This window comes from Paraburkholderia sp. 22099 (genome assembly GCF_052045835.1).
Lineage (GTDB): Bacteria > Pseudomonadota > Gammaproteobacteria > Burkholderiales > Burkholderiaceae > Paraburkholderia > Paraburkholderia terricola.
On sequence record NZ_JBQEPU010000014.1, the window covers coordinates 114200 to 171460 of the forward strand.

At 64.6% G+C, this 57261-nt stretch carries 47 protein-coding genes (1 of these 47 running past the window's edge); 27 read left to right on the forward strand and 20 right to left on the reverse strand.

Annotated elements, in window-relative coordinates:
* Positions 1–441, reverse strand: partial view of an ABC transporter substrate-binding protein gene (locus ACTJLC_RS15510; protein ID WP_154872306.1) — the 5' end (the start) only. The gene continues 579 nt to the left of window position 1, outside the view; the window shows 441 of its 1020 coding nt (coding positions 1–441); it begins with the start codon at positions 439–441; its stop codon lies beyond the left edge, outside the window.
* Positions 442–712: 271 nt separating this feature from the next.
* On the opposite strand from ACTJLC_RS15510, the gene ACTJLC_RS15515 reads away from it, so the two are divergent.
* The 3 genes from ACTJLC_RS15515 to ACTJLC_RS15525 all read left to right on the forward strand — a co-directional run bounded on the left by ACTJLC_RS15515 (position 713) and on the right by ACTJLC_RS15525 (position 3877).
* Positions 713–1390 (forward strand): response regulator, encoded by a 678-nt coding sequence (locus ACTJLC_RS15515; RefSeq protein ID WP_073428698.1) that lies wholly within the window; start codon positions 713–715, stop codon positions 1388–1390.
* Complete coding sequence (locus ACTJLC_RS15520; RefSeq protein ID WP_114163972.1) at positions 1380–2774, forward strand: sensor histidine kinase; 1395 nt, start codon at positions 1380–1382, stop codon at positions 2772–2774. Before ACTJLC_RS15515 ends, ACTJLC_RS15520 begins: the two co-directional genes overlap by 11 nt.
* Before the next feature lie 62 nt (positions 2775–2836).
* The gene (locus ACTJLC_RS15525; protein WP_436263894.1) at positions 2837–3877 is read left to right on the forward strand and encodes an ABC transporter substrate-binding protein; all 1041 of its coding nucleotides are present in this window, start codon (positions 2837–2839) and stop codon (positions 3875–3877) included.
* 66 nt (positions 3878–3943) lie between these two features.
* Here ACTJLC_RS15525 and ACTJLC_RS15530 read toward each other — a convergent pair whose 3' ends face one another.
* Positions 3944–5107: an iron-containing alcohol dehydrogenase gene (locus ACTJLC_RS15530; protein ID WP_436263895.1), complete on the reverse strand. Its 1164-nt coding sequence runs from the start codon at positions 5105–5107 to the stop codon at positions 3944–3946.
* 576 nt (positions 5108–5683) lie between these two features.
* On the opposite strand from ACTJLC_RS15530, the gene ACTJLC_RS15535 reads away from it, so the two are divergent.
* Positions 5684–6691 (forward strand): TauD/TfdA family dioxygenase, encoded by a 1008-nt coding sequence (locus ACTJLC_RS15535; RefSeq protein ID WP_436263897.1) that lies wholly within the window; start codon positions 5684–5686, stop codon positions 6689–6691.
* A 421-nt stretch (positions 6692–7112) separates the two neighbouring features.
* Positions 7113–9341, forward strand: coding sequence for an NADP-dependent isocitrate dehydrogenase (locus tag ACTJLC_RS15540; protein ID WP_436263898.1), 2229 nt, complete (start codon positions 7113–7115; stop codon positions 9339–9341).
* Positions 9342–9442: 101 nt separating this feature from the next.
* On the opposite strand, the gene ACTJLC_RS15545 is transcribed toward ACTJLC_RS15540, so the two are convergent.
* From ACTJLC_RS15545 to ACTJLC_RS15555, 3 genes are all read right to left on the reverse strand, one after another.
* On the reverse strand, positions 9443–9670 hold the full coding sequence (locus tag ACTJLC_RS15545; protein WP_073428692.1) for a hypothetical protein: 228 nt from the start codon (positions 9668–9670) through the stop codon (positions 9443–9445).
* 391 nt (positions 9671–10061) lie between these two features.
* Positions 10062–10880, reverse strand: coding sequence for an alpha/beta fold hydrolase (locus ACTJLC_RS15550; protein WP_073428691.1), 819 nt, complete (start codon positions 10878–10880; stop codon positions 10062–10064).
* A gap of 51 nt (positions 10881–10931) precedes the next feature.
* Complete coding sequence (locus ACTJLC_RS15555; protein ID WP_073428690.1) at positions 10932–11645, reverse strand: FadR/GntR family transcriptional regulator; 714 nt, start codon at positions 11643–11645, stop codon at positions 10932–10934.
* Positions 11646–12053: 408 nt separating this feature from the next.
* On the opposite strand from ACTJLC_RS15555, the gene ACTJLC_RS15560 reads away from it, so the two are divergent.
* The 3 genes from ACTJLC_RS15560 (at position 12054) to kdgD (ending at position 15849) form a co-directional block, all read left to right on the forward strand.
* A complete protein-coding gene (locus ACTJLC_RS15560) occupies positions 12054–13382 on the forward strand; it encodes an MFS transporter (RefSeq protein WP_073428689.1) in 1329 nt (442 codons plus the stop codon).
* A 145-nt stretch (positions 13383–13527) separates the two neighbouring features.
* The gene (gene gudD / locus ACTJLC_RS15565) at positions 13528–14877 is read left to right on the forward strand and encodes a glucarate dehydratase (RefSeq protein WP_244745761.1); all 1350 of its coding nucleotides are present in this window, start codon (positions 13528–13530) and stop codon (positions 14875–14877) included.
* Positions 14878–14931: 54 nt separating this feature from the next.
* Positions 14932–15849 (forward strand): 5-dehydro-4-deoxyglucarate dehydratase, encoded by a 918-nt coding sequence (gene kdgD / locus ACTJLC_RS15570; RefSeq protein WP_436263899.1) that lies wholly within the window; start codon positions 14932–14934, stop codon positions 15847–15849.
* Between the two features lie 149 nt (positions 15850–15998).
* Here kdgD and ACTJLC_RS15575 read toward each other — a convergent pair whose 3' ends face one another.
* The 3 genes from ACTJLC_RS15575 to ACTJLC_RS15585 form a co-directional block, all read right to left on the reverse strand.
* Positions 15999–17507, reverse strand: coding sequence for an MFS transporter (locus ACTJLC_RS15575; RefSeq protein ID WP_436263900.1), 1509 nt, complete (start codon positions 17505–17507; stop codon positions 15999–16001).
* A gap of 291 nt (positions 17508–17798) precedes the next feature.
* Positions 17799–18437, reverse strand: a complete 639-nt coding sequence (locus ACTJLC_RS15580; protein ID WP_244745766.1) for a Vgb family protein — start codon at positions 18435–18437, stop codon at positions 17799–17801.
* 44 nt (positions 18438–18481) lie between these two features.
* Positions 18482–19702 (reverse strand): helix-turn-helix domain-containing protein, encoded by a 1221-nt coding sequence (locus tag ACTJLC_RS15585; RefSeq protein WP_436263901.1) that lies wholly within the window; start codon positions 19700–19702, stop codon positions 18482–18484.
* A 127-nt stretch (positions 19703–19829) separates the two neighbouring features.
* On the opposite strand from ACTJLC_RS15585, the gene ACTJLC_RS15590 reads away from it, so the two are divergent.
* Positions 19830–20597, forward strand: a complete 768-nt coding sequence (locus ACTJLC_RS15590; RefSeq protein ID WP_436263902.1) for a DUF899 domain-containing protein — start codon at positions 19830–19832, stop codon at positions 20595–20597.
* A gap of 156 nt (positions 20598–20753) precedes the next feature.
* On the opposite strand, the gene ACTJLC_RS15595 is transcribed toward ACTJLC_RS15590, so the two are convergent.
* Genes ACTJLC_RS15595 through ACTJLC_RS15610 form a run of 4 tightly spaced genes read right to left on the reverse strand, consistent with a single transcriptional unit; the run spans position 20754 to position 25220 of the window.
* Positions 20754–21986, reverse strand: coding sequence for an NAD(P)/FAD-dependent oxidoreductase (locus ACTJLC_RS15595; RefSeq protein ID WP_073428682.1), 1233 nt, complete (start codon positions 21984–21986; stop codon positions 20754–20756).
* Between the two features lie 31 nt (positions 21987–22017).
* Positions 22018–22374: a RidA family protein gene (locus tag ACTJLC_RS15600; protein WP_073428681.1), complete on the reverse strand. Its 357-nt coding sequence runs from the start codon at positions 22372–22374 to the stop codon at positions 22018–22020.
* 4 nt (positions 22375–22378) lie between these two features.
* Complete coding sequence (locus ACTJLC_RS15605; protein ID WP_310312144.1) at positions 22379–23905, reverse strand: amidase; 1527 nt, start codon at positions 23903–23905, stop codon at positions 22379–22381.
* Between the two features lie 25 nt (positions 23906–23930).
* Positions 23931–25220, reverse strand: a complete 1290-nt coding sequence (locus tag ACTJLC_RS15610) for an MFS transporter (RefSeq protein WP_436263903.1) — start codon at positions 25218–25220, stop codon at positions 23931–23933.
* Positions 25221–25324: 104 nt separating this feature from the next.
* Between ACTJLC_RS15610 and ACTJLC_RS15615 the strand changes: the two genes are divergently transcribed.
* The 4 genes from ACTJLC_RS15615 to ACTJLC_RS15630 all read left to right on the forward strand — a co-directional run bounded on the left by ACTJLC_RS15615 (position 25325) and on the right by ACTJLC_RS15630 (position 29546).
* Positions 25325–25972 carry a helix-turn-helix domain-containing protein gene (locus ACTJLC_RS15615; RefSeq protein WP_073428815.1) on the forward strand — a complete coding sequence of 216 codons (648 nt, stop codon included), beginning with the start codon at positions 25325–25327 and terminating at the stop codon, positions 25970–25972.
* 143 nt (positions 25973–26115) lie between these two features.
* Positions 26116–26823: a dienelactone hydrolase family protein gene (locus tag ACTJLC_RS15620; RefSeq protein WP_114163964.1), complete on the forward strand. Its 708-nt coding sequence runs from the start codon at positions 26116–26118 to the stop codon at positions 26821–26823.
* 121 nt (positions 26824–26944) lie between these two features.
* The gene (locus ACTJLC_RS15625; RefSeq protein WP_114163963.1) at positions 26945–28537 is read left to right on the forward strand and encodes an alpha/beta hydrolase; all 1593 of its coding nucleotides are present in this window, start codon (positions 26945–26947) and stop codon (positions 28535–28537) included.
* Between the two features lie 148 nt (positions 28538–28685).
* Positions 28686–29546: a GNAT family N-acetyltransferase gene (locus ACTJLC_RS15630; RefSeq protein ID WP_436264399.1), complete on the forward strand. Its 861-nt coding sequence runs from the start codon at positions 28686–28688 to the stop codon at positions 29544–29546.
* Between the two features lie 118 nt (positions 29547–29664).
* Here the strand turns inward: ACTJLC_RS15630 and ACTJLC_RS15635 are convergent, their stop codons facing one another.
* Entirely contained in the window at positions 29665–29970 is a 306-nt protein-coding gene (locus ACTJLC_RS15635) for a panthothenate synthetase (protein ID WP_073428677.1), read from the reverse strand.
* A 137-nt stretch (positions 29971–30107) separates the two neighbouring features.
* Entirely contained in the window at positions 30108–30731 is a 624-nt protein-coding gene (locus ACTJLC_RS15640; protein WP_440844498.1) for a methylated-DNA--[protein]-cysteine S-methyltransferase, read from the reverse strand.
* Positions 30732–30932: 201 nt separating this feature from the next.
* Between ACTJLC_RS15640 and ACTJLC_RS15645 the strand changes: the two genes are divergently transcribed.
* The 10 genes from ACTJLC_RS15645 to ACTJLC_RS15690 all read left to right on the forward strand — a co-directional run bounded on the left by ACTJLC_RS15645 (position 30933) and on the right by ACTJLC_RS15690 (position 41806).
* Positions 30933–32270: a leucine-rich repeat-containing protein kinase family protein gene (locus ACTJLC_RS15645; protein WP_436263905.1), complete on the forward strand. Its 1338-nt coding sequence runs from the start codon at positions 30933–30935 to the stop codon at positions 32268–32270.
* Positions 32271–32364: 94 nt separating this feature from the next.
* On the forward strand, positions 32365–33369 hold the full coding sequence (locus ACTJLC_RS15650; RefSeq protein ID WP_436263906.1) for a substrate-binding domain-containing protein: 1005 nt from the start codon (positions 32365–32367) through the stop codon (positions 33367–33369).
* A gap of 270 nt (positions 33370–33639) precedes the next feature.
* Positions 33640–35094, forward strand: coding sequence for an MEDS domain-containing protein (locus ACTJLC_RS15655; RefSeq protein ID WP_436263907.1), 1455 nt, complete (start codon positions 33640–33642; stop codon positions 35092–35094).
* A gap of 207 nt (positions 35095–35301) precedes the next feature.
* Entirely contained in the window at positions 35302–35607 is a 306-nt protein-coding gene (locus tag ACTJLC_RS15660) for a hypothetical protein (protein WP_073428673.1), read from the forward strand.
* A 113-nt stretch (positions 35608–35720) separates the two neighbouring features.
* Positions 35721–37892: an ATP-binding protein gene (locus ACTJLC_RS15665; RefSeq protein WP_244745779.1), complete on the forward strand. Its 2172-nt coding sequence runs from the start codon at positions 35721–35723 to the stop codon at positions 37890–37892.
* On the forward strand, positions 37889–39538 hold the full coding sequence (locus tag ACTJLC_RS15670; RefSeq protein WP_073428671.1) for a response regulator: 1650 nt from the start codon (positions 37889–37891) through the stop codon (positions 39536–39538). Before ACTJLC_RS15665 ends, ACTJLC_RS15670 begins: the two co-directional genes overlap by 4 nt.
* Entirely contained in the window at positions 39516–40148 is a 633-nt protein-coding gene (locus ACTJLC_RS15675) for a response regulator (RefSeq protein ID WP_073428670.1), read from the forward strand. Before ACTJLC_RS15670 ends, ACTJLC_RS15675 begins: the two co-directional genes overlap by 23 nt.
* 114 nt (positions 40149–40262) lie before the next feature.
* The gene (locus tag ACTJLC_RS15680; protein WP_073428669.1) at positions 40263–40529 is read left to right on the forward strand and encodes a hypothetical protein; all 267 of its coding nucleotides are present in this window, start codon (positions 40263–40265) and stop codon (positions 40527–40529) included.
* Positions 40530–40560: 31 nt separating this feature from the next.
* Positions 40561–40770 (forward strand): hypothetical protein, encoded by a 210-nt coding sequence (locus ACTJLC_RS15685; protein ID WP_440844503.1) that lies wholly within the window; start codon positions 40561–40563, stop codon positions 40768–40770.
* Positions 40771–40933: 163 nt separating this feature from the next.
* Positions 40934–41806: a hypothetical protein gene (locus tag ACTJLC_RS15690; protein ID WP_083082249.1), complete on the forward strand. Its 873-nt coding sequence runs from the start codon at positions 40934–40936 to the stop codon at positions 41804–41806.
* A gap of 7 nt (positions 41807–41813) precedes the next feature.
* On the opposite strand, the gene ACTJLC_RS15695 is transcribed toward ACTJLC_RS15690, so the two are convergent.
* Complete coding sequence (locus ACTJLC_RS15695) at positions 41814–42026, reverse strand: hypothetical protein (protein WP_310122418.1); 213 nt, start codon at positions 42024–42026, stop codon at positions 41814–41816.
* Between the two features lie 478 nt (positions 42027–42504).
* On the opposite strand from ACTJLC_RS15695, the gene ACTJLC_RS15700 reads away from it, so the two are divergent.
* Positions 42505–45162: a PAS domain S-box protein gene (locus ACTJLC_RS15700; protein WP_440844505.1), complete on the forward strand. Its 2658-nt coding sequence runs from the start codon at positions 42505–42507 to the stop codon at positions 45160–45162.
* A 77-nt stretch (positions 45163–45239) separates the two neighbouring features.
* On the opposite strand, the gene ACTJLC_RS15705 is transcribed toward ACTJLC_RS15700, so the two are convergent.
* Complete coding sequence (locus ACTJLC_RS15705; protein WP_440844507.1) at positions 45240–48290, reverse strand: hypothetical protein; 3051 nt, start codon at positions 48288–48290, stop codon at positions 45240–45242.
* A gap of 79 nt (positions 48291–48369) precedes the next feature.
* On the opposite strand from ACTJLC_RS15705, the gene ACTJLC_RS15710 reads away from it, so the two are divergent.
* Positions 48370–48642, forward strand: coding sequence for a hypothetical protein (locus tag ACTJLC_RS15710; RefSeq protein ID WP_310129780.1), 273 nt, complete (start codon positions 48370–48372; stop codon positions 48640–48642).
* 96 nt (positions 48643–48738) lie between these two features.
* On the opposite strand, the gene ACTJLC_RS15715 is transcribed toward ACTJLC_RS15710, so the two are convergent.
* The 3 genes from ACTJLC_RS15715 to ACTJLC_RS15725 are packed head-to-tail and all read right to left on the reverse strand — an operon-like array spanning position 48739 to position 54518.
* Positions 48739–52389: a hydantoinase B/oxoprolinase family protein gene (locus tag ACTJLC_RS15715; protein WP_440844510.1), complete on the reverse strand. Its 3651-nt coding sequence runs from the start codon at positions 52387–52389 to the stop codon at positions 48739–48741.
* A gap of 31 nt (positions 52390–52420) precedes the next feature.
* Positions 52421–53728, reverse strand: a complete 1308-nt coding sequence (locus ACTJLC_RS15720; protein WP_083082261.1) for an MFS transporter — start codon at positions 53726–53728, stop codon at positions 52421–52423.
* Between the two features lie 19 nt (positions 53729–53747).
* Complete coding sequence (locus ACTJLC_RS15725) at positions 53748–54518, reverse strand: putative hydro-lyase (RefSeq protein ID WP_114163957.1); 771 nt, start codon at positions 54516–54518, stop codon at positions 53748–53750.
* Between the two features lie 357 nt (positions 54519–54875).
* On the opposite strand from ACTJLC_RS15725, the gene ACTJLC_RS15730 reads away from it, so the two are divergent.
* Both ACTJLC_RS15730 and ACTJLC_RS15735 read left to right on the forward strand, forming a co-directional pair.
* The gene (locus ACTJLC_RS15730) at positions 54876–55808 is read left to right on the forward strand and encodes a LysR family transcriptional regulator (RefSeq protein WP_073428660.1); all 933 of its coding nucleotides are present in this window, start codon (positions 54876–54878) and stop codon (positions 55806–55808) included.
* Between the two features lie 145 nt (positions 55809–55953).
* Complete coding sequence (locus ACTJLC_RS15735; protein ID WP_310129775.1) at positions 55954–56259, forward strand: hypothetical protein; 306 nt, start codon at positions 55954–55956, stop codon at positions 56257–56259.
* A gap of 60 nt (positions 56260–56319) precedes the next feature.
* Here ACTJLC_RS15735 and ACTJLC_RS15740 read toward each other — a convergent pair.
* A partial coding sequence (locus tag ACTJLC_RS15740; protein WP_440844513.1) for a S8 family peptidase occupies positions 56320–57261 on the reverse strand: 942 nt, incomplete at its 5' end.

Here is a 57261-nt window from a genome sequence, read left to right on the forward strand (position 1 = left end):
GAGGAAGCTCGTCGATGAACCGAGGCCGGTCACGCCGAGCGTCTTGCCCTTGACGTCGGCCATGCTCTTGAGCGTGCCCGCGGCCTTGGTGGAGACCATCTCCACCTCGCCCGGCACCTGGCCGAAAATCACCAGCGCCTCCACTTCCTTGCCCTTGCTCTGCAGATCGATGGTGTGGTCGTAGAAACCCACCACGCCTTGCACCGCGCCCGCGAGCAGTTCGTTTTCCGCGTCGACGCCCGCCGGTTGCGAGAGGATTTCGACGTCGAGGCCTTCGTCCTTGAAGTAGCCGAGCTGCTCGGTGAGCTTGGCCGGCAGATAGATGATCTTGGTGGCGCCGCCGACCATGATCGTCAGCTTCTCGGCATGAGCGGCAGCCGAGGCGGCGGCAAGGGTGAACGCAACACCTGACACAGCGGCAATCTGGCGCAAGGTACGCATGAAGCAGTCTCCGTAGGTTTGTCGCCGCTGGGTGGAAAATGCGGCGCTTTCTGGGTGAATGGAGGCGAGTATAGAAATCGCAAACCTTCTGCCAGCTTTCGGGGACGTGGCTAAATCATGGGTGTTAACCCGAAAACCCGCCGAAAACCCGCCGAGACACCCGCCGAGAGACTTGCCGCGAATACTCGAAGGCCTGCCGCGAACCCCATGCGGTGCGCGCAAAGCCCTTGTTTTACGGCACAATCGACGATCTGACTTTCGCGTTCCCGCCATGAAGCTGCTGCTCATCGAAGACAATCCCACGCTCGCGCACTGGCTCGCCAGGATGCTGGAACAGGAGGCGTTCGCGCTCGACGCGGTGCAGGACGGCGACTCCGCCGACCGTCTATTGCGCACGAATCATTACGACGTGATTCTGCTCGACCTCAATCTGCCGCAACTGTCCGGCAAGAACGTGCTGCGCCGTCTGCGTCAGCGCGGCGACTCGACGCCGGTGCTGATTCTGACGGCGAGCGGCTCCATCGACGAAAAGGTGGAACTGCTCGGCGCCGGCGCGGACGACTACCTCGTCAAGCCGTTCGAAGTGCGCGAGCTGGTTGCGCGCATCAAGGTGGCGATCCGCCGCCAGTCACCGTCGAAGGCGAGCGAGGTGGTGTGCGGCGATCTCGCGTTCGACATCGACACGCGCCAGTTCACGCTGAAGGGCGCGCCGCTGAACGTCACGCCGCGCGAGCGTTCGGTGCTCGAAACGCTGATCCTGCGTCTGGGCAAAACGGTGACGAAGCCCGCGCTGGTCGACGCGATCTTCACGCTCGCGGACGAACCGAGCGAGGACGCGGTGGAAATCTACATCTCGCGGCTGCGCAAGAAACTCGACGGCAGTTCGGCGGCGATCGTCACGTTGCGCGGGCTCGGCTACCTGTTGCGCAAGAAAGAAGATGACCAATAGCTTGCGCGTGCGTTTGTTGTGGTGGCTGCTCGTGCCGCTCGCGCTATACGTGTTCGTCACCGGCAAGGCCGAATACGACAACGCGCGGCGCACCGCGGATCTGGTGCAGGATAACCAGTTGATTTCGTCGGCGCGCATGATCGCGGGCGAAGTGCAATGGGTGGACGGCTTCCTGCGCGTGGACGTGCCGCCCGCCGCGCTCGAAATATTCGCGTCGCCTTATCGCGACCAGGTGTTCTACAGCGTGAGCGTCGACGATGGCCGCCTGCTCGCGGGCACGCCCGACTTCCCGCCGCGCCCGGCGCAGCGCCCCGATACCCCCGATCATTACGACGCCGCTTTGCAAGGCCGTGCCGTGCGCGCGGTCGGCCTCGTTCGTCTGATGTACGACAATGGCGTGACGCGCCGCGTGCGCGTGACGGTCGGCAAGACCGTGCACTCGCGCGATGCGATGGCGCAGGAATTGTGGCAGCCGCAACTCGTGCGGCAGATCGAAATGATCGCGCTGGCGGTGGCGCTGGTTTGCATCGGCCTCACGTTCGAATTGCGGCCCTTGATGAAAGTGAAGGACGAGGTCGCCGACCGCGATCCGATGCAACTGGAGCCGATTCGCGTCGAGCGCCTGCATACGGAGTTGCGGCCGATCGTCGAGGCGATCAATCAGTGCATTGCGCGGCTCGGCGTGCAAGTCGCCGCGCAACGGCGCTTCATTGCCGACGCCGCCCACCAGTTGCGCACGCCGCTTACGCTGCTCGGCACGCAATTGCAGTTCGCGCGTCAGCAGGACGGCTTGAATCCCGCACTCGACGAAGCGCTCGCGGCCATGCATCGCAGCAATCGTTCGATGGTCGGGCTGACCAACAAGCTGCTGTTGCTGGCGCAGGCCGAAGCCGCCGACAACACGCAACTGGCCGTTGAAACGGTGGATCTCGTCGCGCTGGCCATGGAAGTGGTGGAGGACCTGGCGCTGCTCGCGCAGGCTCGGGACATCGACCTCGGTGCGGAATTGAGCGGCGTTGCGCCGGTGGCCGGGCATCGCGGCATGCTTCAGGCGCTGATCGCCAACCTGGCCGAGAACGCGATCCGCTATACGGGCAGCGGCGGCCATGTCACGGTTGCGGTGCATGCCGGCGTCGATACGGTCAGCGTGAGCGTGCTGGACGACGGCCCCGGCATTCCGGCCGAGTCGCGCGGCCGCGTGTTCGAACCGTTCTTCCGCGCGTCGACGGATACCGAAGGCACGGGGCTCGGTCTCGCGATCGTGCGCGAGATCGCGGACGCGCATCATGGCGAGATCACGCTCAAGCCGGGCGAAGGCGGCAAGGGCGTGCACGTGACGGTGTCGTTTCCGCGCGCCAAGGCGCAGCGGGCGGAGAAGGTTTAAAAGTTTGAATCGCCCATCGAGCGCTTCTCGCGGATGCGCGATAGGAAGGAGACACTCACACAATGCGCAACGCCTCACTGAGCTTTTCGCGCGCGTTCCATGCGGCAGTCGCGGCGTTTTTCACACTCTTTCTGCTGGCTCCGGCGGCGGCGTCCGCGCAGGACGATGCGCCCGGGAAAGTCGCGATCATGGTGGGTGGCATCACCAAGCTCATCTATCTTCCGGTGTTCCTGACGGAGCAGCTTGGCTACTTCAAGGCCGAAGGCCTCGACGTGGAACTGCTGTCGCAAACGGCGGGCGTCGACGCGGAGAACGAATTGCTGGCGGGCGCGGTGCAAGGGGTGGTGGGTTTTTACGACCACACCATCGTTTTGCAGAGCAAGGGCAAGGAGGTAAAGAGCATCGTCGTGCTCGGCCAGGTGCCCGGCGAAGTGGAAATGGTGTCGGCGAGAGCTGCCGATTCGATTAAAAGCATGGCCGACGTCAGGGGCAAGACGCTCGGCGTGACCGGGCTCGGTTCGTCGACCAATTTTCTGACGCAGTATCTGGCGAGACTCGAGGGCGTGCCGAACTCGCAATACACGCTGCTGCCGGTGGGCGCGGACAGAAGCTTTATCGCGGCGATCAGGCAAGGCCGCATCGACGCGGGCATGACGACCGAGCCCACGGTCTCGCAACTGCTCAAATCCGGCGATGCGAGGATTCTCGTGGACATGCGCAACGTCGAGGGCACGCGTGCCGCGCTCGGCGGCACGTATCCGGCTTCCAGCCTGTACGTGCAGAGCGCATGGCTCGATACGCACCCGCGGGAAGCGGCCAAACTCGCGCGTGCTTTCGTGAGGACACTGCAATACCTGCATACGCACAGCGCCGAGGAAATCGCCGCGCGGATGCCGAAAAACTTCATCGGCAACGACAAGGCGCTTTATGTCAGCGCATTGAAGGCATCGTTGCCGATGTTCACGGTCGACGGCAGGATGCCGGCCGACGGTCCGCGCACCGTACTCAAGGTGCTGTCGGGTTTCAATCCCTCGGTGAAGGGACGCCACGTCGATCTGTCGAGAACGTTCACCAATCAGTTCGTCGACGAAGTAAAACCCTAAGCTGGATGTGTGCGTATCGCGAGACCGCGGCAACGCCCGCGCCTTTTAATAACGCCCAACGCAAGTTCAAAACGCGGCGCTGTAAATCGCCAATGCATCGTCCTCGGTGAGCGGCCTGGGATTGTTGACCAGCAGCCGCGTTTGCAACATGGCGTCGCTCGCCATCCGTTCGAGTCCGCTGCGTTCGATGCCGACATCGCGCAGCCGCGCCGGAATCGCCGTGGCGGCGATCATCTGTTCGAGCCGTTCGATCAGCGCCTGCGTCTTGCTGGCGGCGCTGCCGGTCGCGCCCGGCATGATCACGTCCGCGAGTTCTGCATACAGATGCGCCGCCGCCTCGGCGTTGAACCGCAGCACGTGTGGCAGCACGAGCGCATTCGAAAGACCGTGCGGCACGTGGTAAATGCCGCCGATCGGATACGCGAGCGCATGCACCGCGGCCACCGGCGAATTGGCAAACGCCTGGCCCGCGAAGGTCGCGCCGAGCAGCATGGCTTCGCGTGCCTCGCGGTTTCGGCCGCTCTCGCACGCAGGCAGCAGATTGCGCGACAACAGTTCGAGCGCTTTAATCGCGAGCATGTCGGAGATCGGGTTCTTCAGATGCGCGGACGTGTACGCCTCGATCGCATGCACCATCGCGTCGATGCCGGTTGCGGCGGTCGCGGCCTTGGGCAAACCGAGCGTGAGTTCGGCGTCGAGAATCGCCAGATCGGCGATCAACTGCGGGGCGACCACGCCCATTTTCTTCGCCTCGCCAACCGTCACGATCGACACGGCCGTCACTTCCGAACCGGTGCCCGCGGTGGTCGGCATCTGCACGAGCGGCAGGCGGGAGACCACGATCTTGTTCACGCCGTACATGTCGGCGAGTGTTTGCTGTTCCTGCGGAGCCAGCACGGCGATCAGCTTCGCCACGTCCATCGACGAGCCGCCGCCCAGGCCCAGCACGATCTGCGCACCCGCCGTCCGCGCGCGCGAAGTTGCTTCGAGCACAATGTGTTCGGGCGGATCGGCGATCACGTCGTCGATTACGGTGGCGTTCCAGCCGTGCGCGGCGAGGTCGGCGAGCGCGGGATTCAGCAGCCCGCTCTTGTGAAGGAAAGCGTCGGTGACGACGCACAGGCGCGTAAGCGATGGAAATTGCGCGCGCAATAGAGCGCCGAGGCGGCGCGCGGCGCCGAACTCGACCAGCATGGCCGGCACGGTCTGGAAGCGGAATGCGTTCGTCATTTAGCGTCTCCTTGCATCGCATGGCTCGCGGCGTTGCGCCGATCGGGCTGCGGAATGGTGTTTTTGCGGCGGTAAAGGCTCGCGGCCTCGCGGGAAAAATGCGGGAAGCGAGAGCTGGAGCGCAGGCGTTAGTTGTACCAGATTCGGATCGGCTGCTCGCGTGCCTTTGATGTTGCGCGGTTGGATTAAGCGGGCAAATGAGGCGGGCGAACGAAGCGGCCAACTACGGCGGTGAAGCGCCCAAACACCACGAACGCGGCCACATAAAGCCGACGGTCGAGCGCCAAAACCATGCGATTCAGCAGGACATTCGAGGTCTTTGTTGAGAACGGTTCGCATTTGGGCTAGATTGATGCCCTGTCCTTTGAGAACGCGGAGCGAATTCATGGCCGAAGTGCTGATTCGACGGGAGCCTTGGGCAACGACACCCACGCCGGTTCTCGATGCCGGAACCGCATATCCGCCCGCGTTTCAAGCCGGCTGGCGTGACGAAGCCGGCACGAGCGGTCCGAAAGCCGGACGCCTCGCTTATTTCGGCGCGCCGCCGACCCCATCGCTCACGCAAAAGGATCCCCTATGACCACGCTTTCGATGCCGCAGATCACCCTTGCCGATCTCTCGATCGAGCCGGGACTGCCGACAGTCGTCTCGCCGCGCGCCGGCGCGGAGATTTCTCTGCAAGCGGTTGCGCCGCTGCTGCATGCGATCGTCGACGACACGCTGGAGCACGCGGGCGGCGTGCTGTTCACCGGCTTTCGCGTGCACTCGATCGAGGCCTTTCAAAGCTTCGCGGGCTCGTTCGGGCATCCGCTGATCGGCTATGAATTCGCGTCGACGCCGCGCAGTCAGGTGGAGGGGGCGGTCTACACGTCGACCGAATATCCGCCGCATCGCTCGATTCCGTTGCATAACGAGCAGTCGTACACGCGCGAATGGCCGCTGCGCATCTGGTTTCACTGCGCGCTCGCCGCGCGTTCGGGCGGCGCGACGCCGATTGCGGACAGCCGCGCGATCCACGGAGCGCTCGATCCGGCGCTCGTCGCGCGCTTTGCCAAACGTGAGCTGCTTTACGTGCGCAACTTCGGGCAAGGGCTCGATCTGCCGTGGGAGCAGGCTTTCGGCTCGGATGATCCGCGCGTGGTCGAGCGCATTTGCCGGACTCGCGGCATCGAATGCGAATGGCGCGACAGCGACGACGGCGAACTGCTGTTGCGCACGCGCGAACGCTGCCAGGCGGTGGCGCGTCATCCGCGCACGGGCGAGCTTGTCTGGTTCAACCAGGCAAATCTGTTCCACCTGTCATCGCTCGACGAGGACATGCAGGAGGCGCTGATTGATTCGGTCGGGCTCGAAAACGTGCCGCGCAATGTGTATTACGGCGACGGCGAGCCGCTGGAGGCCGAGGCGCTTGCCGAAATCCGCGGCGTGCTCGATCAGCAGCGGATCGTGTTTCCGTGGCGGACGGGCGACGTGCTGATGCTCGACAACATGCTGACCGCGCACGCGCGCGATCCGTTCGAAGGACCGCGCAAGGTCGTCGTGGCGATGGCGCAGAGCCACAGCGAAGGCCAGGACCGGGGATAAGCGGTCACGCGGACGGCCGCGCCAGCGGCTCGAAGCGCTCGTCGCGGGACTTCGCGGGACTTGCTCCGCTGGTCCCGGCGCGGCTCGGAACGCCCCCGGCGCGACCAATGGCCCAGGCGGCCAATATGCGAACAATTCGCAGCCGGGCATCGGTTTCACCGCCCAAGTCCTCTATAAGACATCTGAATTTCGGCATAGGGCATTCGCCTGAAAGCCTTATCTGGCGGGGCTTTGACCTGTCGGGCATGTTTCCGGGATATGTTTGTTTAGCAGCGAGTCGAGGAAAACGCGCATATACTCTCGGTCGGGCCGTAAAAAGTAGTGCTGCGGGTTGCGCTGCGTTTTTGCTGCTTCGTCGCGAATTCGCTGGCTCAGCGCTACCCACGCTCTGTCCCTCACTTCACCTAGCAAAGCATTGAACATGTCCACACCGCCGAAGATCATCTACACCCTGACCGACGAAGCCCCCGCGCTGGCGACTTACTCGCTGCTGCCGATCGTCAAGGCGTTCACGCGCTCGTCCGACGTGATCGTTGAAACGCGCGATATCTCGCTTGCCGGCCGGATCATCGCTGCATTTCCGGACTACCTGACCGCGGAACAGAAGGGCTCCGACGATCTGGCGGAACTGGGCGGACTCACCACGCGTCCCGAAGCGAACATCATCAAGCTGCCGAACATCAGCGCGTCGGTGCCGCAACTGAAGGCGGCGATCACCGAACTGCGCGATCAGGGCTACAAGCTGCCGTCCTATCCTGACGAAGCCAAAACCGACGCGGAAAAAGACGTCAAGGCGCGCTACGACAAGATCAAGGGCAGCGCCGTCAACCCGGTGCTGCGCGAAGGCAATTCGGACCGCCGCGCGCCGTTGTCGGTGAAGAACTACGCGCGCAAGCATCCGCACAAGATGGGCGCATGGTCGGCTAATTCGAAGTCGCATGTCTCGCACATGAGCGGCGGCGATTTCTACGGCAGCGAAAAGTCCGCGCTCATCGCGGCAGCGGGCAGCGTGAAGATCGAACTGGCGGCCGCGGACGGCAGCAAGACGGTCCTGAAAGAAAAGACGGCGGTGCAGGCGGGCGAGATCATCGACGCTTCGGTGCTCTCCAGGAATGCGCTGCGCAGCTTCATCGAAGCGGAAATCGCCGATGCGAAGAGCAAGGGCGTGCTGTTCTCGGTGCACCTGAAAGCCACCATGATGAAGGTGTCGGATCCGATCATCTTCGGTCACGTGGTCTCGGTGTTCTACAAAGACGTGCTCACCAAGCATGCCGACGCGCTCGCGCAAGCCGGCTTCAACCCGAACAACGGTATCGGCGATCTGTACGCGCGCCTGAAAGACCTGCCGGCCGAAACGCGCGAAGCGATCGAGGCGGACATCAAGGCGCAGTACGAACAGCGCCCGCCGCTCGCCATGGTCAACTCTGACAAGGGCATCACCAGCCTGCACGTGCCGAGCGACGTGATCGTCGACGCCTCCATGCCGGCCATGATTCGCGAGTCGGGCAAGATGTGGGGCGCGGACGGCGCGCTGCACGACGCCAAGGCGGTGATTCCAGACCGTTGCTACGCCGGCGTCTACCAGGCTGTGATCGAAGACTGCAAGAAGAACGGCGCTTTTGACCCGGTCACGATGGGCACGGTGCCGAACGTCGGCCTGATGGCGCAAGCCGCCGAAGAATACGGTTCACACGACAAGACGTTCCAGATTCCGGCGAACGGCGTGGTCCGCGTGATCGACGCAGCCGGCACGGTGCTGCTCGAACAAGCGGTGGAAGCCGGCGACATCTGGCGCATGTGCCAGGTCAAGGACGCACCGGTCCAGGATTGGGTCAAGCTCGCGGTGAACCGCGCGCGCGCCACCAATACGCCGGCCGTGTTCTGGCTCGACTCCGCTCGCGCCCATGATGCGCAGATCATCAAGAAGGTCGAGCAGTACCTGAAGGACCACGACATCAGCGGTCTGGACATCCGCATCATGACGCCGGTCGAAGCCACGAAGTTCTCGCTGGAGCGTATCCGCGCCGGCAAAGACACGATCTCGGTCACCGGCAACGTGCTGCGCGACTACCTGACCGACCTGTTCCCGATCATGGAACTCGGCACCAGCGCGAAGATGCTGTCGATCGTCCCGCTCATGGCCGGTGGCGGCATGTTCGAAACGGGCGCAGGCGGTTCGGCGCCGAAGCACGTTCAGCAACTGGTCGAGGAAGGCTTCCTCCGTTGGGATTCGCTCGGCGAATTCCTGGCGTTGGCTGCGTCGCTCGAACATTTGAGCAACGCGTACCACAACCCGAAGGCGCAGATTCTGGCGAAAACGCTGGATCAGGCAACCGGCAAGTTCCTCGACAACGACAAGTCGCCGGCACGCAAGGTGGGCGGTCTCGACAACCGCGGCAGCCACTTCTACCTCGCGATGTACTGGGCTGAAGCGCTGGCCGCGCAAACCGAGGACGCCGCGCTGCAGGCGCAGTTCGCCGGCGTGGCAAAGGCCATGGCCGACAACGAAGCGAAGATTCTCGCGGAGTTGGCTGCGGCGCAAGGAAAGCCGGTGGATATCGGCGGTTACTACCGTCCGAATGTCGAGCTCACGAGCAAGGCCATGCGCCCGAGCGCCACGCTGAACAAGATCGTGGATGCGGTTGCCTAAGCCGTGAAGTAACGCATTGAAGCAGGCAGTAGATATGACGATGGCGCTCTCGAGCGCCATCGTCGTTTCCGCCTTCAGGTGATGGCCAGTCATGCCGGGCATCACACGTGAACGATTTCCCAGTCGCTGAGTTTTTCCGGAATTTCCAGCGTCGACGTATCCACCTCGGACAGATGCGGGCAGGTCAAGCCGCGTGCGACTTCATCGGCAGCCTGTTGCGGGCTGGAAAACTCTCCGAGCGTCTCGTTGCCGTAGGTTGCTTCCCAACCTCCGTGCCCCGGCAAAATGTAGAACGCTCCCTGGGTCGAGCCAAAGCGAAAGCCTTTCATTTTTAGTCTCCCAATTGCCAATTAAAAACCGCGAGGTCGGGACGGCTTCCTGCGTTCGGCCGGAGACGGCGTGACTGCGCTTTTGTCTCGTCAACCCGGCTTGACCACCTGAACCGCCGACTCATGTAAAGGAGTCTACGTCAGCGGGCAGCGGCGCAAGCCGGTGTTCGACGGCTAATTCCATCTAAAAATTTTGTTTAAAAATAATGGCTTGCAGGCTTTGTTCCGCGATGTGCAACGTGGGGCGGCATTGCGAAATGGCCGGTTTGTGCCACGCACCACGACTTTTTACGAAGCAATGGCTCATGCCGCATCGTGAAATATTGGCGTCTTGCGGGGAAGCGTTGCAGCGCGAAAGCAAAGTCATGCGGCTTGCCCTCGCCGTCCGCGATCAGAAAAGCAAACGGCGCAGAAAGCCGAGCATCACTCGATTGAATTGAGCCGGCCTCTGTAGCGGCGCGAAATGGCTCACGCCCGGCAGCAGAACGAACTCCGCATCTGGAATGCTCTGCGCGAGATAGTCGGCGTGTTCCCGCTTGATGAACTCGTCGTGCTCGCTCAGCACGATCGCGACGGGCACCTCGATCCGAGCCAGATCGTGAGCGCCGTAGTTAGGTTCGGTCTTCATCATCTCGCTGACCGCGCCGACGAATGCGTCGAAGTCGCGAGGCGTCGCGGAGAGTTGCGCATAGTCTCTGGCGTGCCGACTGAAGCAGCGATCGATCACCGGTGTCGGCACGAATTCCTTCGTGCCGCTCGGGTCCATGTTGCAGCCGAAGAAGAACACCCCCGCAACGCGTTCGGGAGCCGTGATGCCCAACACCATCGCGATGCAGGCGCCGTCGCTCCAGCCCACCATGGCGGCGCGCGCGATTTGCAGCGCATCCATGACGGCGAGTACGTCGGATGCCATCAACTCGTACTTGTAAGGCCGCGCGTCGCGCGTGCTGCGGCCGTGGCCGCGGCTGTCGACGACCACCACGCGATGTCCCGCGCCAAGCAGCGCCGGCACCTGGTAGCCCCAGTTGCCGCTGTGCCCGAGGCCGCCGTGCAGCAGAATCACCGGCGCGCCGACGCCATATGACGCGTACCAGATGCGCGCCCCTTCATGCTCGACGTAGCCATGATCGTTCGAGACGGGCAGCGGCGGCGCGCCGTGTGCTTCGAACTGTTCGAGGTTGTCGTCGTGGGATTCCGTGGTGGGTTCCATCGCTGTTGTCTCCGCTGCCGTTGGAGCCGCCAGATAATCGCGCGGAACGACTTATTGCCCGCCCGGCTTGCTCAACTCATGCGCGCGGCGCAGTCTTTCGCGGCTGTTGCTCAAATGCATGCGCATGGCGGCGCGCGCGTCGTCCGGGTCCTGACGTTCTATCGCCCGATAAATCATCTGATGCTCGTTGAGTACATTGCGCAGGTGCTCGATATGGTCGAGCTCCGCGATCTCCGCCGAGCCGAGCCGCGTGCGCGGACTCACGGACCGTCCGAGTTGACTGAGCACATCGAAGAAATAGCGATTGCCGCTGGCGCGCGCGATTTGCAGATGGAACTCGATGTCGTGCGCGAGCGTGTCGGTGCTGCCGCGCTCGAGTTCCGCTTCGAACCGCTCCAGCGCGCCGCGGATCTGCTTGAGATTCTGCTCGGTGCGGCGTGCCGCGGCGAGCGCCGCCGAGGCGGCCTCCACGTCGATACGGAATTCGATGATCGCCATCGCGTCCAGCATGTTGGACAGATCGGCGGTGGGCAACTGCATGGTTTTTTCCGCGGACGGCGCCAGCACGAATGTGCCGATGCCGTGACGCGTCTCCACCACCTTGGCCGCCTGGAGGCGCGAAATTGCCTCGCGGACCACGGAGCGGCTCACCGAGAGCTGCTTCATCATCGCGACTTCGGTGGGGATGCGGTCTCCCGGCCTCAGCGCGCCGCGGCGGATTTCATCGGAAAGGGTGGCCACCACCTTCTCAGTTAGGCTGCTCATTGCTGGGACTTGTTGGCTAATCGACTGGAAATGCGCAGGACGCGCGGGCGAGCGGCCTCATTGGACGGCTCAACGTCGCCATCATAACTGGGAACGACGCGTGCATCGCGACGCGGGTTCTCGGCCGGAAATGAGCCGAGGGGCTGCAAAGGCCCGGGGGCGGATGGTAGCAGAATCGCAAATGTCATCGGACGTCTTAGTTCGAGATGTTTTCCATTGTCGCGTGTCGCAACAGGGAGCCTTAGCCCATATGAAGGCAGGGTAAACACCGCATTGGAATCGTTGTATCGAAAATTGTAGACTGTCGTCGGACAACGTATCACAAATTCGGCGAGGCGCGATCCCACCAGGACACCCGCCGCGTGACGTGACATCAGGCCGCTTGACGGCCCCAATCGGAGACCACCCTTGACACCAGCTCTCACCACGACGAACCCGCTCGACTCCGCGGTCTCGAAGGTCAAGCGGCACGTGCTGCCGCTTTTCCTGATCATGTTCATCGCGAACTACATCGACCGCGTGAACATCGGCTTCGCGAACGCCCACATGCAGACCGATCTCGGCATTGGCGCGGCGGCCTATGGTTTGGGAAGCGGTTTGTTCTTCATCGGCTATGCGCTGTTCGAGGTGCCGTCGAACGTGTTGATGCAGAAGTACGGTGCGCGCGCATGGCTGACGCGCATCATGGGGACATGGGGGCTCGTCGCGGCCGGCATGGCCTTCGTATGGAACGACACGTCTTTCTACGTGCTGCGTTTCCTGCTCGGCGTCGCCGAGGCCGGCTTCTTCCCCGGCGTGGTTTTCTACTTCACGCAATGGCTTCCGCAAAAAGAGCGCGGCAAGGCCATCGCGGTGTTCCTTGGCGGCTCCGCGCTGGCGTCGGTGCTGTCGGGACCGATCACCGGCAGTCTGCTGTCCATTCGCGGACTCGGCCTGCACGGCTGGCAATGGATGTTCCTCATCGAAGGCGGTTTCTCGGTCGCCCTGTGCGCCGTGAGCTGGATGCTGCTGAAGTCGCGCATTCGCGACGCATCGTGGCTGACCGCTGACGAACAACACGCGCTCGAATCGTCGATCGCGGCGGAGCAAGCCGAGCGCGAGGCCGCCGGCAGCGCGCATCTTCCCGCGATAAAACTGTTGAAGGATCCGCAGATCCTGCTGTTCTGCTTCCTCTATTTCTCGATTCAATTGACCATTTACGCGGCCACGTTCTGGTTGCCGACGATCATTCGCAAGATGGGCGGGCTGTCCGATTTCCAGGTCGGGATGTTCAATGCGATTCCCTGGCTGATCGCGATGGTGGCGATGTACTGCTTTGCTATGTTGTCGGCGAAGTGGCGCTTTCAGCAGGCGTGGCTGGCGGTGGCGCTCGTCATCGCGGCATGCGGGTTGTTCGCGTCGACCTCGGGCAATCCGGTTCTCTCGTTCGTCGCGATCTGCTTCTCGGCAATCGGCTTCAAGGCGGCGGCTTCGCTCTTCTGGCCGATTCCACAGGGCTATCTCGATGCGCGCGTGGCCGCCGCGGTGATCGCGCTGATCAACTCGGTGGGTAATCTCGGCGGGTTTTTCGCGCCGGCCACGTTCGGTTATCTCCAGCAGCACACCGGCTCGATTACCGGCGGTCTTTATGCGTTGGGCGTGGCTTCGCTGATCGCGGCGGCAGCCGGTTTCCTGACGCGCAATCGGCGGGTCAATCGCGACGTGCTGCCGGAGGTTCTCCACAGCAAGGCGCATTGACTACCATGATCTTTGGAACCGCCGATCATGAAGCGCGCGCTTTCCTTTTCCCTCCGGCACGGGTGTTGAACGCGAAGGCGAACGCGAACGCGCGCCGCAATGATCCTCGCCCTGCCGCCCCACTCATTCAACCGCTTCCATTCTTATGCCAACGAACACAACTCAATTGAACGCCACACCCACGGTCACCGAATTGCGCGTCGTCCCCGTTGCCGGCCGTGACAGCATGTTGATGAATCTGAGCGGCGCGCATGGCCCGTTCTTCACGCGCAACATCGTCATTCTGCGCGACAGCGCCGGCCATACCGGCGTCGGCGAAGTGCCCGGCGGCGAGAGCATCCGCAAGACGATCGACGATGCACGTCCGTTCGTGGTCGGCCAGTCGATCGGCAATCTGCAAGCAATGTTGAACAAGGCGCGCACGCAGTTCGCCGACCGCGACGCGGGCGGGCGCGGCCTGCAAACCTTCGATCTGCGCACCACCATTCACGCGGTCACCGCGCTCGAAGCCGCGCTGCTCGACCTGCTCGGCCAGCATCTCGGCGTGCCGGTTGCGGCCCTGCTCGGCGAAGGCCAGCAACGCGACGAAGTGGAAATGCTCGGCTACCTGTTTTATATCGGCGATCGCAACAAGACCGATCTGCCGTACGCGAGCGGCGCGCAAGGGCGCGACGACTGGGAGCGCGTTCGCACCGAGGAAGCGATGACGCCCGAAGCGGTCGTGCGTCTCGCCGAGGCGGCGCAGGCGCGTTACGGCTTCAACGACTTCAAGCTGAAAGGCGGCGTGCTGCCCGGCGACGCCGAGATCGAAGCCGTGACGGCGCTCGCCGAACGCTTTCCCGATGCCCGCGTCACGCTCGATCCGAACGGTGCGTGGTCGCTGGCGGAAGCCATTCGCCTGTGCCGCGACAAGCACGACGTGCTCGCTTATGCGGAAGACCCATGCGGCGCGGAAAACGGCTACTCGGGCCGCGAGGTCATGGCGGAATTCCGTCGCGCGACCGGCTTGCCGACGGCCACCAACATGATCGCCACCGACTGGCGTCAGATGGGTCACGCGATCCAGTTGCAGTCCGTGGATATTCCGCTTGCCGACCCGCATTTCTGGACCATGCAGGGCTCGGTGCGCGTGGCGCAGATGTGCAACGACTGGGGCCTCACGTGGGGCTCGCATTCGAACAATCACTTCGACATTTCGCTCGCGATGTTCACGCACGTCGCGGCCGCGGCGCCCGGCAAGATCACCGCGATCGACACGCACTGGATCTGGCAGGACGGCCAGCGTTTGACGCGCGATCCGCTGCAAATCGTCGGCGGCAAGGTGAAGGTGCCGCAGGCGGCGGGACTCGGCGTCGAGATCGACATGGACGAGATCGAGAAGGCGCACGCGCTGTATCAGCAACACGGCCTGGGCGCGCGCGACGACGGCGTCGCCATGCAGTACCTGATTCCCAACTGGAAATTCGACAACAAGCGCCCCTGTCTCGTGCGCTGAGTCGCCGGGCGATTTGAACGGCGGCGCTTATCTACGTTTGACCTTAATCACACCATGACCTCACCTCAAGAACTCAAAGCGATTGTTTCCGAAGGCCTGTTGTCTTTCCCCGTGACCGACTTCGATACGAACGGCGATTTCCGTGCCGACACCTATGCCGCGCGTCTCGAATGGCTCGCGCCTTATGGCGCTTCGGCGCTGTTCGTCGCGGGCGGCACGGGCGAATTCTTCTCGCTGACCAGGAGCGACTACACGAACGTGGTGCGCACCGCGACCGAAGTCTGCAAGGGCAAGGTGCCGATTCTCGCTGGCGCGGGCGGCCCGACGCGCGTGGCGATCGAATACGCGCGGGAAGCGGAGCGTCTGGGTGCGAACGGCATTCTGCTGATGCCGCACTACCTCACGGAAGCGTCCCAGGAAGGCATCGCCGCGCACGCGGAGGAGGTCTGCAAGTCCGTGCCGAACCTGGGCGTGATCATCTACAATCGCGCGAACTCGAAACTGAACGCGGACATGCTCGAACGTCTCGCGGAGCGTTGCCCGAACCTGATCGGCTTCAAGGACGGCGTCGGTGAAATCGAAGCGATGGTGACGATCCGCCGCCGTCTGGGCGATCGCTTTTCCTATCTCGGCGGCCTGCCGACCGCGGAAGTCTATGCGGCGGCTTATAAGGCGCTGGGCGTGCCGGTGTATTCGTCGGCGGTATTCAACTTCATTCCGAAGACCGCGATGGACTTCTATCGCGCGATTGCCTCGGACGACCATGCGACCACGTCGCGACTGCTGGATGAATTCTTCCTGCCGTACCTCGCGATCCGCAACCGCCGCGCGGGCTACGCGGTGAGCATCGTGAAGGCGGGCGCGAAGCTGGTGGGCCGCAGTGCCGGTCCGGTGCGCGCGCCGCTGACCGATCTGACCGAAGAAGAAATGGACAAGCTCGACGCCCTCATCAAGAAGCTCGGCGCGCAGTAAGCGGGCCGGTCGCTATCTCTGGACGCGCCGCGACGAAACGTCCGGCGCGCGTCACGCCGCCGCAATGGCGTCGCGTCGCCTGTACCTGTCGTAGCGAGACGTGACCGTAAGCGCTCAGCCGCTCAACCGCAGCGGCCAGTCCACCACGCTCAACTCCGTCGAAACACGACGTGCGAGATCCGCTGCACGAGCAGCGCAGCGGCAAGCGCCGCGACGGCGGTGAGCCAAACGCCGATATGAATCGACTGCACCAGCGCATCGCGAGCCGTATCGATCAAGGCAAGCGTGTTGAGCCCTGAAGGCTTCATATCCGCGATCAGCTTCAGGCGCAGTTCCTCATCGATCAGAATGCGCAGATCCACAAAACGCGGTAGCCATTGCGAGGTGGCCGGCTCGCCGAGCACGCTCATCGTGCGTGTGACCACGTTGCGGTAATGATGCGACACCACCGTCGCGACAATGCTCGTGCCCAACATGCCGCCCACCATTCGCGTGGACTGCAGCAGCGCCGTCGTGATGCCGAACCGCTCGCGCCCGGCAATCTCCTGCCCGAACACATTCAGATTGTTGAGGATGAAACCCAGACCGATGCCGACCGCCGCCATCGGCAATTCGAGCCACAGGTGCGGCGTGTCCGGATTGGCGAACGCCAACGCAACCGACGCGAACAGCAGCAGCGCGAAGCCGATCGACAGAATGCGCGTGGGCTTCTTCATGTGAATGACGATGCGCGTATTCAGCAGACTGCCGAGCGCGATGCAGGCGGCAATCGGCGTGGCGAGCAAACCGGCCTGTTGCGGCGAGAGGCCGAAGCCGCCTTGCAGCAGCAGCGGCGCGAAGAAGATCAGCGAGAACATCACGAAGCCCGACAGCATGCCGAGCGTGAAGAGCGTGACCAGTTGGCCGTCCTTGAACAGGTCGAGCGGAATGATCGGATGCGTGGCGCGCTTCTCGCACACCAGCAATGCAATCGTGCCGACGATCACGCATGCCGCCAGCGTGAGATTGCCGGCGGTCAGGCCGTCTTTCGGCACCGCTTCGATGAAAGCCTGCAGGCCGCCCAACACGGCGGCGACGAGCGCTGCGCCGAGCCAGTCGATCTTGACCTCGCCTTCGTGCGGACGCCGGAAGCTCGGCAGATGCGCCCAGATGAAATAGAGCGCCGCGGCGCCCACCGGCAGATTGATCAGGAAGGTGGAGCGCCAGCCCCAGTACTCGCTCATCCAGCCGCCGAGCGACGGCCCCGCCGCCGTGCCGATGCCATACGCGGCCGCCATCACCACCTGCCAGCGAACCCGCGCGCGCGGATCGGGAAAGAGATCCGGTATCGACGCGAACGCCGTGCCGACCATCATGCCGCCGCCGATGCCTTGCAGGCCGCGCGCGATCACCAGAAACAGCATGTCGTTGGCGACGCCGCAGAGCACCGACGCCACCGTGAACGTGATGACCGCGGCGATCACGAAACGCTTGCGGCCGAAGTAGTCGCCGAGCCGGCCGAAGACCGGAACCGTCACCACCGACGCCAGCAGATAGGCGCTGGCGATCCACGCGTAGTACTCGAAGCCGTGCAGCTCGGCGACGATCGAGGGCAACGCGGTGCTGACGACTGTTTGATCCAGTGCGACCAGCATATTGACGAGACCGATGCCGAGCATCGCGAAGAGGGCGTTTCGGAAAGGCAGGGCAGTCGCTGTTGGGTTCACGGATCGGGAGAATAGTTTTTCAGGGAAGACGCTGCGGGGCCAGGCTCGACCCGCGGTCTCGACGACTCGCGTCTTCTTGTTGTCTGACTTCTTGACAACAATTATACGGGTTATCCCTTATCTGAAACTATTCAGTCTGAGGAAACAGACAACCGCGTTGCGCCAATGTGAAAAGCAACAACGCGGTGACGGCCGCGCCACCAACCCGCGCTTGGCCGTCGAACGAACGGAGCTGCTGCCTGCCTACGCGCCTCGCCTCGGCCGGCGAACGGCTCTCAGCTTCCCGCTGCTTCCGCCGCCGCAGAAGAACCGGTCGCCGCCATCGGATTCGAGCCCCGAGATGCCCACGCCGGCCGGCATCTGAACCTTCTCCTCGACCTCTCCCGTGCGCGGATCGATTCGCCGCAATTCGCTCTCGTCGCCTTCCCACGTGCCGTGCCAAAGTTCTCCGTCGACCCACGTGACGCCCGTGACGAAACGGTTCGACTCGATCGTGCGAAGCACCGCCCCTGTCTCCGGATCGACCTGATGGATTTTGCGCTCGCGGTACTGCCCGACCCAGAGCGTTCCCTCGGCCCATGCGAGCCCGGAGTCGCCGCCGCCGGGCGCCGGAATCGTGGCGAGCACGCGGCCGGTCGCCGGATCGATTTTCTGGATGCGGCTCTCGGCGATCTGAAACAGATGCTCGCCGTCGAAGGCCGTTCCCGCATGCGCGGCGACCTCGAGCGAGCGCACCGTCTTGCCGCTCGCCGGGTCGAGGGCGTTCAGCTTGTCGCCGGTGGCGAACCATACGTGCTGACCGTCGTAAGTGACGCCATGCACGCTCTCTACGCCCGGAAAGGGCCCGTATTCATTCACGATTTCAGCTGCGGATCGGTTCATGGTTTCATCCTCGTCGACGGTTGCGGGTGGTTCATGTGGCCATCCTAATCGCCCGGCAACGGAGCCGGGAGTAACAAGGTGGTCGTGAATCCCGGCATGGGCGGCGTGATCCAGCGACGCGCGCGCCCCTTTCCGAACGACTGCGCCTTGCCCGCCGCCGCGAGCGAATCGAGCGCCCGCTGCGCACTGCGCTGGCTGGCGCCGAGCGCCAACGCGAGCGCCGAACTCGACCACGATTCGCCGTCGGCGAGCAAGGCCAGCGTCGCCGCGTGCTTGTCCTCGACGGGCCGCGCCAGCATCACGACCTCGCGCGCGTGACGCGGCGCCAGCGCGAAGCCTCGCTTCGTCGCGCTCACGCCGGCCACCGGTCGAAGCAACGAGCGCAACCGCCCGAGTTCCACCCGCAAGCGCGCGCGATGTGATTCGTCGGCGAGCTTCGCCCTGAATGCGCGGGCGACGAGCGTGTCTCGCGACACGTCGGCCGGCCACGCTTCGGCGAGAGCCCGGGCAAGCACGAACAGCACCGGACGGCTTGCCAGCGAGATCACGGCGTCTTCATGGCGCACGACGTGACGGCACGCGTCCACGACGAGCGCTTTCGACGCCAGCAACGCTTCGACTTCATCGAGCAGCAGCGGCCGCTCTTCGCCATGCGCGAGCAGCCGCGCGGCCGGCGTGTTCAGCATGCGCGACGCGCTTTCCGCTTCCGCCGTCAGCGCGGGAATACCGGCGCGGTGCGCAGCCTGCACGGCGCGCGCGAGGGCGGCGCGCGCCGCCTGCGTGTGGATGCGCCGCATCGCGATCCCCGCCACGACCAGTTCGTGGGCGGCTCGCAACGCGGGCGGGAAGGGTTCGGGGTCGAGCGCGGCGAGCGCACGCTCGGCGTCGTCGAGACGGCCGATCAGTAGAAGGCGTCGCACGTCCAGATACCGCGCATGCGCGGCGTTCACGCGGTCGCCGTGCGCTTCGAGCGTGACGCGCGCCGCGTCCAGCGCTTTGGCGGGCCAGGCCAGGTCACGCGAAGCGAGCGCGATTTCGGCTTGCGCGACGACGCAGCGCGCACGCGATACCGGCTCCCTCGCGCCGAAGGCGCGCGCCGCGCTTCGCAATAGCGCCTTCGCTCGAACGAGATCGCCGAGCTGCGCCATCGCGATGCCTCGCAGCGCGAGCGCGGGTGCGTCGTCGCGCAAGGCAACCCGGTTCAGCGCGCCGAGCGGATCGCCCGCGGCGAGCGCGCGCGCCGCGGCCGTGACTAGCGAGTCCATGATTTATTCGAATCGCGCCACACTTGTCACTCCCCCTGTCCGAAGCCGGCGACTAATCTAGCACGACCCCAACCCGCACTTCGTGGCGAACACCGCGCGAACGGCGAAGGACATCAAGGAGAGACGCATGACGACGAAACACATCACCGGGACACGAGACGAGTGGCTGGCCGCGCGGCTCGAATTGCTCGAAGCGGAAAAGGCGCTGACGCGGCAAAGCGATGAACTGGCGCGGCGGCGTCAGCAATTGCCGTGGGTGCGGGTCGACAAGGCGTATCGCTTCGAGACCGATGAAGGCAGCGCCTCGCTGGCGGATCTCTTCGGAGGGCGCTCGCAACTGCTGGTCTATCACTTCATGTTCGGGCCGGACTACAAGGCGGGATGTCCGTCGTGTTCGGCGATCGCGGACGGATTCGACGGCCTCGTCGTTCACCTCGCGAATCACGATGTCGCGCTTGCGGCCGTGTCGCGCGCGCCGCTCGCGAAGCTGCAGGCGTACAAGCAGCGAATGGGATGGACGTTTCCGTGGGCGTCTTCGCTCGGCAGCGACTTCAACTTCGACGTCAACGTGTCATTCACGGAGGCGCAGCAGCGCGAAGGCAGCGTCGAATACAACTATCAGCGCGGCGGCCATGCGATGGATGCGACGCCGGCCCCGGAGCCGGTCGTTCAGTTCGCGGCCACCTGCGGAACCGACGCCCCGACGTATTCGCGCGACCGGCCCGGCATGAGCGCGTTCGTGCTGGAGGATGGTGTCGTCTATCACACGTATTCCACTTATGCGCGCGGCCTGGACGGGCTGTGGGGCATGTATCAGTGGCTCGATCGCGCGCCGCTGGGGCGTAACGAGACGGGCGTGTGGTGGCGTCGGCATGACGAGTATGAGCGGCGTTGAGACGTTCTCCGATCTGCGGTCGGCGCGCGGCGCGGCAAGCACACGTTTTCGCAACTGGCGATTCAGGCGATTGCGATGCTCGAAGCGAGGGTCTTGCCGCTGTACAGGAAGAGTTCATAAAGCGCGCTTCCAAACCCGCGCTTTTAACCCGCGCGTCTAAAACCGCTCGACCCTGAACGGCCGCGTGTCCACCAAGGTATCTTCGCCGGTCATCATCTCCGCGATCAACCGGCCCGTGACCGGACCCAACGTCAGCCCGTGGTGTGCATGGCCGAACGCGAACCACAAGTCCTTATGTTTTCGCGCGGGTCCGATGATCGGCATCATGTCGGGCGTGCAAGGACGGCGCCCCATCCAGGCTTCGTCGTCGAGACGCTTGTCCAATGGGAACAGCGTGCGCGCGACCGGCTCGACCGCGGCGAGTTGCGTCGGGGTCCTGGGCGCATCGCAGCGCGCGATTTCCGCGCCTGTGGTCAGGCGAATGCCTTTTGCCATCGGCGCGAGCAGGTAGCCCTTCTCGGCATCCAGCACCGGGTGATTCAAACGAGCCTGCCCACGCGGCGCATAGTGCATGTGATAGCCGCGCTTGACGCCAAGGGGCAGCCGGTAGCCGAGCCGCGAACTCACGCGATCCGACCACGGACCCAGCGCAACCACCGCCGACGAAGCGGCGATCGTGCCGTCGTTCGTGTCGACTTCCCAACCGTCGCGCAACGAACTCGCATCGCCAATCAAAAACCGCCCGCCCAGCGACTCGAAATGCCTGGCGTAAGCGGTGACGAGCGCATGCGGATCGCTCACCGAATCGGAGGCCGTATAGCGCAAGCCGCCGAGCAAGGTCGTGTCGAGATCGGGTTCCATCTGTTGCAGGCGGGCGGCGTCGAGCGATTCGAAATCGACGCCGTATTCCCGATGCCACTGTTCAGCGAGCCGCGTTTCCGCGTCCCGCACGGCTTCGCTGCGAAACACCTTGATCCAGCCGCTTGGCCGCAATAACGCGCTTGCCCCGGCATCGGCCGCCAGCGCGCGGTGCTCGCTGACGCAGTGTTCGATCAGCGTCGAGTACGACTTCGCGATCGCGGCGTGCCGCGCCGGATGCGAATTGCGCCAGTATTGCCACAGGAACGGCGCGGCTTGCAGCATCGCGTCGGCATGGTAGCGAACATCCGGCGACCGATTGCGCGCATAGCGAAGCAAGCTGCCGAGTCCGCGAGGAAACGCATACGGATAGACGCCTTCGCGCTGGATCAACCCGGCGTTGCCGAACGAAGTCTCGTTGCCGGGCAGCTTGCGATCGACCAGCGCGACCTGGCGTCCGCGCTTCTGTAGATGCACGGCGACGCACACGCCCACGATGCCCGCGCCGAGCACGACGGTGTCGAATTTCATTCTCCTCATCAGCGAACTCACACGTTGCCGGTCATGCCGCGAGCGCCGTCACCGCGACTTCGACATCGCAACCGGGCTTCATCAGCAAGGCCTGCACGCAGGCGCGGGTCGGCGCATGACCTTGCGGCACCCACGCATCCCACACCGCGTTGAATTCGGCGAAGTGCTTCGGATCGCTCAACCAGATGTTCGCGGACACGAGCCGCGTGCGATCCACGCCCGCCGCTTCGAGCAACAGGTCGATCCGCGCGAGAACTTCGTTTGCCTGTTCGGTGATGGACACGTTCGCCGTGTCGGGCACCTGGCCGGCCAGATGAACGACGCCGTTGGCGATCACCACCTGGCTCATGCGCGCATTCGTTTGCAGACGTTTGATTTCGTTCGACATGGTTTTATACCGTTGAAACGCCGGCGCCTTGCGCGCCGGACTCGTTGAAAAGAGGCGGCGAAGTCACGATCGACTTCAGCGACGGATTCGGCTGCGCGAGCGTCGACAGATCCGGGCGCGGGCGGCGCAGCACCGGCGACTGGTCGAAGACCTGCTCCATGGCGTGCGCGACGGCGAGCGTCTTGCGGTCGCCATGAAACGGTCCGACGATCTGCATGCTGAACGGCATGCCCGCCTGATCGACGCCGCACGGCAGCGACAGCGCCGGGTGCGTGGTCAGCGTGACGACGTAGGTCAGCGCGAGCCAGCGGTAATAGTTGTCCTGCTCGCGCCCGCCGACCTGCGCCGCGTACAGTTGCTGCCACGGAAACGGCGACACCGGCGTGGTCGGCGAGAGGATCACGTCGTATTGATCGAACGCGCTCTGGAAGCGCTTGAAGATGCGCGTCTGCTCGGCTTGCGCCCATGCGCTGTCCGCGAGACTCATGGCCGCGCCCAGTTCGTAGTTCGAGCGCGTGTTCGGGCCGAGCTGGTTCGGGTCGCGCGTGTAGGCCTCGTGCAGACCGGCGACGAAACTCTCGGCGCGGATCACGTCGAAGCAGCGGTGCACGTCGCCGAGATCGAAGCGCACTTCGTCGCAGGAACGGAACGACGGCGCGATCAGCGCGATGCGTTCGCGGAACAGTTGGCGGATCTCGTCGTCCACGTCGCAACTGCCGAAGTCTTCCGTCCAGCCGACCCGCAGCGCGCCGAGGTCGATGTTCTCCGGCATCGCGAAGCCAAGCGGATCGACCGGAAAGCTCAACGGGTCGCCCGCGGACATGCCGGCCGTTGCCGCGAGTTGCAGGCACGCTTCGGCGACGCTTCGGCCCATCGGCCCGACCACCGAAATCGGCGTCCAGCCCACCAGCTTGCGCGAGTTCGGCACGAGTCCGGGCGTCGGACGAAAACCCACCACGCCGCATTTCGACGCGGGAATGCGCAGCGAGCCGCCGGTGTCCGAGCCGGTGCAGACCGGCAGCATGTCGCAAGCGAGCGCCGCCGCGGAGCCGCCCGACGAGCCGCCCGCATTCAACGCGGTATTGAACGGATTGCCGGTCGCGCCCCACACCGGGTTGCGCGTGTTCGCGCCCGCGCCGAGTTCCGGCACGTTGGTTTTGGCGGTGACGATCGCGCCGGCGGCGCGCAGCCGTTGCACGAGCACGGCGTCCTGTGTCGGTACGTTGCCGCGCGACATCGGCGAGCCGTAAGTCGTGAGCAGGCCGGCTGTGTTCTCAAGGTCTTTCACGCCGACCGGCAAGCCGTGCAGCAGCCCGAGCGGCTCGCCGTCGAGCACCTGCTTTTCGGCGCGCTTCGCGGCTTGTCGGGCAGCGGGAAAGTCCGTCGCGGTGACCGCGTTCACCGCGGGATTGACCGCCTCGATGCGCTCGATGCAGGCTTCGAGCAACTCCACCGGCGAAATCTCTTTCGCGCCGATCATCCGGCGCAGTTCGACCGCGCTGCGGCCCACCAACTCATGGTTGTGACTCATTGCATCCTCGTTCATCACATTCGATTCATTCGGCGAGCGCTTCGCCGGTACGGTCCCGCAGCCAGATCACCGGCACCAGCGAAATGACGCACGCGGCGGCGACGTACCAGGCCGGCGCGAGCGGATTGCCGGTCCGTGCGACCAGCCAGCTTGCAATAAAAGGCGAGAAGCCGCCGAAGAACGATGCGCTCACGACATACGTCAACGCAATGCCGGTCGCTCGCACATGCTTGGGAAACAGTTCGGGGATCATCACCAGCACCGGCACGATCTGCCCCGCGACGAACACCGCGAGCAGCCCCGAGACGACGCACAGCGCCGTGATCGACGGATGCGCGCTGAGAAACGCGAACGCGGGATAGACGAGCAGCAGCATGATGACACGCGATGTCACCAGCACGCGCTTGCGGCTGAAGCGGTCCGCGAGCATGCCGGCGAACGGCGCGGCGGCGAATAGCACGAGCGAGCTGACGATGCCCGACGTGACCGAAGCCGTGGGCGAAAGATGCAGCGAGCGCACCGCATGGCTCGGCAGAAAAAATGCGGTGATGTAGACGGACACCGAGCCGCCCAGTTCCGCGAAGGTGCCGAGGATCGTCAGCTTCAGATGCGTGGTCAGCGCCGCTTTCAACGCGCCGCGCGGCGCGGCCTCGCCGGGCTTGCGCTCGGCCAGCGTTTCCTCGAGCCGCTTGCGGATCAGCATGCCCGCGGGCGCGGCGACGATGCCGAGCAGAAACGGAATGCGCCAGCCCCAGTCGAGTACCGCCTGCTTCGGCAGCAAACCGTTGACCAGCGTCGCGACCACCGCGCCGAGCACGAGCCCCGCCGCCGTGGCCGCGAAGTTCCAACTGGCGAAGAAGGCGCGCGTGCTGTCGGTTGCGTATTCCACCAGCAGCGTGGTGCCGGGGCCGAACTCGCCGCCCGCCGCGAAGCCTTGGATCAGACGCGCCGCGAGCACGATGAACGGCGCGACGAAGCCCGCCACCGCGTAAGTCGGCGCGAAGGCGATCATCGCGCAACTGAGCGCCATCAGCATGATGGTGAGCACCATCGCCTTCTTGCGGCCGGCGCGGTCCGCATAGGCGCCGATCACGATGCCGCCGAGCGGCCGCACCACGAAACCGACGCCGAACACGCCGATCGACAGCAGGAACTGATTGACCGGCGATGCGCCCGGAAAGAACAACTGGCCGATCTGGATCGCAAAGTAGCTGTAGATCGTGAAGTCGTAAAACTCCAGCGCGGTGCCGATCGTCGTGGCGGTGATGACGTGAGTTTTCGTCAGGTCGGACTTGCTGAGTGCGAGCGTGGACACAATGAGCTTCCCACAGGAAAAGGGTGGAATCGACGTGAGTTATCATATACGAGAAAAAAATAAATTCTCGTATGCGAGAAAATTTCCGCGTGGAATCCAGCAAGATGGCCAAGGCAGTGATGAAACAACCGGACGCGAACGCGCACGAAGCGCCGCCCGCGCTCGACCACAAGCTGGTGGGCGGGCACTTGCGCCAGGCGCGCAAGGCGCGCGGCATGACGCTGAGCGAATTGTCGGAGCGCTCGGGCATTGCGGTGTCGACGATCTCGAAGGCCGAGCGCGGCGACATCGCGCTGACCTACGACAAATTCGCGGCGCTCGCGCACTCGCTGGAACTGGAGTTCGACGCGATTTTCGGGCGGCGCCGCAAGCAGGCGGGCGGCGCGATGAAGCCGTCGTTCACGCCCGCCGGCAAGCAGGAAATCTACGACACGCCGAACTACGAGTACGGCATGCTCGCCAACAACCTCACCGGCAAGCGAATGGTGCCGATGCGCGCGCATATTCACGCGCGCGCCGTGTCGGACTTTCCGGAGTACATCCGGCATTCGGGCGAGGAGTTCGTGTTTCTGCTGAGCGGCAAGCTGGAATTGCGCTTCGAAAACGGCAAGGCGTTCAAGCTGACGCCCGGCGACAGCCTGTACTTCGACAGCTCGGTCGGGCACATCTACCTGAGCCTCGGCAAGGAGGATGCGGAGGTGCTGGTGTGCTGCGTCGATACGGACGAGCATCGGCCGAAAGGCGCGATCTGACTGGCGGGACGAGAGCGGAACGAGAGCGGAACGAGAGCGGAACGAGGCCGGATCGGGGCGAACCGGCCGGATATGGCAGCGAGGCTGAAGCGCCTGGACGCATCCGCTATGCTAGCGATTCGGTCTACCTCAAGGAGCAAGTGATGACACAGGCACACGGTTCGATGATCACCTTCAGCCGCCCCGACGGCAAGCAGGTGCAGGGCTATCTCGCCAAGCCGACGAAGCTGGAGGGCGCGCCCGCCATCGTCGTGATTCAGGAGTGGTGGGGCTTGAACGACCAGATTCGCGGCGTGGCCGACCGGCTCGCGCAGGCCGGCTACCTCGCGCTGGTGCCCGATCTCTTTCGCGGCAAAACGACGGTGGAAGAAGAAGAGGCTCACCATCTGATGAGCGGCCTCGATTTCGGCGACGCCGCCAGTCAGGACGTGTACGGCGCCGTGCAGTATCTGAAGCAGCACGCGGCGAACGTCGGCGTGACCGGCTATTGCATGGGCGGTGCGCTCACGTTGCTCGCGCTATGCAATGTGCCGGATGTTTCGGCCGGCGTGGTGTGGTACGGCTTTCCGCCGCTCGAATACATCGACGCGTCGAAGATCAAGGCACCGGTCATGGGTCATTGGGCCACGCAAGACGAGGCTTTCTCCATTGAAACGGTCGACGCGTTGGAGAAAAAGCTGATCGAGGCCAAGGTCGACGTCGAGTTTCATCGCTATCTCGCGCGTCATGCGTTCGCGAACGAAACGGCGGTCGGGCCGGGCCGTATCGCCGTTACGCAATTCGATCCGGTCTGGTCGCAGCAGGCCTGGGATCGCACGCTGACTTTCTTCGGCCGCACGCTCTGGAAGTAAAGCGGCGCGCGAGCCGGTGCGCCGCTGGCCGCGTCGCTTTTGTCCGTTGGTCCCGTTGGTCCCTTCGTCCCTTTTGTAAGGCCGCCTCGTCGCAGCAAATACGAACAAGACGGAGCCTCACATGGCTGTAGCAATGCGAAACGCCGCTCTCGGGCTGCTGACGTGCTTCATGCTGGGCGCCTGTGTTCACGTGCAGGCCGGCGCCGGGTGCGGTAAGGGATGCAGCGACAAGACCCGGGGTCAATTGCTCGATCACCACGTCACCGCGAAGCTCAGCGCGGCGGCGTTTGCAAAATTGCTCGAAGCGAATCCGTCCGGCCGGCAACTCGCGCAGATCGCCGGCGCGCCCGTTTGCGGCGTCGAGGTCGTGTACTTCCGCTACCGGACCATCGGCGGCGCGGGCGAGCCCACCACGGCAAGCGGTGCGTTGATGATGCCGGAGGGGTCTTCCGCTGCGTGTGGCGGGCCGCGTCCGCTGATGCTCTATGCGCACGGCACCACCGCCTACCGAAACTACAACCTCGCCGACATTACGCAAACCGATCCGGGCAATCGAGGCGGCGCGGGCGAGGGCCTCGCCATTGCCGCCACCTACGCGGCGCACGGCTATATCGTGGTGGCGACGAATTATGCGGGCTACGCCGGCTCCGATCTGCCGTATCACCCTTATCTGAACGCCGATCAGCAATCCGCCGATGTGATCGACTCGCTTCGCGCGGCACGCCTCGCGATGAGCGATGCGAAACCGGCAAGCGGCGTGCGTCAGAACGGCAAGCTGTTCATCACCGGTTATTCGCAAGGCGGTTTCGTCGCGCTCGCGACGCACCGCGCGCTGCAAGCGGCCGGCGTCGAGGTGACGGCGTCCGCGCCGGGATCGGGGCCGTATGCGCTCGCCGCGATGGCCGACGCGCTGATCGAAGGCGACGTGAACCTGGGTTCGACGCTGTTCACGACACTGACCGTAACGGGCTACCAGCGCGCTTACGAGAATATCTACCGCACGCCCGGCGATTTCTTCGAAGCGGCTTACGCGCCGGACATCGACAATCTTCTGCCCACCACGCAACCGCTCGATACCTTATTCGCCCAGCGAAAACTGCCGTCCGCGCAGCTCTTCAGCCGTGTTCCTCCCGCGCCGCAGTTCGCCTCGATGACGCCGCCTGCTTCACCGCCGCTCACGCCGTCCGCGTTGACGCCCGTGTTCGCCGGCGGATTCGGCGACGCGAACCTCGTGCGCAACGCGTACCGTCTAGGCCTGTTGCAAGACGCCGCCGCCAATCCCGATGGCGCGTTCCCCAATGCGACAGCGGCCATGACGCCGGCAGCGAATCCGGCGCATCCGCTGCGTCGGGCATTCAAGCGCAACGACCTGCGCAACTGGTCGCCGCGTGCGCCGGTTCTGCTGTGCGGGGGCGAGGCGGACCCCACGGTGTTTTTCTTCAACGCACGCATCGAACAGGCGTACTGGCTGAACGCGAACGTGCCGGCCGGGCTCACTTCCGTACTGGACGTGGACTCGGCCGCCACCGGAGCCGACGATCCCTACGCGCCCGTCAAGCAGGGTTTCGCGAATGCAAAGGCGGCGCTCGCGAGCGAGGCTGTCGCCGGGGGCGCGACGGACGGCGGCGCATCCGCGGTGCTGCGCTCGTATCATGGTGGACTGGTCGCGTCGTTTTGCATGATTGCCGCGCGGGCGTTCTTCGCGAAGTTTTGAACGGGCGCGGTGCTTCAACAGCGCATCGGATTTCAGCCGCGCGTTTCGCCGGGCCTATGACATGTCGCCGAGCGATTTCCGGCATCTCACGCGATAGAACATGCAGCGGAAAACCCTGTGTTTCAAGAACGAGGCGATCATGACCAGCATGAACGAGCAGAATGATTTCATCGTGCGCACGATGTCGGCGCACGAGGTTGCATTAGCGGTCGAATGGGCGGCGCTCGAAGGATGGAACCCCGGCCTGCACGATGCCGAATGCTTTCGCGCGGCCGATCCGCAGGGTTTTTTCATCGGCGAGTGGCGTCGGGAGCCGGTCGCGTGCATCTCCGCGGTCGCCTACGGCGAGGACTTCGGGTTCATCGGGCTCTATATCGTGAAGCCGGAGTGTCGCGGCAAGGGCTTCGGCATGCGCATCTGGCGCCACGGCATGGACTACTTGCGCAATCGCAACGTCGGTCTCGACGGCGTTGTCGCTCAGCAGGCGAATTACGGCAAGTCCGGTTTTCGGCTGGCGTATCGGAACATCCGCTTTCAGGGCGTCGCGCAAAAGATCGACCAGCGCGCGGCGACGCGTTCGACTCTGCTGAATGCTTCGGCGCTGCCCTTCGAGCGGCTGCTCGATTACGATCGACAGTGCTTTCCCGCCACGCGTGAGCGTTTTCTCGCGGCATGGCTTGCGCAACCCGATGCGACTGCATGGGTTGCAATGCAAGCAGGCGAGATTGCGGGCTACGGTGTCATGCGCCGTTGCCGGACAGGCTGCAAGATCGGCCCGCTCTTCGCCGATAGCGACGACATAGCAGGCGATCTGTTCGACGCGCTGGCGGCGCGCATGCCGGGTGAGGCGATTTTTCTCGACGTACCCGAGACCAACCCGGCGGCGCTCGCGCTGGCCGAACGGCGCGGCATGACGAGCGTGTTCGAAACCGCGCGGATGTATACGCGGCAAGCTCCGGCGCTATCCATTGAACGCGTATTCGGCGTGACTTCGTTCGAACTCGGATGATCGGCGCGCGGCGGTTCGTTTGGATTTGCGTTGCCGTCGGCGGCCTATCACATGGTCTCAAACGAACCGCGGACGGCAAGCGCATGACGCTGTGCGCGGTTCTACGCCGCGATCCACGCTATTGCCATTTCGTGCCGAGATTCTCCAGCCCGGATTTCATGAGATCGGCTGACAGCATCGCGATCCGCAACTCGCAGTCGGCGTTGAATTTCAGAAACCACGGTTCCGCGAATGCCGGAATCTGCGATGCGTCGTCGACGTTCACCACGAGCACCGCGCCGCGTGCGCCGTTCTGTTCGGTGAAATAGGCGGCCTCCGGTTTTGCGTCCTCGAGTATTCTCGCCAGCACCTCGCCGGCGGTGCCGTCGCGCACCATCGTGTTGAACGGTTCGTGCGGAATTCGTATGTTCAGAAGCATGCGCATGTCATCCTCCTTGTGGATGCCCAAAAGGGCTTCTTAAGGATAGAGGCTTTATACGCTGCTGGCGGCGGCGATGGCCGAGGCTGTCTTTGTGTTGTCGGGTGCTCGATGATTCATCGCAACGGCCCCGCCGCGCGAGGTCAGTTTCCGAACAACGAGGCCTGGGTTCCGCGACCCGGTGCCGGGCGCGCGGGTTTCTTCGGCGCGTGTTCCGCTTGCGGTGTTTGCGGTGCTTGGCGATTGCCTTCCACGGCCTCCGCGTTAGCCGCCGCTTCCAGCGAAGTCTGCCCGGCTTCGAGCGACAGCAGCAGCATCTTGTTCGACAATCCGCCGGCGAAGCCGGTCAACTCGCCGGACGCGCCGATCACGCGATGGCACGGCGCGATGATGGAAATCGGATTCCTGCCGTTCGCCGCGCCGACGGCGCGCACCGCGTTGAGGTTGCCGACCTGCAACGCGATTTCGGTGTAGCTGCGCGTCTGGCCGAACGGGATGGTCAACAGCGCCTCCCATACTTTCTTCTGGAAGTCGGTTCCCTGAAAGTCGAGCGCGAGGTCGAACTTCCGCCGCGTGCCGGCAAAGTACTCGTTCAATTGACGCTCGGTGTCGATCAGGATCGGGCGGTCGTTCGCTTCGATCATCGCGCCGAGACGCACGCGGTTCGGCTTGTCGTTCTCCCACAAAATGGCGGTCAACCGCTCGCCGCTGGCGACGAGTTTCAACTGGCCGACGGGCGAGTCCATCAACTTGAATGCGTAGGTCACTGCGTGCTCCGAATATTGCCGTTCAATTCTTGCGACCGCCGCGCATCTGCTCCACGCGCGGCGCATTTGTCCGTTCATTGGCCGATTATGCGCGAAAAGCCTTGTCGATTCCGCACGTCGGTTCTTGCGCCGGCCGCGACTCAGTAGAATTGACAGCTTCGCTACGACACGCAGCGGCAACCGGACATCTCTTCCACGACTTTGAACACGACACTCGAACAACTGCGGGCCGGACAACTGGCGGGCACGCGTCACCTCAAACTGGCCTGCGGACTCAGCGAATTTCCACGCGAGATTTTCGATCTGGCCGACACGCTGGAAGTTCTCGACTTGTCGGGCAATGCGCTCACCACGCTGCCCGACGATTTGCCGCGACTCGCCAGGTTGCGCATTCTCTTCGCCTCCGACAACCCGTTCACCGAGTTGCCCGAAGTGCTGGGCCAGTGCTCGCAATTGAGCATGGTCGGCTTCAAGGCGAACCGCATCCGCCAGGTGTCGGGCAAGGCGCTTGCGCCGCAACTGCGTTGGCTGATTCTCACCGACAACGAGATCGATGCGCTGCCGCCCGAAATCGGCGGCTGTACGCGGTTGCAGAAGCTGATGCTGGCCGGCAACCGGCTGCGCGCGCTTCCCGATGAACTGGCCGCCTGCACGCGGCTCGAACTGCTGCGTCTCGCGGCGAATCGACTCGACGGACTGCCGGCGTGGCTATTGCGTCTGCCGCGGCTTTCGTGGCTGGCGTATGCCGGCAATCCGTTCAGCGAAGCGCTGGAAACGGCGGCGTTGAGCGACACGCCGATCGCCGATATTCAATGGGACGCGTTGAAACTCGAACAGCAATTGGGCGAGGGTGCGTCGGGCGTGATCTATCGTGCGGCGCTTCTCGATCAGGAAAGCGGCGCGCCGCGGCCGGTCGCGGTCAAACTCTTCAAGGGCGCGGTGACGAGCGATGGTTTGCCCGACTGCGAGATGGCCGCCTGCATTCGCGCGGGCGATCACCCGAACCTGATTCCGGTCGCGGGAAAAGTGCAAGACCATCCGGCCGGCTCGCATGGTCTGGTGATGGAATTGATCGATCCGCGCTTCGGCAATCTCGCCGGTCCTCCGAGCCTTGATTCATGCACACGCGACATTTATGGCGCGCACACACGCTTCGACCTCGCCTGCGCATGGGGCATCGCATACGGCATCGCGTCGGCGGCGAGTCATTTGCATGCGCGCGGCGTGATGCACGGCGATCTGTACGCGCACAATATTCTGCACGGCGGGCAGGGGCGCGCGCTGCTGGGCGATTTCGGCGCGGCATCGTTTTATGCCGCCGACGATCGCGCCGGCGGCGTCGCGCTTCAGCGCCTGGAAGTGCGGGCGTATGGTTGCCTGCTCGAAGAACTGATCGACCGCTGCGACTGGCGAGATGCGCAGGCGCACGCCGCCACGAAGCTGATCGAACTGAAGGACAATTGCCTGAGCGAAGATATCGACAGCCGCCCGTTGTTCGATGAAATCGCTTCCGCCTTGCTGGCGCTGCAAGTTCAATGATGAGCGGAACGCAGTGGCGTGGCGGACAGTTAAAGCCGCTTTCGCCCCTATGCAAAACGGCCGTTCACCGGCCGTGCCGACGAGGAGAGAAGCCATGATGCAGAGAATGCGCCGCCGCGTGGTGTTTGCCGGCGCGCTGGCTGCCGCCGGCGTGACTGGCGCGGCGCGTGTCAGGGCGGTTCCGGGCGGCAAGGCCAACCTCGCGCTCGTGCTGAAGTCGCTCGCCGATCCGTTCACCGTGGCAATGGAGCATGCCGCGCGTAACTACCAGCAGCATTTCGCTTCGCAGTTCAGCTTGACCGTGCGGGGCACGGCAACCGAGACCGACACGTCCGCGCAGGTTCAAATGGTGGAGGAGATGATCAAGGCCAGGATGAGCGCGATCGTCATCGCGCCGACCCACTCGAAGGCGTTGACGTCGGTCGTCGCGCGGGGAATCAGGGCGGGCATCATCATGGTCACGATCGACAATCCGCTCGACGACGCGTCGCAGCAGGCAGCCGGGATTTCCGTGCCGTTCGTCGGCCCGAACAATCGCAAGGGCGCGATGCTGGTGGGAAACTATCTGGCGAGGCGGCTCGCGGCGGGTGATCAGGTCGGCATCATCGAGGGCAGTTCGGCGGATCGCAATGCGCAGCAACGCACGGCCGGCTACAACGATGCGATGCGAGCGGCAGGCGTGAACGTCGTCGCCGTCGAGACCGGCGAGTGGGAATACGGCAAGGGACGGGACGCCGCGTCGAAAATGCTCGGCGCCTATCCGCGCATGCGCGGCCTCTTGTGCGGCAACGACAACATGGCGATGGGCGCGGCCGACGCCGTCCGCGACGCCGGCAGAACCGGCAGCGTTTATGTCACCGGCTATAACGACATCGCGGCGATCAAGCCGCTGATCGCCGATGGCCGCGTACTCGCGACGGTCAATCAGTTCGCCGACAGGCAGGCGGTGTTCGGCATCGACGTGGCGTTGAAGGCGGTGACCGAACTGAAGAAGCAGAACGAGTTGTCGAGGATGATCGAAACACCGCTGCAACTCGTCACCGCCGCGAATCGCGAAACGCCTCGGCAATCCCTGCCCGGCACTAGCGGCGCAGATTGACATGCGTATGAATAAACCCATTCTTTTCGTATGAAAAAACGTGACTAGGGAAAACAACTATTCTTTCTACAATCGCCGTCACGTACTTTGAGACTGCTGGTAAATCCCATATAGCGGAGCCCGAACGCGGCTGTTTCCGCATCCTCTTCTTCAGGATGCGGTGAACGCGCGCGCGAGGTGCCGCCACCTTGTTTTATTTTCGAGCGCGCGGGCAATTGGTTTCGGCTTAGCGCGCCTGTGGTTCTTGGCCCACGTACTTTCAGGGAAGCGATGACCACCGGAACTCGTCAAAGCGGTTTTTCCGCGCTTGGGCCCATTTCCTGGGGCACCCATCTGTGTCACTTCTACGAATCGCGTAGCGAATTACTCAGCGTCACGGCGGATTTCCTGCACGCGGGACTCGCCAATCACGAAGTCGGCGTGTGGGTCGCGCCCGCTTTGCTCGGACCCGACAAAGCCCGTTACATGCTCACGCGAACCGAGCCCGCGCTCGCGGACTATATCGATGCGGGTCAACTGCAAATTCTCGACGGCGCGCAACTCTACGCGCGGCCTAAAAGCGGCTTCAATGGCGGTGCCACCGTCGGCTTGTGGTCAGCCGCGATCAACGAGGCGTTGGGGCGCGGCTTCGAAGGGCTGCGGGTGGCCGGCGACGCCGTCTGCGACGAAAGCACCGATTGGATCGCGCTGCTCGACTACGAAGCGTCATTGAAAGACAGGCTCGCGTCGCGGCCGATCATCGGTTTGTGCACTTACTGCGTGCAACGGCTGCGCAGCGCGCAGAGCCATGAAATCGCGCGCCTTCACGATGCGACCATCGAGCCGCGCGCCGAACCCCTGGAGCGTTCACGCACGCAGGCCGCGAGGCAAGGCGTGCGGCAGCCGCGAATCGCGTCTCTCGGCGCGGCGCGCGATGAAGCGAAAGACCGCTCCATGGGTCCGATGATCGGTCATGAGATTCGCAATGCAATCACGCCGCTTGGCTTGCTCGCCCATTTGCTGAACACGCAGTACGGCCACGACGACCAACTCAAGCGCTATGCGCTGCTGCTATCGCGGCAAGCCAGCCTGCTTGGCGAACTGGCGCAGCAATTGATGGAGCCCGCTCAAGCCGAATTCGCCAATGTGCACGCGCCCGCGCTGGCGGAGCCGCCGCGCGCGTCGCCGGAGACAGGAAGCGGAAGCGCTCAGCCCGAGCCCGTGGATATCGACGATCTGATCGCGCATTGCATTCAGGTCGCCGAAGCGGGGTTTCCCGACCATGCGCCGATCCGTCTGGTGAAAGGCCACGCGCCGCTCATCGTGCAGGGCCACTTCGGCAAGCTCACGCAGGTGTTCGGCAACCTGATGGTGAATGCGCTCAAGTATTCGGCGGCGGAGCATGCCGTCGACGTCGCGGTGTCTCGCGCCGGACGTTACTGCTATGTCCGCGTGCGCGATCACGGCATCGGCATCGCGCCCGGCGAACTGGCGAGCATCTTCGAGCCATACGAGCGCGGACTCGGCGCTTGTGCGTCGGGCGCCAACGGTCTTGGGCTGGGGTTGTCGGTGGTGCGCGACATCGTCGCGAATCATGGCGGCGCCGTCGAGGCGTTCTCGGACGGTCCCGGTTGCGGCTCGGAGTTCGTGGTGCGCTTGCCGTTGGCGAGCATGACAACCTCAGCCGATGCGGCCGTGCATGAGGCAAACGAACGCCAGGCGGTTTGCGCCGCGCCGGCGGTCTGAGATCGCTTGAGTCCTGGTGCCTGCCGGCGCGCCGATTCGCGGCGCCTGGCGCTGGCCGGTATCGCTTCCAGCACGGGCATTCACATTCGGGATTTCCTGACACCAGATTCAGGAGACCGCCTGCGCATTTTTCCGGCGTTCCTTACTGTGAGCGGCTCTTGGCCCATCTAGGATGGGCTATCGAATTTTCTTTTCGGCGGTCCCGTTATGACCGGTCACCCGGCAGACCACGACGATGCAGTCGCGCAGGTCAACAGCGCATGCCTGCGGCTCTTCGACACGTGGTGCGAAAGCAGAAGCGTCATACCGCTTGGCTATCTGTTGCACTGCTGGCCCTTGCCGGACAATCAACCCGCCTCCTTGCGGCGGCTGGCCGACGGCTTGCGCGAACTGAGCAGGGCGCACCCGGGGGCATTGGACGGCCGCATCTGGCCGATATTCTGCGAACTGGCTTTATGTATCGACGAGATTCTGCCGAATCCCTCGCTGCGCATGCCGAACATGCTGCACTAGGCGATAACCGTCACCCCGCGTCTTTGCTGGCGCGACGAGCGGCGTGCATGGACTCCGCTTTGGCAACGAGTGCAGAATAGACGAGACAAGAACCGTAGCACTCGCGGGGACGTATGGCAGACAGCATGTTCGACGCATGGTGGAATTCGGTTGGCCGCTTCCGAAGCAGCGTCGTGTTGCGGCTCTTCGCAACCGTGCTGCTCTTCAGTTGCGCGGTCACGCTATTGCTGACCGGATTGCAGCTTTACCGCGACTACCACCGCGGCGTGGAGCAGATCGAAAACCGCCTCGCGGACATCGAGCGCAGCAATCGCGACAGCCTCGCCGAAGCGCTATGGCGGCTCGACAATGCGCAACTCCAACTGGAACTGAACGGCATCTTGCGCATGGCCGATGTGCGCGCGGTGGAGATTCGCGAGACGGGCAAGCCGCACGGGCCCGCTTTCCTGAGCGCCGGGCGGCGCACCGCCGGTCCGGTGATCGTGCGCGAGTTTCCGCTCGTCTACAGCGTGCAGGGCAAGGAGCGCGAGATCGGCCGGCTTTACGTCGAAGCGACGCTTGCCGATCTTTATCACGAGCTGACCCACGCCGCCGTGACGATTCTGCTGACCCAGGCCGCCAACACGTTCCTCGTTTCGCTCTTCACGATCTACATTCTGTCGCGCCTCGTCATGCGGCATGTCGCGGCGATCGCGCGAACGGTGGGACGCTACGATTTCCGCGAGCCGCATCGGCCGTTCACCTTGCCGCGGCGCGGGCCGCGTGAGCCCGACGAACTCGACCGCATGGTGGCCGCGTTCAATGCGATGGGCGAGCGTCTGCATCACGCGTATCTCGACGAACGCGACGCGGCGGCCGAGCGCGAAGCGCGCCACCTGGCCGAGGCGGCCAACCGCGCCAAGGGCGAATTCCTCGCGAATATGAGCCATGAACTCCGCACGCCGCTGAACGGCATTCTCGGCTATGCACAGATACTCGGACGCGACACGACGCTCAACGAGTTGCAGCAGCAGCGTGTCGCGGTGATCCGCCGCAGCGGCGAACATCTGCTGACGTTGATCGAGGACGCGCTGGATTTCGCGCGGATCGAAGCGGGCAAGCTGCGCGTGGAGATTTGCGACGTGCCGCTGGCGGCGCTCGTCGACGTGATTCGGGACATCATCGGCGTGAAGGCGGAGCAGAAGGGGCTCGCTTTCGTCTGCGAAATCGACGCCGACGCGCCCGCCGGCGTGCGTGCCGACGAGCGGCGCTTGCGGCAGGTGTTGCTCAACCTGCTGGCGAACGCGGTGAAGTTCACGGATCGCGGCGGCGTCAGCCTGCATATCTCCCAAGCCGCGTCGGGTCGCGTTCGTTTCGACATTCGCGATACCGGCATTGGAATCGGTCCCGACCAGTTGGCGAGCATCTTCGAGCCGTTCGAGCAACTGGGCGCGCCTGAGCGGCGCGCCGGCGGGACCGGCCTCGGCCTCGCGATCAGCCGGCAGTTCGTGCGCGCGATGGGCGGCGAGATCGCGGTCGAAAGCGAGCCAGGGCGGGGCAGCGCCTTCTGGTTCGAACTGGAGCCGGCGGGCATTGCGGCAATCACGTTCCCGACGATAGCGCCCGCGCCGCTTCCGCATCGGCTCACCGGTTACGACGGTCCGCGCAGGAAAGTGCTGATCGTCGACGACGTGGAGGTCAATCGCGCGGTGGTGGTCGATCTGCTGGGCCGCCTCGGTTTCGACACCGTCGAGGCGCACAGCGGTCGCGACGGGTTCGAGAAGGCGCAACGCGAACGGCCCGAACTGATCCTCACCGACATCGTGATGCCCGGCATGAACGGGCTCGAATTGGCGCGCAGCCTGCGTCGGCTGGACGACTTCGCGAGCGTTCCGATCATTGCGATGTCCGCCAGTTCGTCGGGCAGCGACAAGGCGATGAGCGTCGCCGCCGGCGTGAGCGGGTTCGTCTCCAAGCCGGTCGAGTTCGACGCCTTGTTGACGCAGATCGCCACGCTGCTGCGCCTACACTGGATTTATGCGCCGCCGTCCCCGTCCGCGTGCGAGGAGGCGTTCGCTCATTCGTCGTCGTCATTGCCTGTGCCGCCCGAGCAGATGAGCGAACTCCATCGACTCGCGCGCCTCGGCGACATGCAGGCCATCGTCGCGTGGTCCGAGGGCATCGCGGCGCTCGATGGGCGCCATCGACCGTTCGCGGCGCAACTCAGCGCGCTCGCGAGGGGGTATCAGTCGAGGGCGATCCTGCAACTGGTGGAGCGGCATATGAGCGGCGAGCTACAGCCATGAGCGAGCAAGGCGCGGATACCGGCGAGCGGCCGACGATTCTCATCGCCGACGACACGCCCGCGAACTTCGGCGTGGTGGTCGACAGCCTGGTGAACCGCGGCTATCGCGTGCTGGTCGCGCTCGACGGCGAGGAGGCGCTGGAGCGCGCATTGTTTTCGCAGCCTGACCTGATCCTGCTCGACGTGACGATGCCCGGCATCAACGGTTTCGAGACTTGCAGGCGGCTCAAGGCGGATGAGCGCACGCGCGACATCGCGGTGATTTTCATGACCTCGTTGACGGGCAGCGAGGACATGATCGAGGGCTTTTCAGCCGGCGGCGTCGATTATGTGACCAAGCCGGTGCAGGTCGACGAAATGATGGCGCGCATCGAGACGCATCTGGCGCTGCGCGGCATGCACCGGCAACTGGTCGAGCAGAACCGCCAACTGCTGAGCGAAGTGGCGGTGCGTATGCGGGCGGAGGCGGCCCTGTCGCGCGCGCGCGATGAACTCGAACAGCGGGTCGAGCAGCGCACGCAGCAGCTCGCGCAGTCGAATGCAAGGCTGTCCGCCCAGGTCGACGAGCGCCGCCGCGCCGAAGCGAAACTGCTGTCCAGCGAGGCGCGCTTTCGAACGATTGTCGAGACGAGCCCTATCCCGCTGTGCATCACGTCGATGCCGGAAGGCGTCATCCTCTATGCGAACGAGCCGCTGCGCGAACTGTTCGGGCTCGAGGTGCGCGCCGGCACGCTCGTCAATATCGTCGATTTCTATGTGAATGCGAGCGACCGCGACCGGCTGGTGACGCATTTGCGCCGCGAGGGCAGCTTTCGCAACTCCGAGGTCCATTTGCGGCGCTCGGACGGCACCGAGTTCTGGGCGATGGCGACCGCGCGCGTGGGGACGTTCGGCGACTCGCCCGCGATCTACGTGGGGCTGAACGACATCACGGCGCGCAAGCGCATCGAGCAGGAACTGCTCGAATCGCGCGAGCAATTGCGCGAATTGTCCGCCTACATGGAAGCGATTCGCGAGGAGGAGCGCAAGCGCATCGCGCTGGAGATTCACGACGAACTCGGGCAGTTGCTGACCGCGCTGAAGATGGACGTCTCGTTGCTGAAGATGCGTCTCGGCGCCGACCCGGACGCGATCCGCAAGGCGGACGACATGCGCGAGCTGGTCGAGAAAACGATCTGGATGGTCCGCAATGTCGCTAACCATCTGCGGCCCGCGGCGTTAAACTTCGGCATCGTTTCCGCGCTCGAGTGGTTGATCGAGGACTTCGGCCGGCGCAACAGCATTCCGTGCCAGTTGCACATCAACGGCGGCGAGCCGGTGCTGCCGGATGCGTACGCCACGGCGGTATTCCGCATCGTTCAGGCTTCGCTCACCAACATCGGGCGCCATGCGGACGCCACCCGGGCCGACGTGACGCTGACCAGCACCGAGGCGACGCTCGACCTTCACGTAAGCGACGACGGCTGCGGTTTCGAGCCGGAGAAGGCGCACATGGGTTATTCATACGGCCTGCTCGGCATGCAGGAACGCGCCCGGCTGATCGGCGGCGAGATGACGATCGACAGCGCACCCGGCATGGGCACGGCCATTTCCATCCACATTCCGCTCGCAGGCGGGACCCAAAATGATCCACATCCTGATTGCTGACGACCACGCGATTGTGCGCGGCGGCCTGAAACAGATCATCGCGACGACCACCGATATCGTCGTCGCCGCCGAGGCCGCGCAAGGCTCCGAAGTGCTCGAACGCCTGCGCACGGGGCAGTTCGATCTCATGCTGCTCGACATGACGATGCCGGGCATCAGCGGGGTCGATCTGATCCGCCGGGTGCGCGCCGAGGAGCCGCGCCTGCCGGTGCTGGTGCTGAGCATCCACAACGAGGCGCAAGTAGTGTCGCGCGCGCTGCGGGCCGGCGCGACCGGCTACGTGACGAAGGACAGCGACCCGGAGGTGCTGCTCACCGCGATCCGCAAGCTGGCCGCCGGCGGCCGCTTCATCGATCCCAAGCTGGTGGACGCAATGGTGTTCGAGACGCATTCGGGCGATGCGCCGCCGCACGAGATCCTGTCGGACCGCGAATTCCAGGTCTTGCGGATGCTGTCGGCGGGCCAAAGCATCAACGACATCGCCGAATCGTGCTCGCTCAGTGCCAAGACGATCAGCACCCACAAGATGCGTCTCATGCAGAAACTCGGCCTCACCAACAACGCCGAGTTGATCCGCTATGCGATCCGGCATGGCCTGGTTGCGGAGTGACAGACGCCTTTAGGGGAATCCTGAACCTTTAACCAGCATTTCCTGACTTCACAATCCGCCGCCGCCGACTGAAAAGCGCCTTGCATTGGCTCACGATGATTCAATGCGAATCGGATGGTCGAGGGGGCGGACGTGGTTGCGACGACAAGCTTACTACGCGGGCTGCGCGAGAAATTGCAGGCCATGGCGGGCACCCTGCCGGTCCGCGTGCTCTCGCTGCACGGTTCGCAGGACGGCCTGACATGCCGGGCCTGCATCGAGATCAGCCGGCCCGACGGCCCGTTGGTGCTGTTCTTCTTCAGACATGACGACGGTAGCTGGCATGCCTTCCCGCCGGAACTCAACCTGTGCAGGATGAGCTTCGAACCATTCGTTGCGTGACATGAACATTCCGCCACAAGGGAGATCATGGATGACCGCGGACAACTGTGGAGAACTGTCGAACTACGAGACGCAATTGCGTGCATGGATGAGCGAATGGTATGACCACGCATTCGCGAGCGGCTTCATCCAGCCGCCGTTCGTGCTCAATCATGCAACCGCGGTGAGGCTCGAAGGCTACTTCAACCTGGGCCTGACTCCCGCTGAAGGCGCCAACGTGATCTTCGGCGTGGTGCATTGACCTGCTGGCGGCGTCCTGCCGCCGTCGTTGCATCAGCGGGATATTACGGTTTGTCAGGATAGGTGGCGCGTGGCACGATGGGGAACCGCACAGGCTCGGTGCCTGTGCGGAGATGCGCCAATCCCGGCGCGGCATTCCTCCCGTGTCGAGACGCTATCCATCCATGCATCGCAGGCGCTTCCTGCTGGCCGCGCTCGGCGCAACAGGCGTCACGCTTGGCGCGCATGCCGCGCCGGCCGGCCACTTCGATATCGTCTATCCGCGCATTCGTCCGGGCGGCGACGTGCACGCCGCGTTCGCTCTCGCCGTCCTCGACCTGGCGTTGAGCACGGCGAACGTCTCCTATTCCGTGCGTCAGGCCGAGATCGTCATGGAGCGCGGCCGCGCGCTCGCCGAACTGGCGAACAGCAACGGTGCGATCAATCTGCACTGGACGAGCATGGAAGCGCGCGCCGAGCGCGGCCTGAATGTCGTGCGCATTCCGATCCATCGCGGGCTGATCGGCTACCGGTTATTCATCATAAGGAAGGACCGGCAACGGGATTTCGACCGCATCGAGCGCTTGTCGGATCTGCAGGCGTTCACGGGCGGACAGGGACTCGGCTGGATCGACACCGACATCCTCAAGGCGGCGGGTCTGACGATTCAGAGTTCGACCTACGAGACGATGTTCGAGATGACGCAGAGCGGCCGCGTCGATTACTTTCCGCGCGGCATCGTGGAAGCGTATGCCGAACTGGACGCACGCGGGCGCCGCGAGCCTGACCTCGTCGTCGAAAACAGGTTGATGCTGAGATACCGGTCCGATTTTCTTTTTTACGTCGCCACAGGCCAGGAAGCCCTGGCGGGGGCGATCGAGCGCGGGCTCGTCCTGGCGTATCGCAACGGCGCCTACATGCGGCTCTTCAACTCGCATCCGTACATTCAGGACGCGCTGGCGCGCGCGAGGCCCGCGTCGCGCAAGACCTTCGAGCTGGACAATCCCTATCTCTCCGACGCCGACCGCCGCATACCGGCCGCGTACTGGATGAGCTGACGTTCCACTACCCGTTGTGCGCGGCCCATGTTGCCGGCGCGGAGGGGACGAGCAGATCGTCGACGCAATCCGATAACTCGCACAGTTGCTGGAAAGATGCGCGGTCCAAACCGTGCAGCGGATGCCGCCGCAATTCGCGCAGCGCGCCGCCGAGGCGGCGGAACGCCTCCGCATCGCTGTTGATCAGCGGCCAGCCTCGCAACAGATACGTGAGCGGCATGAGCCGTCTGCTTTCGCACCACCGATCGAACAGGCGCGTACAGATCGCGTTGATGTGCTCGACCGCATTTTCTCGTTCGGACAGATAGGGGACCATGGCGGCACGCGCAAGCAGGACGATTGATGTGTGTCCATCGTATGTGGACAGTTATCGCGGTGCTGTCAGGACATGAAGAAAAAAGCTCAGGTCGATGCTGATCTTCGGGTAGGGAAATCCTTAAACGCGGCTTGCATCCCGATGCGGCCGTTTTGCCCCAACTGCCGCCATTGAAGCCGCCACCTGCAAATCTTCCTGGGCTATGCTTGCCGGGTAAGCCGCACCGTGCCCTCGGCCTTTCCACTGACCAATACTCAACTGGCGCGCCGGCCCGATGAATCTCCGGGAGACGCCCGTCGGGAGGGTGTTGCGCAGCATGGCGCGCATGCGGCGGCGGTCGTGGATGATCGCGCAATCTCTGACCTGATATGCACGGAACTCGATGAAAAAGATCAGCCGGGAGCCGCCACAGGGGCTGGATGCCGCAACGCGGCGGGACGATGGGCGCGTCGAGCGAACCGCGGCCGAGCCGGATGCGCTCGCCTATCTGAAGAACCGCGCGCTCAATCTGGTCCGCGAGGCGGCCTATCTGATCGACCGGAACGCGCGCTTCATTTACGCCAACGACGAGGCTTGCCGCACGCTGGGTTACGACCACGCGCAACTGCTGCAAATGCGCGTGATGGACGTCGATCCCGAGTGGAGCCTCGAGCGCTGGCAAACGGCCTGGGCGGAGTTGCGCGAGAAGGGCTCGCTCCTCGTCGAGTCGACACAGCGGCGCCAGGACGGCACCACCTTGCCGGTGGAAATCAACGCAAGCTATTTCGAGTTCGACGGCGAGCCGTACAACCTGGCGCTCGTGCGCGACATTACCGAGCGCAAGCGGACCGAGGCGCTGCTGATCGGCCAACTTCAGATGGAAGCGCAGTTCCGCCGGCTCGCGGAAAGCACGCCCGATATCATCTGCCGCTATGACCCGCAGTGCCGGCTCGTGTACGCGAACTCCGGACTCGCCTCGATACTTCGCCGTCCGTTGCAGGACCTGCTCGGCGGCACGCCGACCGAACACAGTGCCGATCCGCAGTTCGCCGTCTATCAGCGCGCCCTGGCGGCGACGCTCGAAACGGGCGCCGAACGCACGCTCGAACTCGCGCTGCAAGACGGCGCGAGCGGCTCAAGCGGCGTGAGCTATCACCATGTCCGCATCCTCGCCGAGCGCGGACTGCGCGACGAAATCACGAGCGTGCTGGCGCTCGGACGCGACATCACCGAACGCAAGAAGGCGGAAGCGCATCTGCACGCAAGCGGACAGGCGTTCCGCGCGCTGGTCGAGCATTCTCCCGACTACATCGCCCGCTACGATCGCGAGTGCCGGCGCGTCTACGCGAATCCGGCGCTGCGCGCGCTGCTGCCGCAAGGCGCCGACGAAACCGCCGACGCGGGCACGGTCGACGACTCGCCCGTGGTCGACGTGCCGCGGTATCGCGACCGGCTGCGCCGCGTCGTCGAGACCGGCACCGAACGCATGGACGAAATCCGCTTCCGCAATGCCAAGGGCGAAGTGCGCTGGGGGCATATGCGGATGGTGCCCGAGTTCGCCGCCGACGGCCGGGTGGCCACCGTGCTCGCCATCTGCCGCGACATCGACGAACTGAAGCGCAGCGAGCAACTGTTCCGCACGCTCACCGAGAGCTTTCCGGACTTCATCGCCCGCTTCGATCGGGAGGGGCGTCATACCTATGTGAATCCGCGTGTATCGAAGGCATTCGGTATGCCGCAGGAAGACTTCATCGGCAAGCAGCTTCACGAATTGCAGACGGGCGGCAGCAGCGCGCAGAACGAACTGCTCGAAGCGAGCGTTCGCCGCGTGGTGGCGACCGGTGAACCGGCCGACCACGAAGCGCTATGGGCGACCGATGAAGGCTGGCATGTCTTCGAGGTGCGGCATATTCCCGAGAAAGACGCGGAGGGCGACGTGGTCAGCGTGCTCGGCGTGGCGCGCGACGTGACGCGGCTGCGAACCACCGAACTCGCCTTGCGCGCGAGCGAGGTGGCGTTTCGCACGCTGGCCGAGAACGCGCCGGAGATGATCGTCCGCTACGACCGCGACTGTCGCTATAGCTACGTCAACCCGCGGTTCGAACAGATCAACGGGATTCGCGCGGCGGATGCCGTCGGCAAGACGCCTGCGGAGTTGTCGGCCGCCGCGATGCCCGAGTTGCAAATGATCACCGCGACGCTCGATCAGGTGATGACGAGCGGGATCGGCGCGAAGGTGGATCTTACGTGGGAGCGCGACGGCAAGCCGGTGGGCTGGCACGTGAGCGCCGTTCCCGAGCACGACGCCGACGGCGAGACGCGTGGCGCGCTGACGATCTGGACCGACATCACGGCGCGCATGGAGGCGGAGCTCCGCTTGCGCGAATCGTATGCGCTGTTGCAGGAGTTGACCTCGCTGCGTGAAACGGCGCGCGAGGAGGAGCGCAAGCGCATCGCCCGCGAGATGCACGACGAACTGGGCCAGCAACTGACGGCGCTGCGGCTCGGCGTGTCGGCGATGCGCATCGAGTTCGCCAGGGATGATTCCGTCCTGGCTGAACGGTTTCAGGATCTGCTGCGTCTCGCGGACGGCACCATGCAGGTGGTGCGCAACGTGGTGGCCTCGCTGCGGCCGGCGGCACTCGATGCGGGCATCGTCGCCGCGCTGGAGTGGCTCGCGGCCGAGTTCTCGCGCGACGGGCGCGTTGTCTGCCGCCTGCGAATTCCCGACGACAATCTGGTGCTCGACGAAGAGCGCGCCGTGGCGCTGTTTCGTATCGTGCAGGAAGCGTTGACGAATGTCGCGCGCCACGCCGGCGCTAGCGAGGTGACGATTTCGCTCGAACAGGTCGAGCAATACTGGAACCTCGAAATACGCGACGACGGGCGCGGCTTCGATTCGACGGCGCCGCGCGCCAAATCGTTTGGGCTGGTCGGCATGCGGGAGCGGGCGCTGATGCTGGGCGGCGAGATATCGGTGCATAGCGCGCCGGGCAGCGGCACGTCGATCGCGGTGCGGATCCCGGCGGATGACGAGGCTTCGGGGAGGCGCATGGAGTGAGTGGGGCGCATGGCTGTTTGCGGCACGTCGAGCGTGGGAGGTGCGCTGCGGCGTGCGAGGCGACCGCCCCCCGCATCTCACTTGCGCTTCGCCTTGCCTTTATTGCCCTTGCGCTTGCCAGGCTGCGACGGCCCCGCCGCCGCCGACGGCTGCTGCGCCGCCGCTTCGCGCGCCGCATGGCGAGCGCGTTGCGCTTCCTGCCGCGATTCCAGTTGCTCCCTGCATTGCTGCACCCCACGTCCCAGCGCGACGTTTTCTTGCATCAACGCCCTGCATCTATCCTTGTCGCCCGTTTCCGTGGCGTAGTAAAGCAAACCTTGCGTGCTGACGGAGAGGTCCTCGTTGAGCAGGTCGAGCAAATCGTTGGCGTCCTCCGGCAGGTTGCTGCCCGTGTCCATGACGACGGCCTTCAGCGCATCCAGAGTGACGCGCATCCATTGACGTTGCGCCGTGTCGACTTCCAGCGTCGCGCGCCATTCGAGGCTGTTCGCGAGCTGGTCGACGACATGCTGCTCCACCCGGGCTCCGCCGGCCATGCCGGGCTGGTCTTTTGAGGCGTCGATCTGCTCCGTCAGTCTTCCATGGACCTCGCGAATCTTGCCGACGGTGTCCTCATTGAGGCTGACCAACGCATCGCTTTGGAATTTATAGCTGCCGGCATCCCGCGCCGGACGTCCGGCAAGATTGTGCACGCGGTTATGCATATCCGCGAACCGGCCCAGCACATCGAAGCTCAGTCGCATGCATTCCGCCTGGCGCTCGCTGCGCGATGCCAGGGAGCCGAGAATCTGGGCCAGTTGGTCCGCCGTGCCGGCGCCCAGGTCCAGCCTCAGCGTCGCGCATTGACCCAACACCGCGCCCGCATTCACACCGGCCGCGCGTGCGCGCTCGGCAAAGCCGTGAGTCACTTTTGCGCGCCGGGACAAGGGCGCGTTGCCGATGGCTTCTCGCGCTTCGCCGTAACACTCGGTCAGATCAGCCGTGAGGCGGCAGGACATGGCGAGACCGCTCAGCATCAGCACGGTATTCGCCCGCTCGTGCACCATCGTTTCCGGCGCATCCGGGGGCAACTGGAGCACGGTCTCGCGATAGGCATCCACCTGACTGGCCAAGGCTCGTGCAAGACCGATGAATTGCGCGTCATCGCCAGGGTTCGCGACGGCGCTCGCGGGCGCGTCGTCGCGCAGCAGGTCAGGAAGTTCGCCCAGGATGTCCTGGAGACGCGCCGCTCCGCTTTGCCGCTCGGTTGCCACGCGAACGCAAAGCGATTTCACGTCGGCTTGCTGAGTGGCGTATGCGGCTCGGATCAGCTCTGTTCTGAGCGCGGAACACAAGTTCAAGAATGCACGCAACGTGTCGTTCAACGCGGATGCCGCGTTGGTGAGCGCGCCTCGCGCGAGTCCGGCTGCCTGTTGGATGCGGTCCGCCGTGGACATCAACCGATGCATGTCAGCGGGGCGGTTTTTCGTCGCGTCGAGAAAATCGGCCAGTGCCGCAAACGGCGTGCTTAACCGTTCCACGTCGATATCGGTCGCTCGTCGAAGGAAAGCCGAGTCTTCGGCCAACGCGAGCAGTGCACGGCAGCGGCCCGCCAGGTCCTCGATGAACGGCTCGGCTGATCCGCCCGTCATCGCTCGCGGTTCGCCGATGCCGATTCCACCGCGGCTTCCCGTGAGTACCTGCGGAATATCGCGCCACAGGGTCGCGAATGCCGCGCCAACCGCCGTCTGCATCTGCATGATGGCTGTGGCGCGACCCTGGCGAATTTGCGCATGGAGCGCCTGCGGTTCGGGCGTCTCGCGCGCTTCGGGGGACCATTCCGCGGTCGCGCTATCGAATGTATGGGCCGCGTCGTCGTAGGCTTCGGCGGCGTCATGCCACGCGACGATCGCCTCAAGAGCGCCGTCGACAGACTGCGCCGCGGCCTCGTGATTTGCGCTCGCCGAGAGGGTCGCGCCTTCGGCGCGCGCGAGGAGCGGCGCGAGGCCGGTTTGCAATGCGACAAGCCGCGCAACCTCGGGCGGTTCGGCCATGACGGCCTCCACGGCGGCTTCCTGCTCGGGAGCGATTGGCTCCGCAACCGTCTCCGCGACAGCCTCCGCGACCGTCTCCACAACCGCCTCCACAACCGCCTCCACAACCGGCGCCTGTACGAACTCGCCTCGCAGCGCCAACGTCAGGTCACCCGTGAGCTTTTCCAGTTCGGCACAGCGAGCGAGGAGTCTCGCCCGCAACGCCTCGCGTTGGTTCGGACTCGCCTTCAGCAGCGCGGTGACGCGGCGCTTTGTTGCAGGCGGCGGAGCACGCCCGTCTGCATCCACGCCGGGCAGTTCCACGTCCATGCCCTCGACAGATGGATCATGCGGAGGCGGTGCGGCCGGTTCTTGCGCAAGGCGGTGGATCGCCGTGGACAGATCATGCGCGCTGGCGCCGATGTTGCGCAGTTCCACGTCGAGGCCTTCGATCGGCGCGCCATGCAACGGCAGTGCGGCCAGTTCCTCTGTCCCGCAGCGCGCGAGTGCGCGGCGCAGCGGCTCGATGGTCAGTTCCAGCGCGCGCACGTAGCCTTCGCCGAACGGGGTTTGCTCGCGCTTCACGCAAAGAATGCCGCGCAGCACGTCCCCTTTGATGTCGAGCCGCGCGACATGAGCATCGCACTCCTCGACCGCCTCGTTCAGGCGAGCGATGTCCCGAACGGGCAGGCTGATTTTGCTGGCGACCTCGACTGCCGCCTGGTAATGATCCGCCGCCGCCTGCCAGGCCCGCGCGGCATCCTCGCATTGCACCACGGCTTGGCCGAGCAGAGAGAAGTTGCTTTTGAAGTTGTCGTCGGCCGGTACGAACTCTTTGCTAAACCGTGTCGCGGAGGTAATCGGGTAGTGCGTGGCTGCAATCGATCGCAAGGCCTGCGCGTCGCGGACGAGCGCCGCGACATCGGCCGGCGAATTCGATCGCTTGCCGACTTCGGACAGGCGGTGCAAGCGCCGGGTACGTTCGTTCGGATCGGCGTTGACGAGTACGGAGAAGTCGTCACTGGAATCCGATTCGGCGTCGCTGACATCATCCGGCGAGGCGTCGCCGGATTGCGCCATGCCATGCGCGGCCGATGACGTTTCGGCGGGCCACATCGCGCGAAGCTGCTCCGCGAGTGCGCGGGTCGACGGAGGGGGAGAGCGCCTCGGTGGCGGCGAGCCGGAGGGGCGGCGCGTGCGCGCTTCCGTCAACGCCGCCAGCGAGCCCGCGCGCGCGGATGCGTGCGAGCGCGATACGCCGGGTGTATCGCTCATGCCCGCAGTGCTGGTGGCGGCGGCAGTGCGGCGGCTCTCTTCGGAAGCCGACGCGGGCGCGTCCGTCGAGCTGGGCGAGATGGGCGAGATGGGCGAGATGGGCGATGCGGGAGTAGAGCGAGGAATCATGGTGGGCGTGTCCGCATGGCGGGCATGCTGCCCGCGTTCGAAGACGCTCACCGTACCGCGATGACATCGCGCAAGCGCCGAGCCAGCCGAAATTCATGGTTGCCCAGCGAAAGCGCCAAACCCAGCCTCGCAAGGTGCGAGGCTGGATGCAGGCCGCGACTTATTCGACCTCGGACGCCGCGCCATATCCGCCACCGCCAGGCGTCTGAATCACGAAAACATCGCCGGCCTTCATCTGCACCTGATGACGCGCGCCGAAGGTTTCACGCTCCGCCGAACCGGCTCGTTCGACCCAGTTCACGCCGACCTTGCCCGGCGATCCGCCCGCCATGCCGAACGGCGCAACGCGCCGGCGATTCGACAGGATGACGGCGGTCATCGGTTCGAGAAAGCGGACGCGCCGCTCGGTGCCGTCGCCGCCTCGCCATTGCCCCGCGCCGCCGCTGCCGTGACGCACGCGGAAGTCGTCGAGGCGAACCGGGAAGCGCCATTCGAGCACTTCGGGATCGGTGAGCCGCGAGTTGGTCATGTGCGTCTGCACGGCGCTGCAACCCGCCGCCGACGCACTCGCTCCCGAGCCCCCGCAGATGGTCTCGTAGTACTGGTACTGCTCGTTGCCGAACGTGAAGTTGTTCATCGTGCCCTGGGCGCCCGCCATCACGCCGAGCGCGCCGTAGAGCGCATCGGTGACGACCTGCGACGTCTCGACGTTGCCGGCCACCACCGCGGCCGGATAGCGCGGGTTGAGCATCGAGCCTGCGGGAATGCGAATGTCCAGCGGCTTCAGACAACCGGCGTTGAGCGGAATGTCGTCGTCGACGAGTGTGCGGAACACGTACAGCACGGCCGCCTTGCAGATCGCGGAGGGCGCGTTGTAATTGTTCGGCTGCTGTTCGCTCGTGCCTGCGAAATCGATCACCGCCGAGCGCGCGTCGCGGTCGATCGATACCGCGACGACGATCTTCGCGCCGTCGTCCAGTTCGTATTCGAAGCGTCCGTCCTTGAGCACCGACAGCGTGCGCCGCACGACTTCCTCGGCGTTGTCCTGCACGTGCCGCATGTACGCCTGCACCACGTCGAGTCCGAACTGCCCGCACATGCGCTCGAGTTCCTGCGCGCCCTTCGTGCACGCCGCGACCTGTGCCCGCAAATCCGCCATGTTCTGTTCGACATTGCGAACCGGATAGCGGCCCGAGGTCAGCAACTCGCGCATGTCGCCTTCGAGAAAGCGGCCCTGCGCGACCAGTTGCACGTTATCGAGCAGCACGCCTTCCTGATCGACGTGCGTCGAGTCGGGCGGCATCGAGCCCGGCGAAATGCCGCCGATATCCGCATGATGCCCGCGCGCCGCGACGTAGAACGTCGGCGTCGCATGGTCCTCGACGAAAACCGGCATGACCACCGTCACGTCCGGCAGATGCGTGCCGCCGCCATACGGCGCGTTGAGCACGTAGACATCGCCGGATTGCATGGTGCCCGCGCGCCGCTCGATGATGGTCTGCACGCTTTCGCCCATCGAGCCGAGATGGACCGGCATGTGCGGCGCGTTGGCGATCAGATTGCCGTCGGCGTCGAACAGCGCGCACGAGAAGTCGAGGCGTTCCTTGATGTTGACCGAGTACGACGTGTTCGCCAGCGTCACGCCCATCTGCTCGGCGATCGACATGAACAGGTTGTTGAACACTTCGAGCAAGACCGGATCGGCTTCGGTGCCGATCGCATGACGGTTCACGAGCGCGCTCGTGCGGTTGACCACCAGGTGATTGTGCCGGCTGACCTCGACTTGCCAGCCCGGCTCGATCACGGTCGTTCCGGTCTTTTCGCTGACGATGGCCGGGCCGTCGATACTCGCGCCGGGCGCGAGCGATTCGCGGTCGAACACCGGCGTGTCGTGCCACTCGCCGCCGGAAAACACGCGTGTCATGGCGAGCGGTTCGGGATTCGCGGAAGCACCCTCGGCGAGCGGCCAATGTTCGTCCTCGGCCTCGTGCGCCTGGCCGATCGCTTCGACGGCGACGGCTTCGATCACCAGCGCCTTGTTCGGCATCAGGAAACCGTAACGCGCGCGGTACAGACGCTCGAACGTCGCGACGATCGCGGGTGCGTCGTTGCTGAATTCGATTTCGAGCGCGGTGTCGGTGCCGTCGTATTTCACGTGAAGCGTGCGGCGCAGCGTGATGCAGTCTTTCGCGATGCGCTGCTGCGCGACTTCGTCTTGCGCGGCGTTTTCCAGCGGCGCGAACGCGTCCTCGCAAGCGGCGAGCGACGCGCCGTCGAGCCGCGTTTCGACGGCTTGCTGACGCAGCGCGCGCACGTCGGCGAGACCCATGCCGTACGCCGACAGCACGCCCGCGAGCGGGTGGATGAACACGCGCGTCATGCCGAGCGCGTCCGCGACGAGGCACGCGTGCTGACCGCCCGCGCCGCCGAAGCAGGCGAGCGTGTACCGGGTCACGTCGTAGCCGCGCTGCACCGAGATCTGCTTGATCGCATTCGCCATGTTCTCCACGGCGATCTTCAGAAAGCCCTCGGCGATTTCTTCCGGCGTTCGTTGCGCGCCGGTCGCCTTTTCGACCTGCGCCGCGACGTCGGCAAACTTGCGCTGCACGACGGCGGCATCCAGCGGCAAGTTGCCTTCCGGTCCGAACACGTGAGGGAAAAACTGCGCGCTGATCTTGCCGGTCATCACGTTGCAATCGGTGACGGTCAGCGGGCCGCCGCGCCGATACGACGCCGGCCCCGGATTCGCCCCGGCGCTCTCGGGACCCACGCGCAAGCGTGCGCCGTCGAAGCTGCAAATCGAGCCGCCGCCCGCCGCCACGGTGTGGATTTTCATCATCGGGGCGCGGATGCGAACGCCCGCCACTTCGGTGGCGAACTCGCGCTCGTATTCGCCCGCATAGTGCGTCACATCGGTCGAGGTGCCGCCCATGTCGAAGCCGATGATCGACTCGAAGCCCGCGAGCTTCGACACCTGCGCCGCACCCACGATCCCGCCTGCGGGACCGGACAGGATGGCGTCCTTGCCCTGGAAGCGGTGCGCGTCGGTGAGGCCGCCGTTGCTCTGCATGAATTGCAGCGGCACCGCGCCCAGATCGCTTTCCACCTGCTGAACGTAGTGGCGCAGAATCGGCGACAGATACGCATCCACGACGGTCGTGTCGCCGCGCGACACCAGCTTCATCAGCGGGCTGACCTCGTGGCTCACGGAGATTTGCGTGTAGCCGATGTCCTGTGCGATTTCCTTGAGCTTGCGTTCGTGTTCTGCGTACCGGTAACCATGCATCAGCACGATCGCGCAGGAGCGGATGCCGCTCTCATACGCCTGCCGCAATGCCGCGTAAGCCTGCTCCGTATCCAGTTCGCGCACCACTTCGCCGCGCGCGCCGATCCGCTCGTCGATTTCCACCACGCGCTGATACAGCAGCGTCGGCAATTCGATGTCGCGCACGAACAGCTTCGGACGGCTCTGATACGCGATTCGCAAGGCGTCGGCGAAACCCTTCGTGATCGCGAGCACCGTGGGCGCGCCCTTGCGTTCGAGCAGGGCGTTGGTGGCGACCGTCGTGCCCATTCGCACGCTGTCGATCAGATGCGCCGGCACGGGCTCGCGGGCCGCGACGCCCAGCAGATCGCGAATGCCTTGCACCGCCGAATCGCGATATCGCTCGGGATTCTCCGACAGCACCTTGTGCGTGACGATCCGTCCATCGGGGCGGCGCGCGACGATGTCGGTGAACGTGCCGCCGCGGTCGATCCAGAATTGCCAGCGGCGATCACGCGGTAGCTGAGTGTCGGCTTGATGTGTCATCAGAAGAGTTCTCCGGTGAATGTTGAGGTGCTCACGATTCGAGTTGCGCGCCGCGCGTTTCGGGCAGCGTCAGCGCCGCGAGAATCACGACGCCGTAGGCGGCCGCGGCGAAGGTGCCGATCGCGACGCCGAGCGCCATTTTTTGCGCGACGAAACCGATCAGAAACGGGAAGGTCGCGCCGACCGCGCGGCCGAAGTTGTAGCAAAAGCCTTGGCCCGAACCGCGAATCCGCGTGGGGAAGAGTTCGGTCATGAACGCGCCCATCCCGGCGAAGATGCCCGAGGCGAAGAAGCCGAGCGGAAAGCCGAGCACGAGCAGCAGCGCGTTGCTCATCGGCACGCGGGTATAGACGAGAGCGATCGCCATCGAGGCGATCGAGAACGCGATGAAGTTCAGCTTGCGGCCAAAGCGGTCGCTGAGAAAAGCGCCGCACAGGTAGCCCGCATACGAGCCGGCGATGATGACCGCGAGATAGCCGCCCGTGCCGACCACGCTCAGGTGCTGTTCGGTCTTGAGGTACGTCGGCAGCCAGGTGGTGATCGCGTAATAGCCGCCTTGCGTGCCGGTGGCGAGGATCGCGGTGCGCAGCGTCGTCAGCCAGACGCCGGGGCCGAAGATCTCGAAGAACGAACTCGTGTTGCCGGCTTCGGCGTCACGCTGCTTCTGTTGCAGATGGACTTCCGGTTCCTCGACGAAACGGCGAATGAAGATCACGAACGGCGCGGGCAACACGCCGAGCGCGAACAACGCGCGCCATGCGATATCGCCGGGCAGCAGCGAAAACACCAGCGTATAGAGTCCCGCCGATGCCGCCCAGCCAATCGCCCAGCCCGCCTGCACCATGCCGACCGCCTTGCCGCGATCGCGCGGCCGGATCACCTCGCCGATCAGCACCGCGCCCGCGGTCCATTCACCGCCGAAGCCGAAGCCCATCAAGCCGCGCGCGATCAGAAGCTGGCTGTAGTTCTGCGCGAACGCGCACAGCAGCGTGAAAAACGCGAACCAGACGATGGTGATCTGCAGCGTCTTGACCCGGCCGATGCGGTCGGAAAGAATGCCCGCGACCCAGCCGCCGAGCGCCGAGGTCAGCAGCGTGACCGTGCCGATCAGGCCGGCTTCGCCCTTGGTGAGACTCCATGTCGCGATCAGCGTCGGAATCACGAAGCTGAGGAATTGCGTGTCCATCGCATCGAGCGCATAGCCGACCTTGCAACTCCAGAATGCCCGCCGCTCGCTTGCGTTGGTGTGCCGATACCAGCCGAACATGCCGCGGCTCGCGGTGGTGTCCGCCGTTGCGTCGTCGGCGGGCGTGCTTGCGTATTGCGCTTCCGTAGTCATGCGTTTCTCCTGAGATGCGTCAGAACACCGCGAGCGATGCGTTGGGGATGTCGGTGACCAGCATGTGGCCAGGACGATGCGCGATCGCGAACGGCAGCCGCGCGCTTTCGATGGCGCTTTGAGGCGTCACGCCGCAGGCCCAGAAGACCGGCAGTTCGTGTTCATGGATCGATACCGGATCGCCGAAATCCGGGCTCGACAGATCCTCGATACCGAGCACGGCGGGGTTGCCGATATGCACCGGCGCGCCATGCACCGCCGGAAAGCGGCTCGTGATCTGCACGGCGCGAATCGCGTGGGCGCCGCTCATCGGCCGCATGGAGACGACGAGCCGGCCGCCGAACCGGCCCGCTGCCTGGTTCGCAACGTGGGTGCGGTACATCGGCACGTTGACGCCTTCATCCACGTGGCGCAGCGGAATGCGTTCGCGCGCGAGCATCTGCTCGAACGAGAACGAGCAGCCGATCGCGAATACGACGAGATCGTCGCGCCATACGTCGCGGATATCGGCGGGCTGCTCGCACAACACGCCGTCGCGATAGACGTTGTAGCCGGGCACGTCGGTGCGGATATCGAGGTCGCGGCCCAGCATCGGCAGATCGAATTGCCCCGGTTCGCCGACGCAGAGCAGCGGACAGGCTTTCGGATTGCGCAGGCAGAAGCGCATGAAGTCCTCGGCGTAGGCGCTCGGCAGAATGGCGAGGTTGGCTTGCGCGAAGTCGCCGCAATAACCGGCCGTGGGCCCTGAAAATTCCTTGCTGCGAACTTGCTGGCGAAAGGTGTGCGGCATGACGGCGATTCCGTTCGTGAGTGCGATGGGGTGCAGAGTAGGATCAACAAAATAGCTGCGCCAGCGAGTTATTCGTGCCGCTGGCGTTCAGGTTTTCTTAACGGTTTCGTGCGGGTTTTTACGTAGCTGATGCTTGGGGGTGCGTCGCGGCAAGCGCTTGCTTATTGCCCCGAAAGCATTGATGGACGGGCAATGTGGGTGGACAAGATCGAGGCGTTTCAATGCATGGCGAATACCTCGCGTCGTTTCGTCATACCGGCCACAAAAGCGACCGGTTTCGTATAAACGGCGCTTTTTGTTAAGGCATACTGCAAGCCGGAAACAATAAAAAAATCCGCCAATCTTCAGACCTGCCCCATGAACACGCGCTTTCTCGAAACCTTCGTGACGCTCGCTCAACTCGAAAGCTTTCGAGCGACGGCGCGCGTGCTGCACGCGACCCCGGCGACGATTTCGCTGCGCATCCGCTCATTGGAGGACGAACTCAAGACAGAACTCGTCGACCGTTCGACAACGGGCTTTCGCTTGACGCCCTCGGGCCAGAATCTGCTCGGGCCCGCGAAGAACGTCGTCAACGCCGCGCGCGCATTGCGGGAGGCGGCGGGCCAGGAAGTCGTGGTCGGCGGCAAGCTGCGGTTGGGCGTCATTGAAACGGTCGTGCATAGCTGGCTCGCGCACTACGTCACGCAGTTGAACGCGAGCTTTCCGCGGCTCGAAGTGGACCTGACCGTCGATTCGAGTTCGGTGCTGCAACGGCGTCTCCTGAGCGGCGATCTCGACCTCGTGATACGGGTCGAGGGCATCGACAGCACGAAGATCGTCTCCCGCGCGATCGCCAGTTATCCGGTTCGCTGGATCGCGAAACGGGGCTTGCTGTCGAAACGCGCCGAAGGACTCGCGCTGCGTGTGCTGGAGCGTCCGGTGTTGACCTTTGGGCGCGGCACCGCGCCGCAAGTCGCGCTCGAAAGCATCGTTCACGCGCTCGCGCAGCAGCTCGGCATGCCGGCCGGGCAAACCCGCATCACCTGCTCGCCGTCGGTCGCCGCGATCGTTCAACTGGTGCGCGACGGCTATGGCGTCGCCGCCATTCCGGGCCTGTTCGTCGCGGAGGCCTTGCAGAGCGGCGAATTCATCGAGTTGCCGCTCAAACCCGTGCCGCCGCCGATCATCGTGTCGATTTGCAAGCCGGTGGACGCGAGTCCGATGATTCATGCCGCCGCGAATGCGGCGCAGCTTGCGTGCTCGGCGTATTGTCAGACGCGGCGCAAGGATCTGGTCGAGGCGCTTTGATCGCTTTGGTCGAGCTTGAGCAGCAGGTTCATTTCACGCGGTGAAAAAAGCGTTTCGTCTCGCGCCAACCCGATTCGCTATTGGCGCGGTGCCGATGGGCCATCGGTACGAGGATGGTTTTTTTCAACCGTGAGCGGGATTCGGAATGTGGCTGCTGCGTTCACTCAACCTGACCGCGGGCGTTGCTTGCGCATTGTTGCTCGCCTCCGCGAATGCGTTTTCACAGCCCTGTCCAACGGCTGACGACTGCGCGAGCTTGCTGCGCATCAGCACCCACGACGACAATGTGCGGGCCGAACGTCACCGGGAAGAACAGCTACGCGAGGAACGCTTGCGTTCCGAGCGCTTACGTTCCGAGCGGTTGCGCTCGGATCGCTTGCGCGAAGAGCGGCTACGTTCGGACCGATTGCGCGCCGATCGCTTGCGTGAAGAGCGCCTTCGCGAGGATTAACCAACGCCGCGTCGCTGCATCGCCGGGGGCGCCGGGGGCGCCGCATCGCCGCGTTCCCGTTCAACGAGCCGCCTCGACGCAGGTGTGATGAAGCGCCTCGACCGCCCGGCATGCGTTGATGACCCGGACATGCTGCCGGCTCGGACCACTCGTCTGGTCGAGCAACGTTTCGATCGAGCGCGCGTCGAGGTTGGGCTGCAAGCCGAGCAGCAACGCGACGGTGCCCGTCACGTTCGCTGTCGCGAACGACGAGCCCGAGACAAAGTCGTAATGTCCGCCGGGCGTGAGCGTCAGGATGTCGTGGCCGGGCGCGTAGAGCACGCGCGCGGCGGAATCGGAGGCGGGGCCATTCGTCGCGCGTGCCGACGCGCGTGCCGAGTCCACCGCGATCACGCCCGGCACGCCGACCGGAAACGCCTTGAGGTTGCCGTCCGGCAGCACCGCGCCCACCACGATCACGCCTTTTCTCACCGACAGTTCGATCAGTTGAGTGAGCAGCGGATCCTTCGGCCCGCCCAGGCTCAGATTGATGATCTGTGCATGCGCTTCGAGCGCCGACTGGATCGCCTCGGCGAGCGTGAACGAATTGCAGCGCGAAGGTCCGCTGCGATTGTCCGCTTGCCAGCAGGCCTTGACCGCGATCAGTTTCGCGTGCGGCGCGACGCCTTCGATGCCGGCCTTGCCGTCCGCGCCGCCCGCGCGATCCGACGCGATGACGCCCGCGACCGCGGTGCCGTGCAGGTCGCGATTGAATTGCGTCCAGTCCTCGTCGACGAAATTGCGCGTCGAGACAATGCGGTCGCGCAGATCGGGATGGGTGGTGTCGACGCCGGTGTCGATCACCGCGACCCGCACCGAATCGCCGCGCGTGACCTTTTGCGCCGCGCCCGCGCCGATTTCGCGGAAGCCCTGCTGCAAGTCGGTGTAGTCGTTGTTGCCGGCTGGCGCGTCGGCGAGCAAGTCGAAGGTCTGCAACGGCTGCGCGAGGCTGACGCGGGAATC

Coding starts and splice junctions, on each gene's coding strand:
- kdgD (WP_436263899.1), top strand. CDS start 14,932: ATGACCTCACCTCAAGAACTCAAAGCGATTGTTTCCGAAGGCCTGTTG.
- ACTJLC_RS15685 (WP_440844503.1), top strand. CDS start 40,561: ATGACCGCGGACAACTGTGGAGAACTGTCGAACTACGAGACGCAATTG.
- ACTJLC_RS15535 (WP_436263897.1), top strand. CDS start 5,684: ATGACCACGCTTTCGATGCCGCAGATCACCCTTGCCGATCTCTCGATC.
- ACTJLC_RS15585 (WP_436263901.1), bottom strand. CDS start 19,702: ATGGACTCGCTAGTCACGGCCGCGGCGCGCGCGCTCGCCGCGGGCGAT.
- ACTJLC_RS15580 (WP_244745766.1), bottom strand. CDS start 18,437: ATGAACCGATCCGCAGCTGAAATCGTGAATGAATACGGGCCCTTTCCG.
- ACTJLC_RS15725 (WP_114163957.1), bottom strand. CDS start 54,518: ATGCCGCACACCTTTCGCCAGCAAGTTCGCAGCAAGGAATTTTCAGGG.
- ACTJLC_RS15575 (WP_436263900.1), bottom strand. CDS start 17,507: ATGCTCGGCATCGGTCTCGTCAATATGCTGGTCGCACTGGATCAAACA.
- ACTJLC_RS15700 (WP_440844505.1), top strand. CDS start 42,505: ATGAAAAAGATCAGCCGGGAGCCGCCACAGGGGCTGGATGCCGCAACG.
- ACTJLC_RS15540 (WP_436263898.1), top strand. CDS start 7,113: ATGTCCACACCGCCGAAGATCATCTACACCCTGACCGACGAAGCCCCC.
- ACTJLC_RS15520 (WP_114163972.1), top strand. CDS start 1,380: ATGACCAATAGCTTGCGCGTGCGTTTGTTGTGGTGGCTGCTCGTGCCG.
- ACTJLC_RS15545 (WP_073428692.1), bottom strand. CDS start 9,670: ATGAAAGGCTTTCGCTTTGGCTCGACCCAGGGAGCGTTCTACATTTTG.
- ACTJLC_RS15675 (WP_073428670.1), top strand. CDS start 39,516: ATGATCCACATCCTGATTGCTGACGACCACGCGATTGTGCGCGGCGGC.
- ACTJLC_RS15600 (WP_073428681.1), bottom strand. CDS start 22,374: ATGTCGAACGAAATCAAACGTCTGCAAACGAATGCGCGCATGAGCCAG.
- ACTJLC_RS15695 (WP_310122418.1), bottom strand. CDS start 42,026: ATGCCGCTCACGTATCTGTTGCGAGGCTGGCCGCTGATCAACAGCGAT.
- ACTJLC_RS15720 (WP_083082261.1), bottom strand. CDS start 53,728: ATGACTACGGAAGCGCAATACGCAAGCACGCCCGCCGACGACGCAACG.
- ACTJLC_RS15735 (WP_310129775.1), top strand. CDS start 55,954: ATGTGGCTGCTGCGTTCACTCAACCTGACCGCGGGCGTTGCTTGCGCA.
- ACTJLC_RS15705 (WP_440844507.1), bottom strand. CDS start 48,290: ATGTGGCCCGCCGAAACGTCATCGGCCGCGCATGGCATGGCGCAATCC.
- ACTJLC_RS15680 (WP_073428669.1), top strand. CDS start 40,263: ATGGTCGAGGGGGCGGACGTGGTTGCGACGACAAGCTTACTACGCGGG.
- ACTJLC_RS15655 (WP_436263907.1), top strand. CDS start 33,640: ATGACCACCGGAACTCGTCAAAGCGGTTTTTCCGCGCTTGGGCCCATT.
- ACTJLC_RS15630 (WP_436264399.1), top strand. CDS start 28,686: ATGAACGAGCAGAATGATTTCATCGTGCGCACGATGTCGGCGCACGAG.
- gudD (WP_244745761.1), top strand. CDS start 13,528: ATGCCAACGAACACAACTCAATTGAACGCCACACCCACGGTCACCGAA.
- ACTJLC_RS15530 (WP_436263895.1), bottom strand. CDS start 5,107: ATGACGAACGCATTCCGCTTCCAGACCGTGCCGGCCATGCTGGTCGAG.
- ACTJLC_RS15715 (WP_440844510.1), bottom strand. CDS start 52,389: ATGACACATCAAGCCGACACTCAGCTACCGCGTGATCGCCGCTGGCAA.
- ACTJLC_RS15590 (WP_436263902.1), top strand. CDS start 19,830: ATGACGACGAAACACATCACCGGGACACGAGACGAGTGGCTGGCCGCG.
- ACTJLC_RS15665 (WP_244745779.1), top strand. CDS start 35,721: ATGGCAGACAGCATGTTCGACGCATGGTGGAATTCGGTTGGCCGCTTC.
- ACTJLC_RS15515 (WP_073428698.1), top strand. CDS start 713: ATGAAGCTGCTGCTCATCGAAGACAATCCCACGCTCGCGCACTGGCTC.
- ACTJLC_RS15635 (WP_073428677.1), bottom strand. CDS start 29,970: ATGCGCATGCTTCTGAACATACGAATTCCGCACGAACCGTTCAACACG.
- ACTJLC_RS15615 (WP_073428815.1), top strand. CDS start 25,325: ATGGCCAAGGCAGTGATGAAACAACCGGACGCGAACGCGCACGAAGCG.
- ACTJLC_RS15550 (WP_073428691.1), bottom strand. CDS start 10,880: ATGGAACCCACCACGGAATCCCACGACGACAACCTCGAACAGTTCGAA.
- ACTJLC_RS15595 (WP_073428682.1), bottom strand. CDS start 21,986: ATGAAATTCGACACCGTCGTGCTCGGCGCGGGCATCGTGGGCGTGTGC.
- ACTJLC_RS15625 (WP_114163963.1), top strand. CDS start 26,945: ATGGCTGTAGCAATGCGAAACGCCGCTCTCGGGCTGCTGACGTGCTTC.
- ACTJLC_RS15690 (WP_083082249.1), top strand. CDS start 40,934: ATGCATCGCAGGCGCTTCCTGCTGGCCGCGCTCGGCGCAACAGGCGTC.
- ACTJLC_RS15650 (WP_436263906.1), top strand. CDS start 32,365: ATGATGCAGAGAATGCGCCGCCGCGTGGTGTTTGCCGGCGCGCTGGCT.
- ACTJLC_RS15555 (WP_073428690.1), bottom strand. CDS start 11,645: ATGAGCAGCCTAACTGAGAAGGTGGTGGCCACCCTTTCCGATGAAATC.
- ACTJLC_RS15670 (WP_073428671.1), top strand. CDS start 37,889: ATGAGCGAGCAAGGCGCGGATACCGGCGAGCGGCCGACGATTCTCATC.
- ACTJLC_RS15605 (WP_310312144.1), bottom strand. CDS start 23,905: ATGAGTCACAACCATGAGTTGGTGGGCCGCAGCGCGGTCGAACTGCGC.
- ACTJLC_RS15525 (WP_436263894.1), top strand. CDS start 2,837: ATGCGCAACGCCTCACTGAGCTTTTCGCGCGCGTTCCATGCGGCAGTC.
- ACTJLC_RS15620 (WP_114163964.1), top strand. CDS start 26,116: ATGACACAGGCACACGGTTCGATGATCACCTTCAGCCGCCCCGACGGC.
- ACTJLC_RS15730 (WP_073428660.1), top strand. CDS start 54,876: ATGAACACGCGCTTTCTCGAAACCTTCGTGACGCTCGCTCAACTCGAA.
- ACTJLC_RS15660 (WP_073428673.1), top strand. CDS start 35,302: ATGACCGGTCACCCGGCAGACCACGACGATGCAGTCGCGCAGGTCAAC.